Origin of the sequence: Burkholderia sp. SRS-25 (assembly GCF_004343765.1) — a bacterium.
Classification (GTDB): domain Bacteria; phylum Pseudomonadota; class Gammaproteobacteria; order Burkholderiales; family Burkholderiaceae; genus Burkholderia; species Burkholderia contaminans.
The window spans coordinates 288,358-346,028 of sequence record NZ_PTXM01000002.1 but is presented as its reverse complement, the minus strand read 5'-3'; the positions used below and the strand labels follow the sequence as shown (position 1 = coordinate 346,028).

The 57,671-nt window shown below is 65.2% G+C and carries 49 protein-coding genes (1 of these 49 running past the window's edge); 15 read left to right on the top strand and 34 right to left on the bottom strand.

The genetic code is table 11. The features are described from left to right. Window positions 1-309 precede the first annotated feature (309 nt). A complete protein-coding gene (locus C5O79_RS02390; protein WP_046547252.1) occupies window positions 310-780 on the top strand; it encodes a hypothetical protein in 471 nt (156 codons plus the stop codon). Window positions 781-962: 182 nt separating this feature from the next. Here the strand turns inward: C5O79_RS02390 and C5O79_RS02385 are convergent, their stop codons facing one another. The 11 genes from C5O79_RS02385 to C5O79_RS02335 all read right to left on the bottom strand — a co-directional run bounded on the left by C5O79_RS02385 (window position 963) and on the right by C5O79_RS02335 (window position 14,043). Beyond that, on the bottom strand, window positions 963-1,649 hold the full coding sequence (locus tag C5O79_RS02385) for a DUF429 domain-containing protein (RefSeq protein ID WP_122478435.1): 687 nt from the start codon (window positions 1,647-1,649) through the stop codon (window positions 963-965). 9 nt (window positions 1,650-1,658) lie between these two features. After that, on the bottom strand, window positions 1,659-2,183 hold the full coding sequence (locus C5O79_RS02380) for an HD domain-containing protein (RefSeq protein ID WP_046547250.1): 525 nt from the start codon (window positions 2,181-2,183) through the stop codon (window positions 1,659-1,661). Window positions 2,184-2,304: 121 nt separating this feature from the next. Then, window positions 2,305-5,775 (bottom strand): YhaN family protein, encoded by a 3,471-nt coding sequence (locus tag C5O79_RS02375; protein ID WP_122478433.1) that lies wholly within the window; start codon window positions 5,773-5,775, stop codon window positions 2,305-2,307. Between the two features lie 3 nt (window positions 5,776-5,778). Next, window positions 5,779-7,029 (bottom strand): DNA repair exonuclease, encoded by a 1,251-nt coding sequence (locus tag C5O79_RS02370; protein ID WP_047853027.1) that lies wholly within the window; start codon window positions 7,027-7,029, stop codon window positions 5,779-5,781. Window positions 7,030-7,093: 64 nt separating this feature from the next. Further along, window positions 7,094-7,636 carry a CbrC family protein gene (locus tag C5O79_RS02365; protein WP_122478431.1) on the bottom strand — a complete coding sequence of 181 codons (543 nt, stop codon included), beginning with the start codon at window positions 7,634-7,636 and terminating at the stop codon, window positions 7,094-7,096. A gap of 78 nt (window positions 7,637-7,714) precedes the next feature. Continuing rightward, window positions 7,715-8,323 (bottom strand): hypothetical protein, encoded by a 609-nt coding sequence (locus C5O79_RS02360; protein ID WP_124474629.1) that lies wholly within the window; start codon window positions 8,321-8,323, stop codon window positions 7,715-7,717. 124 nt (window positions 8,324-8,447) lie between these two features. Next, the gene (locus tag C5O79_RS02355) at window positions 8,448-9,218 is read right to left on the bottom strand and encodes a hypothetical protein (protein WP_122478427.1); all 771 of its coding nucleotides are present in this window, start codon (window positions 9,216-9,218) and stop codon (window positions 8,448-8,450) included. Between the two features lie 354 nt (window positions 9,219-9,572). Next, window positions 9,573-10,115 carry a hypothetical protein gene (locus tag C5O79_RS02350; RefSeq protein ID WP_047853681.1) on the bottom strand — a complete coding sequence of 181 codons (543 nt, stop codon included), beginning with the start codon at window positions 10,113-10,115 and terminating at the stop codon, window positions 9,573-9,575. Window positions 10,116-10,425: 310 nt separating this feature from the next. After that, window positions 10,426-10,794: a hypothetical protein gene (locus C5O79_RS02345; protein ID WP_174242175.1), complete on the bottom strand. Its 369-nt coding sequence runs from the start codon at window positions 10,792-10,794 to the stop codon at window positions 10,426-10,428. Between the two features lie 75 nt (window positions 10,795-10,869). Next, a complete protein-coding gene (locus C5O79_RS02340) occupies window positions 10,870-12,855 on the bottom strand; it encodes a gamma-glutamyltransferase family protein (protein ID WP_122478423.1) in 1,986 nt (661 codons plus the stop codon). Window positions 12,856-13,086: 231 nt separating this feature from the next. Then, the gene (locus C5O79_RS02335; RefSeq protein ID WP_046547242.1) at window positions 13,087-14,043 is read right to left on the bottom strand and encodes a LysR family transcriptional regulator; all 957 of its coding nucleotides are present in this window, start codon (window positions 14,041-14,043) and stop codon (window positions 13,087-13,089) included. A gap of 102 nt (window positions 14,044-14,145) precedes the next feature. Between C5O79_RS02335 and C5O79_RS02330 the strand changes: the two genes are divergently transcribed. From C5O79_RS02330 to C5O79_RS02315, 4 genes are all read left to right on the top strand, one after another. Then, on the top strand, window positions 14,146-15,270 hold the full coding sequence (locus C5O79_RS02330) for an aryl-sulfate sulfotransferase (protein WP_122478421.1): 1,125 nt from the start codon (window positions 14,146-14,148) through the stop codon (window positions 15,268-15,270). Window positions 15,271-15,327: 57 nt separating this feature from the next. Continuing rightward, complete coding sequence (locus C5O79_RS02325; RefSeq protein ID WP_122478419.1) at window positions 15,328-16,683, top strand: uracil-xanthine permease family protein; 1,356 nt, start codon at window positions 15,328-15,330, stop codon at window positions 16,681-16,683. Window positions 16,684-16,955: 272 nt separating this feature from the next. Continuing rightward, on the top strand, window positions 16,956-17,468 hold the full coding sequence (locus C5O79_RS02320) for a DUF2165 domain-containing protein (protein WP_122478417.1): 513 nt from the start codon (window positions 16,956-16,958) through the stop codon (window positions 17,466-17,468). An 81-nt stretch (window positions 17,469-17,549) separates the two neighbouring features. Then, window positions 17,550-18,488, top strand: coding sequence for a site-specific integrase (locus C5O79_RS02315; protein WP_122478415.1), 939 nt, complete (start codon window positions 17,550-17,552; stop codon window positions 18,486-18,488). A 41-nt stretch (window positions 18,489-18,529) separates the two neighbouring features. Here the strand turns inward: C5O79_RS02315 and C5O79_RS02310 are convergent, their stop codons facing one another. The 5 genes from C5O79_RS02310 to C5O79_RS02290 form a co-directional block, all read right to left on the bottom strand. Continuing rightward, window positions 18,530-19,009, bottom strand: a complete 480-nt coding sequence (locus C5O79_RS02310; protein WP_122478413.1) for an RES family NAD+ phosphorylase — start codon at window positions 19,007-19,009, stop codon at window positions 18,530-18,532. Next, on the bottom strand, window positions 19,006-19,461 hold the full coding sequence (locus C5O79_RS02305) for an antitoxin Xre/MbcA/ParS toxin-binding domain-containing protein (RefSeq protein ID WP_039362838.1): 456 nt from the start codon (window positions 19,459-19,461) through the stop codon (window positions 19,006-19,008). Before C5O79_RS02305 ends, C5O79_RS02310 begins: the two co-directional genes overlap by 4 nt. A 363-nt stretch (window positions 19,462-19,824) precedes the next feature. Continuing rightward, window positions 19,825-20,028, bottom strand: a complete 204-nt coding sequence (locus tag C5O79_RS02300; RefSeq protein WP_039362840.1) for a DUF1289 domain-containing protein — start codon at window positions 20,026-20,028, stop codon at window positions 19,825-19,827. A 137-nt stretch (window positions 20,029-20,165) separates the two neighbouring features. Continuing rightward, window positions 20,166-20,591, bottom strand: coding sequence for a catalase (locus C5O79_RS02295; RefSeq protein WP_122478411.1), 426 nt, complete (start codon window positions 20,589-20,591; stop codon window positions 20,166-20,168). A 73-nt stretch (window positions 20,592-20,664) separates the two neighbouring features. Then, a complete protein-coding gene (locus tag C5O79_RS02290; protein WP_011349307.1) occupies window positions 20,665-21,306 on the bottom strand; it encodes an HD domain-containing protein in 642 nt (213 codons plus the stop codon). A gap of 214 nt (window positions 21,307-21,520) precedes the next feature. Between C5O79_RS02290 and C5O79_RS02285 the strand changes: the two genes are divergently transcribed. The 3 genes from C5O79_RS02285 to C5O79_RS02275 all read left to right on the top strand — a co-directional run bounded on the left by C5O79_RS02285 (window position 21,521) and on the right by C5O79_RS02275 (window position 24,152). Continuing rightward, window positions 21,521-22,486, top strand: a complete 966-nt coding sequence (locus C5O79_RS02285; RefSeq protein ID WP_046547235.1) for a GlxA family transcriptional regulator — start codon at window positions 21,521-21,523, stop codon at window positions 22,484-22,486. Between the two features lie 317 nt (window positions 22,487-22,803). Then, a complete protein-coding gene (locus C5O79_RS02280) occupies window positions 22,804-23,115 on the top strand; it encodes a DUF4148 domain-containing protein (protein WP_011349305.1) in 312 nt (103 codons plus the stop codon). A gap of 323 nt (window positions 23,116-23,438) precedes the next feature. Beyond that, window positions 23,439-24,152, top strand: a complete 714-nt coding sequence (locus C5O79_RS02275; RefSeq protein ID WP_046547234.1) for a dienelactone hydrolase family protein — start codon at window positions 23,439-23,441, stop codon at window positions 24,150-24,152. Window positions 24,153-24,320: 168 nt separating this feature from the next. On the opposite strand, the gene C5O79_RS02270 is transcribed toward C5O79_RS02275, so the two are convergent. The 4 genes from C5O79_RS02270 to C5O79_RS02255 form a co-directional block, all read right to left on the bottom strand. Continuing rightward, window positions 24,321-25,853 carry an efflux transporter outer membrane subunit gene (locus tag C5O79_RS02270; RefSeq protein WP_122478409.1) on the bottom strand — a complete coding sequence of 511 codons (1,533 nt, stop codon included), beginning with the start codon at window positions 25,851-25,853 and terminating at the stop codon, window positions 24,321-24,323. 2 nt (window positions 25,854-25,855) lie between these two features. Then, complete coding sequence (locus C5O79_RS02265) at window positions 25,856-29,047, bottom strand: efflux RND transporter permease subunit (RefSeq protein WP_122478407.1); 3,192 nt, start codon at window positions 29,045-29,047, stop codon at window positions 25,856-25,858. A 15-nt stretch (window positions 29,048-29,062) separates the two neighbouring features. Next, window positions 29,063-30,319, bottom strand: a complete 1,257-nt coding sequence (locus C5O79_RS02260; protein WP_122478405.1) for an efflux RND transporter periplasmic adaptor subunit — start codon at window positions 30,317-30,319, stop codon at window positions 29,063-29,065. 229 nt (window positions 30,320-30,548) lie between these two features. Next, a complete protein-coding gene (locus C5O79_RS02255; protein ID WP_047853682.1) occupies window positions 30,549-31,433 on the bottom strand; it encodes a LysR family transcriptional regulator in 885 nt (294 codons plus the stop codon). Window positions 31,434-32,180: 747 nt separating this feature from the next. Between C5O79_RS02255 and C5O79_RS02250 the strand changes: the two genes are divergently transcribed. After that, window positions 32,181-33,011: an AraC family transcriptional regulator gene (locus C5O79_RS02250; protein ID WP_236862396.1), complete on the top strand. Its 831-nt coding sequence runs from the start codon at window positions 32,181-32,183 to the stop codon at window positions 33,009-33,011. 260 nt (window positions 33,012-33,271) lie between these two features. On the opposite strand, the gene C5O79_RS02245 is transcribed toward C5O79_RS02250, so the two are convergent. Together C5O79_RS02245 and C5O79_RS02240 are read right to left on the bottom strand one after the other, a co-directional pair. After that, window positions 33,272-34,213: a LysR family transcriptional regulator gene (locus tag C5O79_RS02245; protein WP_046547229.1), complete on the bottom strand. Its 942-nt coding sequence runs from the start codon at window positions 34,211-34,213 to the stop codon at window positions 33,272-33,274. A 298-nt stretch (window positions 34,214-34,511) separates the two neighbouring features. After that, entirely contained in the window at window positions 34,512-35,810 is a 1,299-nt protein-coding gene (locus C5O79_RS02240) for an adenylosuccinate synthase (RefSeq protein WP_131931092.1), read from the bottom strand. Window positions 35,811-35,949: 139 nt separating this feature from the next. Between C5O79_RS02240 and gcvA the strand changes: the two genes are divergently transcribed. Further along, window positions 35,950-36,855 carry a transcriptional regulator GcvA gene (gene gcvA / locus C5O79_RS02235; RefSeq protein ID WP_046547227.1) on the top strand — a complete coding sequence of 302 codons (906 nt, stop codon included), beginning with the start codon at window positions 35,950-35,952 and terminating at the stop codon, window positions 36,853-36,855. 178 nt (window positions 36,856-37,033) lie between these two features. On the opposite strand, the gene C5O79_RS02230 is transcribed toward gcvA, so the two are convergent. Continuing rightward, on the bottom strand, window positions 37,034-37,342 hold the full coding sequence (locus C5O79_RS02230; RefSeq protein ID WP_046547226.1) for a hypothetical protein: 309 nt from the start codon (window positions 37,340-37,342) through the stop codon (window positions 37,034-37,036). Window positions 37,343-39,942: 2,600 nt separating this feature from the next. Between C5O79_RS02230 and C5O79_RS02225 the strand changes: the two genes are divergently transcribed. Next, window positions 39,943-41,259 (top strand): replication initiation protein, encoded by a 1,317-nt coding sequence (locus tag C5O79_RS02225; protein ID WP_039369202.1) that lies wholly within the window; start codon window positions 39,943-39,945, stop codon window positions 41,257-41,259. Window positions 41,260-41,354: 95 nt separating this feature from the next. Here the strand turns inward: C5O79_RS02225 and C5O79_RS02220 are convergent, their stop codons facing one another. From C5O79_RS02220 to C5O79_RS02205, 4 genes are all read right to left on the bottom strand, one after another. Next, window positions 41,355-42,386 carry a ParB/RepB/Spo0J family partition protein gene (locus tag C5O79_RS02220; RefSeq protein WP_046547225.1) on the bottom strand — a complete coding sequence of 344 codons (1,032 nt, stop codon included), beginning with the start codon at window positions 42,384-42,386 and terminating at the stop codon, window positions 41,355-41,357. Next, the gene (locus C5O79_RS02215) at window positions 42,379-43,074 is read right to left on the bottom strand and encodes a ParA family protein (RefSeq protein WP_039369209.1); all 696 of its coding nucleotides are present in this window, start codon (window positions 43,072-43,074) and stop codon (window positions 42,379-42,381) included. Before C5O79_RS02215 ends, C5O79_RS02220 begins: the two co-directional genes overlap by 8 nt. Before the next feature lie 1,815 nt (window positions 43,075-44,889). Further along, window positions 44,890-45,891, bottom strand: a complete 1,002-nt coding sequence (locus tag C5O79_RS02210) for an AraC family transcriptional regulator (protein WP_047853048.1) — start codon at window positions 45,889-45,891, stop codon at window positions 44,890-44,892. 123 nt (window positions 45,892-46,014) lie between these two features. Continuing rightward, the gene (locus C5O79_RS02205) at window positions 46,015-47,139 is read right to left on the bottom strand and encodes an MBL fold metallo-hydrolase (RefSeq protein WP_047853049.1); all 1,125 of its coding nucleotides are present in this window, start codon (window positions 47,137-47,139) and stop codon (window positions 46,015-46,017) included. Between the two features lie 83 nt (window positions 47,140-47,222). On the opposite strand from C5O79_RS02205, the gene C5O79_RS02200 reads away from it, so the two are divergent. Together C5O79_RS02200 and C5O79_RS02195 are read left to right on the top strand one after the other, a co-directional pair. Then, on the top strand, window positions 47,223-47,876 hold the full coding sequence (locus C5O79_RS02200; RefSeq protein ID WP_047853050.1) for a TetR/AcrR family transcriptional regulator: 654 nt from the start codon (window positions 47,223-47,225) through the stop codon (window positions 47,874-47,876). 201 nt (window positions 47,877-48,077) lie between these two features. Then, a complete protein-coding gene (locus C5O79_RS02195) occupies window positions 48,078-48,569 on the top strand; it encodes an NAD(P)H-dependent oxidoreductase (protein ID WP_046547221.1) in 492 nt (163 codons plus the stop codon). A gap of 110 nt (window positions 48,570-48,679) precedes the next feature. On the opposite strand, the gene C5O79_RS02190 is transcribed toward C5O79_RS02195, so the two are convergent. Next, complete coding sequence (locus C5O79_RS02190) at window positions 48,680-49,264, bottom strand: DUF2889 domain-containing protein (RefSeq protein ID WP_046547220.1); 585 nt, start codon at window positions 49,262-49,264, stop codon at window positions 48,680-48,682. Window positions 49,265-50,005: 741 nt separating this feature from the next. Between C5O79_RS02190 and C5O79_RS02185 the strand changes: the two genes are divergently transcribed. Both C5O79_RS02185 and C5O79_RS02180 read left to right on the top strand, forming a co-directional pair. After that, complete coding sequence (locus tag C5O79_RS02185; RefSeq protein WP_047853051.1) at window positions 50,006-50,665, top strand: ProQ/FinO family protein; 660 nt, start codon at window positions 50,006-50,008, stop codon at window positions 50,663-50,665. 500 nt (window positions 50,666-51,165) lie between these two features. Continuing rightward, the gene (locus C5O79_RS02180; RefSeq protein WP_047853684.1) at window positions 51,166-52,227 is read left to right on the top strand and encodes a DMT family transporter; all 1,062 of its coding nucleotides are present in this window, start codon (window positions 51,166-51,168) and stop codon (window positions 52,225-52,227) included. Window positions 52,228-52,459: 232 nt separating this feature from the next. Here the strand turns inward: C5O79_RS02180 and C5O79_RS02170 are convergent, their stop codons facing one another. The 6 genes from C5O79_RS02170 to C5O79_RS02145 all read right to left on the bottom strand — a co-directional run. Then, window positions 52,460-53,050, bottom strand: coding sequence for a nitrogen fixation protein NifQ (locus C5O79_RS02170; protein WP_122479045.1), 591 nt, complete (start codon window positions 53,048-53,050; stop codon window positions 52,460-52,462). A gap of 84 nt (window positions 53,051-53,134) precedes the next feature. Then, complete coding sequence (locus C5O79_RS02165) at window positions 53,135-53,560, bottom strand: TOBE domain-containing protein (protein WP_122478401.1); 426 nt, start codon at window positions 53,558-53,560, stop codon at window positions 53,135-53,137. A gap of 189 nt (window positions 53,561-53,749) precedes the next feature. After that, entirely contained in the window at window positions 53,750-55,249 is a 1,500-nt protein-coding gene (locus C5O79_RS02160; protein ID WP_131931090.1) for an efflux transporter outer membrane subunit, read from the bottom strand. Then, window positions 55,246-56,217 carry an HlyD family secretion protein gene (locus C5O79_RS02155; RefSeq protein WP_131931088.1) on the bottom strand — a complete coding sequence of 324 codons (972 nt, stop codon included), beginning with the start codon at window positions 56,215-56,217 and terminating at the stop codon, window positions 55,246-55,248. Before C5O79_RS02155 ends, C5O79_RS02160 begins: the two co-directional genes overlap by 4 nt. 1 nt (window position 56,218) lies before the next feature. Further along, window positions 56,219-56,431, bottom strand: a complete 213-nt coding sequence (locus C5O79_RS02150; protein ID WP_039369242.1) for a DUF1656 domain-containing protein — start codon at window positions 56,429-56,431, stop codon at window positions 56,219-56,221. A 34-nt stretch (window positions 56,432-56,465) separates the two neighbouring features. After that, window positions 56,466-57,671: the 3' portion of an FUSC family protein gene (locus tag C5O79_RS02145; RefSeq protein ID WP_131931086.1), read on the bottom strand. The gene runs 927 nt beyond the window's last position; only the last 1,206 of its 2,133 coding nucleotides appear in the window; its start codon lies beyond the right edge, outside the window; it ends in the stop codon at window positions 56,466-56,468.

The following is a 57,671-nucleotide window of genomic DNA, read 5'->3' as shown; positions in this document are numbered from 1 at the left end:
CGGGGCTCAACTTCCAGGCCGGCTGCGCGCTTCAGACTCCAGCACACCGCCAACCCTGCTTCCCTTCTCCCGCGCCGTGTTTCCGTTAGCGCGAAAGAGGCGTGATTCTAAGCACCCGCCCCCAACTCCGCAAGCCCCTTTGTGAAAATATTTTGAAAAAGCCCCCGTGCGCTGACGCGCACGGGGGCTTCGAGCTCGACGGGCCGCCTAACGCAACGCGAGCCATCCTCTATTGACGTGACATATACCCGTCGTTTCCCAATATAGGAGGTCGCGGAACGAGCCAGGAATCGGGTGCCGTCGAGTATCATGCCGCGACCGAACCACGCACTCATATCCACGATGGACAGCACCACTCAACCCGGCGACGCCGACCTTCGCGCCGAATATGCCGCGCTGCGCGAGCGCGCCATCATCCTGGAAGAACAGGCTCCACCGCTTCTTCAACGCATCTCGGATGTATTGCCACGGATCAGCGGCGAATCGGAACTGGCGGACGAGCACCGCGAGCGGCTCGTCGGCGCGCGCAACGCGGCGATGGTCTCGATCGAAAACTATCAGCAGGCGATTCCTTTCCTGCAGACGGCCGACTCGATCATCGAGCAACTGGACAAGACGCCCGAGCGCGACGAAGACATCGAATGGCGTGAATCGCTGCTGCAACGGCTCGACGAGCTGATCGACGTCGCAGTCGTGATGATCGACGACGCCGAAGGCTACTTCGAACAGGCTCAGGCCTGCGATCTGTCCAGCGTGCCGAAAGCAATCCTCGAGGAATAAGTCACACCGCTCGGGCTCGCGTCGCGCACCGGCGTCATGTCGTGTGCGCCAGCCATCCCGATGCTTGCCAGCCGAAAGTCGCAGCCCAAGATGGGTGAGTCGTCACACCGACCAGCAGGCCAGGCTCCTCCCGCAAAAGCTCACCTTTTCGCGACGCCCCTCGCCCGGGCCGCGCAACGCGACTACCGCGCGTCGAGAACGATCGTCTCGCTCACGATCGGCACGCGGATATATCCGCCCTCCGCATCGCCATACGCGTGCGCATTCCCGTCGATGACGCATTGCGCCGTCAACGCGCAAAGGGTCGCGTCTCGCGCATCGACGGACTTCAGCGTCGACACGTCGACTCCCAGCCGCTCCAGCAATTGCCGGCGCTGGTTGCGTTTCTGCTTCGCCGATGCGACGGCCCTACCCAGCATCGCGCAGGTGATCGCATAAGGATAGGTTTCGAAGCTCGCGCGACCGCCCGCATAGCGGGCGCCGGTCAGCAGCGGATAGGCATCCGCGAGCGCGCGGTAGACACGCTCTCCCATGAACATCCAGTCGAAGAAGCCTGACGTGCTCGCCACCGCCTGCTCCCGCGACGGCGTCGGAAAGCACGAGATCCGTTCGCGCGCGAGCGCCTGTTCGGCCGCCCGGCGCCCGCTCCCCGTCCACCACAGGCTCGGTGCGTCGACACCCACGGCCACGACGTCATGGGCGAGGCACAGCGCAGGCACCGCCTCGGGCGCGATCCGTTCCTCGCAGTAGACGACAGTCGGCCCGCGCAGGATCACGAGATCGCACAGCTTCTTTTCGCCACCCACATCGACACCCGCCACGGCCGGCGATTGCCGCGCGACGGATCCGACGGAACGAACCGGTCGCATGCGGGCGCCTCAGTTCGCCGGCCGTGCGTCGTAAGCGGCGTCGAAGATCGCCTCGAGACCGGGATGTACGCCGCGCATCGGATCGACGACCGACTTCGCCCAGTCGAAGTACGCCTGCTTGCGTTCGAGCGGCCAATCCGCGGGCGGATTCCGCGCGATGTCGCGCAGGTTGCAGATCTTGTCGGCCAGCTTCACGAGCTTCGCGCGCCGGCTGATGGTCGCCGCATGCTCGACCTGCAGGCGCTTGCGCTCCTCCTTCGGCAGCGACTTGTCGTCGGTGACTTCCATCACGATGTCCGCCACGTCCTTGCCGAACAGCCGCAGCAATTCCTGCTCGGTCGTCTCGGTATCCTCGACCGTGTCGTGCAGCACGGCCGCGACGATCACGCGCTCGTCCTCGACGCCGGCCTCGTTGGCCAGCACGTCGGCGAGTGCGATCGGATGATTGATGTACGGCGACGCTTCTTCGTCCTTGCGCCGCTGATTGCGATGCTTGTCCGCCGCGAACGCGATGGCGGCTACCAGCTTTTTCATATTCCCCCCTCGTGTGGCCTGGCCCGCGACCGGCAGAACCGGCCGCGTGCATTTCGGAACCGCACATACTACCTGTTCGCGATGACCCTGCCCGTGCGCCAGCATCCACGCACGCCCTGCGTCACGCACCGGCCGGCGCGCGCTGCAGTTCGACCACGTTGACTCGCGCGCCGAATACGTCTCTCACGAGCGGCAGCAGATGATCGTGGTGCGTCAGGAACAGCACCTGGGTTCGCGTCGACAGATCGCGCAGCGCATCGAGGCCAGCCCTCGCACGCGCATCGTCGAAATTGATGAACAGGTCGTCGGCGACGAACGGCAGTGCGGTCCGGCTACCGAGCTGCAGTTCCAGCGCCGCGATCCGCAGCGCGAGGAACAACTGGTCTCGCGTTCCTTCGCTCAAACCGGCGACCTCGACCGATGCCCCCTTCGTCCGTCGTGCATACAGGGCGGGCGGCGTCCGTTCGGTATCGACGGTCAATCGCGCGAATTCGCCCAGCGTGAGCCCGGCGAAAATCTCGCCCGCGCGCCTGAGCATCGGCCCCTGCTTCTGGTCGCGGTAGCGATCCGTCGCCCACTTCAGCAACCGGCTCGCCGTGGCCGCCTCCAGATACTGTTCGGCTGCTTCGCCCATCGCCGCCAGCGCTTCCTGTCGTTTCGACTCCGCAACGGCCGCGTTCGACTGACCGTCGATCGCGCTGAACGCCTGATCGGCCACGACCTGCTGCTGTGAAAGCTCGTTCAGCCGCTTGCCGACGTCACTGAGCGACTGCTTCACCGCTTCGAGGTGCGCCGGTACGTCGGCGATGTCCTGTTCCGCGACTTCCGCTTCGACAGCGGACCGGGACAGGCCGTCACCATCGCGCACCAGCGCCTCGTGGGCGGCATCGACCGCCTGCCGAAGCTGGCGCCGGCGATCCGAGCGTTCGGCCAGCGGCAGCGCCGCGTCGATCGACACCACGCCGGCCAGTTGCAGCAGCGGCTGGATGCGCGCATCGGCGCCGGCCACCGCGGCGGCCGCGTCCGCGACCTTGCCGTCGGCCTGCCGAACAGCGTCGTCGGCGCGACCGATCGCACGCGCGATTTCCCTGGCAGCCGCGAGGCGCATCGTCAGCCGGCGCGCGACGTCCGGCCAGTCGCCGCTCGCCAGCCATTCCGGCGCGAGCGCTTCGGCAAGCCGCCTCGCGCCCGCCTCGAGCGCGGCCAGTTCGGCGCGGATCGCGGCAATCCGGTTGCGCGGCGCATCGGCATCGGCCAGTTCGGCCGTCACCGTGTTGGCGAGATCGAGCGCGCCCTCCGCCGCGGCCAGCGTCGCCGCGCTCGCGAACAGCTTGGCGTCGGCCAGCGCGTCGCGCCATTGCGCATGCCACGCATCGTAGGCCGTCTGCGCGTGGCCGGCGCGCGACTGTGCCGTCGCGCATCCGCGTTCCGCCTCCCGCGCGCGATCCTCCAGGCTGCCTTGCTGCGCGAGCGCTTTCTCGGCCGACTGTATGAAAGTCTCGGCGATCGCGACGAGCGCCGCCAGGCCATCCGACTCACCGCCTCGCGACACGGTACGCAGTGCCGTGCGCAGCGTGGTTTCGGCACCCGCCCGCGCGGCGCGAATCGCGTCGAATTCGCGGCGCAGCCGGTCGAGGTCGGCCTGCGCGGCGAACACCGCGTCGCGCTTCGCAAGCCAGTCGCCCATCGCCGCCAGCGGCATGCCGGGCACCGCGGCAGCCGTCGCGAGCGCAGCCCATGCGTCGCGATGCGCGGCGAGCTCACGCTCGCGCTCGTCCAGTGCGGCCTGCCTGCGCGTTACGCCGGCACGTGAGGATTCGACCTGCTGACGCAACGACTGCAATGTCGCGGCCGCCTGCGTTGCGCCGAGCTGTGCGTCGACGAGTTCGTCCGCAAGGCGGATCGCGTCGTCGACCGCAGGTGCGCCCGTTGCGAGATCGACCGCGCCGCTGCGGATATCGCCCCACGCGCCGTCGCGTCTCGCGCGCGCCGCCAGCACGTCGGCGGTCGTGACGACCTTGTGGTTTTCCGCGAAGTGCTTCTCCTGCAATTCGAGCCGCTCGAGCTCCTCGAGCGCGCCGTCCCGCGCGTCGCGTGCAGCAGCGACCGCACTCGCGCGTTCGCTGTCCTCCTTCAGCAGCGTGCCGAGCCGCGCCGCCGACGGCACGTCGAGCGCACGCAGCGTATCGACCGGCATGCGCCACTGGCCGAGCGCATCGAGTGCGCCGGACAACGTGCGTTCGGCGGCGGCGATTTCTTGTTCGAGTGCCTGCTCGCGCTGGCCACTGTTGCGAAAGCCCTGCGCATCGGCCAACGCCGCACGCAGCGCCTCCGGCACATCGACGGTCGACAGGCGCGCCTGTTGTTCCCTCACCTGCGCAAGCTCACGCGTGCGTTCGTCGAGCGATTCGCGCGCGCCGGCAAGCGCCTGGTGGAGCGCACCGTGTTCGCGCAACAGGTTTGCAACGGTCTTCAGCGACAACGCGGTCGGCAGCGACGCGCGCAGCGACGCTTCGTCCGTCGGCCAGTCGAGCTGGCCCGCCGCTGCAAACGCGGCCGACAGGTGCCGCTCGACATCCGCGCCGAGCAGCAGCAGATCCTGCGCATGATTCATGCACGCGCCGCGCAGCCGATCGAGCGCTTCAATGTCGGCTTCGAGCGCCAGCGTGTCGGCGTCAGCGTCGATCGCATCGCGCGCCTGCCGTTTCGCGAGCAGGTCGGCACGCCGCTCCTCGAGCACCTTCTGTTCGGCCGCGAGATCGCCCTGCGCCTTCAGAAGATCCGCATACGCGGTGGGCGGCAACTCGACGACCGGACCCAACTCCGCCAGTGCCGCGTCCTTGACCGTCAGCTCCTTCAGGTATGGCGCCAGCCGTCGCACGCGTTCGAGCTTCGAGCGCAGCGCTTCGAGCCGACGCTGTTCCGCGCGTGCCTGCTCGATCTGCTGTTCGACCGCTTCGCGCGCGTCCTTGCGTTCGACCCAGTCGCGCGTGCGCACCTGGACCGTCTTCAGTTCGGTCACGGCTTCGTTGAACGACGATTCCGCGAGCGCAAACGCGCTGCCGCTGCGGCGCGGCGCCCAGAGCTCGACCGAACGCGCATCGAGCTCCTCACGCACCGGCCCGAGACTGCCGACACCGGCAGCCGATTCGAACAGCACCTGGCCGAGCTTGTCGGATGCGTCGAGAATGCTCCGGCCGCCGTCGACCAGACGCCCGTGATCGAGCCCGAACATCTGCTCGAAGAATTCGCGCGTGGCGCCGTCGAGGACGGCTGCCAGATAGTCGTCGGGCAGCTTGTCGTCGGCGGGTGTGCGCAGCGGACTGCGTCCGCGCGCACGGTGGAACGCGAGTTCGCCCGTAGCGCTCTCCAGCACGCCGCCGATCCGCAGTTCGGGCGTGCTGTGCAGGAAATCGAGCGGGGTCTGCAGCTTCATCCCGAACAGCAGCTCCGACACGGCCGTGCGGATCGTAGACTTGCCGGCCTCGTTCGGCCCCACGATCACATGGAAATCCTCGCCGGCCGACGGGAATCGCAACGTCTCGTCGGTGAACTTGCCGTACTTGATCAGATCGAGCTGGTTGATCCGCATCGCTTACTCTCCCCTCGCCAGCCGCGCGAGCAACGCAGGCCCGACTTGCTCGACGAGTGCGGTGAGCTCGCCCGCGCGCGCCATCGCCAACAACGGCACCTCTTCCTTCACGTCGCTGCGCACCTTGCCGACGAACGGCTTCAGGTCGCGTTCAAGCAGTTCGAGGAAATCCGGATCGCGTGCAGCGTCGGCCAGGATCTGCTTCAGGTCCTCCAGCGCTTCGAGCTGCTCGCTTTCGCCCGGCTGATGATCGGCCGCGGACGTCGCGAGCCGAACCTTCTCGAGCCACAGCCGCTCGTTGCCGATCATGCCGATCTGATTCAGCACCTCCGCGCGCAACTGCGGCGCGCGGCCGAAAAAGAGGCCATGCGCGGGTGTGCGCCCCGTGACCGTCACGCGCACCGCGCGCGGCACATGGCCGTCGACGGTCAGCAGCGCTTCCAGCGACTGACCGATCTTTCTGGACAAGTCTGCGACGGTGAAGCAATCCGACGCGTCGACCGTCACGGCTTCCCAGCGCAGCACGTCAAGATACAGCCGCTCGACCTGCGTGCGGCCCTGCTCGACCGTCACGAGCACCGCGCCGCGGCGGCCCGTCTCGCGGATATGGCGCCCCTGCAGGTTGCCGGGAAACACCACCGTGGACGGCCCCGTCCATTGCTGGAATTCGTGCACGTGGCCGAGCGCCCAGTAGTCGTAGCCTTTCGCGTGAAGTTCGGCCAGCGTGCACGGCGCGTAGTTCGCGTGCGCCGCATAGCCTTCGAGCGCCGTGTGCAGCACGCCGATGTTGTAGTAACCGGGCACCGGATCCGGATAGCCGATCGCGAGATTGTCGACAACGGCCTTGTCCTTGAAGCTCTGCCCGTGCAGCGCGACGTCGAATTCAGGCAGCTTGTGGGTTTCCGCCTTGCGGTGGCCGAACACGGTGACGTTGTCGGGCAGCGTCAGCTTCTTCGTCATCTCGCTTTCGGCATCGTGGTTGCCGCCGAGGACGAACGCGCGGATGCCGGCCTTGCGCAGGCGCCCCATCTGCTGGCCGAAGAAAATGCCCGTGTTGTGGTCCTTCCAGTCGCCGTCGTACAAGTCGCCGGCGATCACGAGGAACGCGACTTCCTCTTCGATCGCACGATCCACGAGTTGCCGCAGCGCCTCGCGCGACGCGTTGCGCAACTGCGCGGCCGGCGCGTCGGGATACGCGCTCAGGCCATGCAACGGGCTGTCAAGGTGTATGTCTGCCGCGTGGATGAACTTCACGAAGATTCCTTTGTTTCATGACGATGGGGCCGGCGATCGCCGTGCGATGCCGCCAGTTGGGCGATCAATCGCAATCCTGGTAGCCGCCGAGTTCGCCGCAACGGATACAGCGAAACATATACGCTGTCGGCGAGCCGTCCTTGTCGAGTACGGCGAAGAAGCGCTCCCACTCGGCGCTCTCGTCGAATCCGGTCGATTCCCGAATCGACGCAACAGCCTGCGGGCCGAGCGCGGTCAGTTCGCCGGCACCCGTACGGCCGATGAACTGCCCGCCGTCGCCGCAATGCGTCCACCACCGTTCCTGCTGCCAGCCCTGAAAGCCCGGCGTGCGACAAGCGATTTCGTCGACGACCGCGTCGGGCACTTCATCCCATTCGCCGCCGCCAATGCCGTACGTATCGGTAAAGACTGCGTCGAGACGCGCGTGCGCCGAGCCGTCGGCGATGCACCACGGGCAGATGCATTGCTCATACTCGTCGACCGCATACACAGGGCCGGCGTACACGTAACCACGCGCATCGCCGCAACACACGCAGCGCGCGTCCGAGCGGATCACGCTGCCCGTTGCCAGCGGGTCGGGATGGTACCTGAAAGCGGGTAACGACATAAGGCGCTCCGTCGATCCGGATGGTGGGGACGCACGCGATGCGAATTCGAACGGCCATTGTGCCGCAGCCCGGCCGCGTTACTGCGGAATCTCGGTCTCGACAAACGTGCCGTTCACGAAACGATAGACGCGATGCGTTGCACCGCCGTGCGCGAGATATTCCCACCGGACGTCGATGCCGACCGGGTCGTCGTGCCACGCGATCGCCAGGTAGGGCGATTGCGCGCCACCATCGGTGTCGAGAGAAACGGAGTCGAGGCAGCTTTGAACCGGCAGCGAGAAACGCGGCACGGCATGGGTGCCGTGCAGTTCCAGCACGTACAGCGTCCCTTCTTCCCCCGCGCCGCAGTATCCGGTCGGGCGGCTGCTCGACGATCGGTTGACGACGACCAGCAGATAGTCTTTGCCGTCGATCCGCTTCGAACTGCCCGACGGGAACGCCACACTCGATGCCTCGCGCAATGCATGGCGAAGCGCGGCCGGCACGACAAGTGCCGATTTCCGGTGGCGGGCTGCATCAACCTCGAACAACCCCGGGTGTGCCCATTCGATCTCGTGACCGTTGGCGAGCCGCACCGATTCAGGTGTCGGCGTTTCGGCGAAGGCAACGGCCGCATTCGAGGCCAGCAGCGCCAGCGCCGCGAGCTTCAACGCAATCGATTTCGTCGGAATGATCCGTGTCCGCATGAATCGCGCAGGATGGCCGTGAAGTCCATCGCATGCGCCAGCGTGGCGTTCGGACAGCCCCGATCCAGGATCGCCCAGCGCGCGTCGTTCGTCACGACGCACGCGGCCGATCCACGAGGTGCCGTCACTCGCCGCGCGGCACTGGCGGCGGTGCATAGCCATTGTCATTTCCGGGGAACGGATTCGCGTTGCGGCGCAGCGCTTCCTCTTCGTTTTCCTTCTGCGCGAACGCCGCGACGCCGATCACGCCGACGTTCGCGGCATCGCCATACTTCGAATTCGCGACATAGCTGTCGGGCGCCGCCGCGAAGCGGAACGCGGCGACTTCGTCGCGGCTCTTGCGGAAACCCTCGATCGTCAGCGTGCGGCCCGGATACAGCACGTAACCGCCGTTCGTATAGCTGCCGGGCCGCCCCGACAGCACGTCGAGCCCGTCGACGCTCGACACGATCTCGAACGTACGGCGCCCCTGGTTGCGCAGCACGATCATGTAGCGCGAACCTTCGACGCCCGCCATGTGCCAGCGGCCGTCGTTGCGCGCGAGACGCAGCGGCGCGCCCTTTTCGTCCGTAAACGACAGCGTGATGTCGCCGTTGGCGAGCGCGACGCGGGTCGGCAACCGGCGAACCTGGGACGCGGAAAGATGTCCGGGCAACACGTCGTTGTAGTAGATCGACGCGAGATCCGTCGGCTTCGCCGGATCCGCGCGTTCGAATTCAACCTGACGGGTTTCGGATCGCACCGACTCGCCCCATGCAGTGCCGAGCCCGCGGCGTTCGCTGGCGTCCGGCGCGGCGGCGGATGCGCTGGTACTGCCGGACGGCGGGGGCGGCGCTGCGCAGGCAGCCAGCCAGAGCGCGCAGGCGAGCGCGAGAAGACGGAACAGGATGGTCATGACGTGAGGCCTCGGAATGTTATCGGGCCGCTCCGGACTGGCCGGAACGGCGTTTTGGTGTCGTCTGTCGTCACGATGTCGATCGGACATGCCGGCCCGAATCGGCCGGCGCCGCGATCGCGGCGGCCCGGCAACCGGGAGCCTCGCTATTTAAGCATGGCGGGAGGGCGATGGGCAGGGGGCACGCACGCCGCCGGTTCGTGCCGACGGGCATCAGGCTCGTCGCGGCGCCGGATGGGTGGCGAACGCCGACGCATCCCCGTATCGAGGACGGGATGAACGACGCGCCGCGCGCCAATAAAAACGGCCCGGCCCGCGTCGAAGCGGGCCGGGCCGTGTCGGGAAGCGTGACGCTTACAGCGCGCCGCCTTGTGCCGACGCCGAACCCTTCACGCCGACCGATGCACCGCCCTGCACCGCGTTCGTCGTGCCTTCAAGCGCCTCGCCGGCCTTCGCCTTCGCGCCGCCGGCTACGTCGCCCACCTTCGACACCGCGCCTTGCGCGTGGCTCTTCGCCGTACCCGCGACGTGCTTCACGTGCGATTTCGTCGAGTGGACGGCCGACGCGGCGGCATCCTTCGCCGTGCCCGCTGCCGAACCGACTGCATGCGTCGCGCCGCCAACCGCGTCGCCGGCTGCAGAGCCCACGCCGCCGACCGTCTTGCCGACGCCGCTCAGCGCGCCGCCGACGGCATTGCCCGCGCCCGAACCCGAGCCTGCCGCATTCGCGCCGGCGCCGGCCTGCACGCCCACGCCGCCGCCGAGCAGCGGCGTCTGAACCTGCGCGCCGACACCTGCGGAACCCTGGGCGCCGGTCTGGGCCGTCTGTGCGAACGCAGCCGAAGTCGCCATCGCCGTCAGTGCAGCACCCAGCAGAATCGTACGAATCTTGTTCATGGTCATTCTCCCCAAAGACGTTGTTGCTGCGGGCCGCCTTCGTGCGGCTTGTCGCATGCCTTGCCGCGACATGCGGCAGGTGGAGCTAATGTAGCGGCGCGGCCGAGCAAAACGACTGATTTGCGGGGACTGTTACTTCCGTTGCAAATGCTGACGATTGCCTCACATAGTTTGACAATCGGGGGCTTGCAACGGGATTGACCAATGGACGGGGTGACGCCGGGGACGTGCCGCGCGGGGCATTACACGACGCAGACGCAGCCGATTGCGGCCGATCGCGGCGGATCGAGAAACCAGGCAGACAAAACGGCTAGCAGGGAAAGCGGCCGCTTCTATAAGCATTCCAAAGAAAGTGTGTCGACCAGCCGTCGGAGCGACCAGACAACCGGCTTCTCGCGATGAGGTCGATATCGTCGGACACGCAAGCCGCCACATCGGCGTTTCCCGATGCACCGAACGCAAGCTTGAATGCTTTTTCCCTCAGCGTGCTCACGGCCGGCCGGTCGACGGCTGCGCCTGGATCGCCATCGACTTCGTCGAACGACGCCATCCACTGCGCATCGAACGGCTCGGCATCGCGACTGTCCAGCGCGCGGTCGCAATCCAGGTCACCGAGGAAATCGAAAAAGCCCGGCGCCGACAGGATGGCGTCCATTTCAAGCAGATGCGCGTTCGTCATTGCGACTCCTCCACGATGCGCGGCCTCGACCGCCCGTTGATGCATACAGGCAGTTCGGGGCCGCGCCCTGCCCGGCTACGGTCGGAACGTATCGCCGAGCACGACGCCTTCACGCCGCGGATCGGTGCCGCCCTGCAACGCGGGCGACTGGCCGACCGTTACGCGCATCACGGTATTGACGCCGCTCGCCTGCGCGGACGTCGATACCTTGTGCCCGAGCGCGAGCAGCCCCGTGATCAGCGGATCGTTCGCTCCGTTGTTCGCCGTGTTGACGTTCGGATGCTCGCCGCCGATCGTGGTCGTCGGGCTGTTGCTCGCACCGAAGTCGACGAGCCCCGCCGACTGCTGCGCGTCGAGCCCCCAGTCGAGCGCACCGACGAGCGTCTTCACCACGTACTGCGGAATCGTGCCACCGCCCGGCGAACCGGTCGCCATCACGAAATCCCCGCGCGAGCCGTCCGCGGCCTGCCCGAACACGATCGTCGGCGCCATCGAGCTGCGCGGCCGCTTGCCCGGCTGCAGGCGGTTGGCCACCGGATTGCCCGCGCTATCGACCGGGTTCGCCGAAAAATCGGTCAGCTGGTTGTTCAGCAGGAAGCCATTGGTCATGTGGAACGAACCCATGCTCGACTCGACCGTCGTCGTCGCGCTCAGCACGTTGCCGTCGCCGTCGACGATCGTGAACTGGTTCGTGCCGTGCTCGATCAGCGTCGTGTCGACACCGAGCGGCACCGCGCCCAGATTGCCGGGCTGTGCGGTGCCCATGCTCTTGGCCGGGTCGATCAGCGCCGCGCGCGATTTCAGGTACGGCTTGTTCAGCAGCGTATTCCAAGTGCCGCCCGGCAGCGGCACGAAATCCGTATCGGCCACATATTTGTCGCGGTCGGCATACGCAAGCCGTTCCGCCTCGGTGACGAGGTGCACGCCCGCGACGGTCGGCTTGCCGCCTTCGAGATCGATCGCCGTCGGCTTCAGCGACTTCAGGTCGTAATTCTCGAGAATGCCGAGCGCCGACGCGACCGCGATGCCGCCCGACGACGGCGGCGGCATCCCGCATACCCAATAGCTGCGATAGGTCGTGCACACCGGCTCGCGGCGCTTCGCCTGGTACGCGGCCAGGTCGGCTACGGTCGTCTTGCCCGGCGTGAGCGTCGACCCGTCCGCGCCCTTCGTCGTCGCGATCTTCGCAACGATGTCCTGCGCGATCTGCCCCGTGTACAGCGCGTTCGCACCCGACTGCGCCATCAGCGTCAGCGTGCGCGCATAGGCCGGATTCTTCAGCACGGTGCCGAGCGTCTTCGGCGTCCCGTCGGCGTTCAGGAAATACGCGGCGGCCTCGGGGTCGCGCTTCAGGTTCGCGGCGTTCGCCGCGATCGCGTCGGCGAGCCGGCCACCGATCGGGAAGCCGTTGGTCGCGAGCGTGATCGCATCGCCGAACAGGTTCTGCCACGGCAGGCGGCCGTGATCCTGCTGCAGTGCCTCGATCAGCCTCGGCACGCCGATCGTGCCGATCGAGCGGCCACTCGCCCGTGCGTTCGGCTGCGGCGCGGACTGGTCGGTCGCATCATCGACGTAGCGCAGATAGTTCTCCGTCGCTGCCGCCGGCGCGGTTTCCCGGCCGTCGTACGCCTGCAGCGTCTTGCCGCGTGCATCGTAGTAGAGCAGCACGCCGCCGGACCCGAGGCCCGTCGCCTCGGGCACGGTCAGGCCGAGCACCGCTTGCACGGCGACCGCCGCGTCGGCGGCCGTGCCGCCCTTCTTCAGCACCGCGCAGCCTGCCGCGCTCGCGTACGCGTTCGACGTGGCCACCAGATAGGTCTTCGCATAAACCGGCTTCATCCCGGTGCGATAGCCCGACGACGCTTCCGGCAGCGACGGGTCGCCCGGCTGGTTCGAGCCCACCACGACCGTCGCACCGCTGTTGTCGACCGCGAGGCAGCTCGCATCGGTGGAGGGTGTCGGCGTTCGGCCTGCTTCGTTCTCGACGTCGCCGCCGCACGCCGTCATCAGGGCGGCCGCCAGCAAAGCGGACGCATACGGAAAAATCGCTGTTCTGTTCATTGTCTGCCGATGTTCTTGTAGGTCGTTGCGATGGACATCACGCTGCCTGCGACCCCCTCGGTGCGCCGGCAACGCGTTCGATAGTCCCATGAACAGAATTTTTTCCGCAATAAGGGAATGGCGTCGTGCGGCCGGATGTTGTGTGCGCAACGTCACCGATTTCGCACGCGGATTCGCGTGCTGCACTGCATCGCGGTGCGATGCACTCGCGCGGCCGATGTCGCTACGCCGTTACCTCGGTGCCCGACGGCGCTTGCCGGCTGGCCGGCCGTCGCGCGCGAAGCCGCTCTCCATCGCTTCGATCGCCCCGGAGAAGAACTCGAGGAACATCGTCATCGCGACGGTCGCGCTCATATCGGCCCGTTGATAGATGCAGCTGAACGAGCGCGCGCCCGCATCGGCAAGCGGCGTCCATGCGAGCCGGCCGGCGGCCACGTCGTCCGCGACGTTCTCGGCGATCAGGAAGCCGACGCCCGCACCTTCGGCCGCGAGGCGCCGCACCATCGGCACCGAACCCGTCTCTACCAGCGGCCGCACGTTGCGCGGCTGTCGCGCATCGATCTGGTCGAACATCGCACGCAGCTCCGTGTCGGGCGTCGTCAGGATCAGCGGATGCGCGAAGCAGTCGCGCATCCGCACCTTGCCGCCTGACGCCGCAAGCGGATGGCCGGGTGCCGTGACGACACCCAGCGGCTGAGCGAACGCGCGCACCTCGACGACGCCCGCCGACGTGCGCCGGCGCAGCGCATAGCCGATGTCGGCTTCGCCCGTCTCGACCCAGCGCACGATGCTCTCGCCGTTTCCCGAACGCACGCTGTACGTGACACCCGGATAGCGCTGCATCGCGGCGAGGATCGCGTCGGGCACGAGCTTTTCCGCGGTCGACGCGGGCACCGCCAGGTTCACGTGCCCGCGCCGCAGCGCGCGCAGGTCCTCGACCTGCGTGAGCGCATTGTCGAAGTCGCGCTGGCCGCGCCGCACGGCCGCGATCACGATCTCGCCGGCGAGCGTCAACTGCATGCCGCGCGGCAGCCGGTCGAACAGCGGCACGCCGACCTGCTCCTCGAGATTGCGGATCTGCTGGTGCACCGCCGCAGCGGTCAGGTGCAGCGCGTCGGCTGCCTTGCGAATCGAGCCGCGCCTGGCGACTTCGTCGAAACAGCGGAATGTCTGCGATACCGAACGCATGATGGATCCGTTAGATTTTTCCGAACAGGCCGTCAAGAATAATCCGATTTTACTGACCGTCCGGATCGTCTAGATTCCGCTGCATACCCGTACCTGATTCGAATGGAGACCGCAGTGACAACCGTCGACCAGATTACCCAGCGCCGCCGTGGCGTCGGCCTCATCGCCCACGATCGCACACTTTCCGCGGACGGCTATACGCTCATCGCGCCGCAAACGGCCGGCGGCAACGTCTATCTCGTCGGCATCGACGGCGAAGTCGTGCATCAGTGGAAGATGCCCGTGCGCCCCGGCCGCCATGCGGTGATCCTCCCGAATGGCAACCTCGGCTACAACGGCAACCATCCGCAATCCGAATCGCGTTATGCGCCGTGGTCGATGTGGCATGGCGGCGACTTCTACGAAGTCACGCCGGAAGGCGAAACCGTGTGGCGCTACGAGGATCCAGCGCACCATCACGACGCGCAATGGCTGCCGAACGGCAACCTGCTCTACGCCGCATGCGAACCGGTCGACGCCGCGTTCGCGCAGCGCGTGCCGGGCGGCACGCCGCACGGCGACGACGAGGTCATGTATGCGGACGTGATCCGCGAAGTGAACCGGGCCGGGCAGATCGTCTGGGAATGGCATGCACGCGACCATCTGCAGCCCGAAGATTTCCCGATCGCGGCCGGCTTCGGGCGCTATCACTGGCCACTCGTCAACGGCCTCGCGGTCGATGCGAACGGCCGCGTGCTGATGAGCCTGCGCACGACGTCGGGCATCATCGGCGTGCACCGCGAAACCGGTCGCGTCGACCTGCGGATCGGCCCTGACGTCGTGTCGCACCAGCATGCGCCGGTGCCGCTCGCGAACGGCAACATCCTCGCGTTCGACAACGGCAATTTCCGCCACGGCGCGCATGTGGTGTTCTCGCGCGTGGTCGAGATCGATCCTGCAACGCAGCGCGTCGTGTGGTCGTACGCGGACGATGTCGTGAACCTGTTCTACACGCCGTTCATGGGCAACGCGCAACGCTTGCCTAACGGCAACACGCACGTCACCGAATCGTCGACGGGGCGGCTGTTCGAAGTGACGCCTGCCGGCGAGGTCGTCTGGGAATACGTGATCCCGTGGTTCGCCGAATATCCGGACGAAGCCGCGCGCAAGACCGGCCCAGGCCAGTTGAACAGCGTGTTCCAGACGTTCCGCTACAGCGCCGAGCAACTGCCCTGGCTGCGGGCCTGACCTTCCGTTCACCGCCGTTTCCGGCGCTCGTCGCCGCTCGCATCCCAGGGGCCTGCCGTGCCGCACGATCCGATCTCACCACCCGTCGACGCACGGCTGCCCGCCTGGCAGCTCGCGCTGTTCGGGCTGCAGCACGTGCTGTCGATGGCCGCGTCCCCGATCACGGCCGTGTTCCTGATCGCAAAAGTGCTCGCGCTGCCGGCGGACCTGACGGTCCAGCTGATCGGCGCGACGTTCTTCGCGTGCGGGATCGGCACGCTGCTCCAGTCGCTCGGCGCCGGGCCGATCGGCGCACGCATGCCGTTCGTGATGGTGCCCGGCGGCGCACCGACGATGCTGTTCGCCGGCATCGCCGCGCAATCGGGCCTGCCGACGGCAGCCGGCTCGGCGTTGCTCGCCAGCGCGTTCTACTGGGTGCTGTTGCCCGTCTTCACGCGCTGCCTGCGGCTCTTTCCGCGCATCGTCGTCGGTGCGATGCTGCTGCTCGTGTCGGTCAACCTGATCCGGATCTACGCGACGATCGTCGTCGGCCAGCCCGGTTCGGCCGATTTCGCGCAGCCGCGCGCGCTGGGTCTCGCGCTGGCGACGATCGTCGCCACCGTCGTCGTGGCCGGTGCGTTCCGCGGCACACTCGGGCGACTCGCGGTGCTGATCGGCCTGATGGCGGGCGCAACGCTCGGCTGGGCGCTCGGTGCAATGCCGGCGCTCGCCGACGTGTGGCGCGGCCCGCTGTTCACGCATCCGGTATGGCTGCCGTTCGGGATGCCCCGCTTCGACGTGCTGGCCGCGCTGCCGCTGTTGATCTTCACCGCGATCTCGATGGCCGAGGCCACCGCGCAGACGGTTGCCGTCGGCGAAACCTGCGGCAAGGCGATCTCGCTGTCGCGCGACGTGCCGAAGACGATACGCGGCGATGCACTGGCGTCGCTCGCCGGCGCGTTGTTCGGCACGCCACTGATCGTGACCAGCGCCGAGAATATCGGTGTCGTGCAGACGACCGGCGTGCGCTCACGCTATGTAACGGCTGCGGCCGGCGCGATCCTGATCGTCATCGCGCTGTTCGCGCCGCTCGCGCGGCTCGCGTATGCAATTCCGGCCGCCGTGGTCGGCGGCACCGCGCTGGTCGTGTTCGCGATGATCGGCGTGATAGGCATCCGGCTGCTCGCCAGCGTAGACCTGCACGCGCGCGCCAACCAGTACACGCTCGCGGCCGCGCTCGTCGTCGGCCTTGCACCGATCCTGGTGCCGAACCTGTATCGCCATTTCGGCTCACCAGTGCAGATCGTGCTCGGCAACGGCATGGCGGCCGGCACCCTCGCGGCCATTGCGACGCAACTGGCGTTCGCTGCATTGGCGCGACTGAGCGGACAAACGGGAACGGCAGCGGCAACCGCGCCTTCGCGCGACGCATGACGGCGACGGCCGGCGGTGCCCGCCGCTTGACGACACTCGTGGTTCGACCGACAATCGCCGGTCCCTCCTGGCGCGGGCACTCGATCCAGCCGGCGTGTGCGTCTCCTCGACGCCGCCCCGGCTTCAGGTTTTCCAGTCCCGATCTCCGCGCCGCCGTGCCACGCACGCAAACCGCCGGCCCCGCCGGACACGCTCACGCAGGTATCGCCCCGAACGCCGGCTGATCGCCGCACGGTCGCGTTTTCGCCTGCCCGTTCACTTCGGAGTCCATTATGATGGTTCGTCTTTCCAAGGCAGCCATGGTGCTTGCCATGGCCTTTTTCGCGTCGCTCGTCGCGTTCGGCAACATCACCGACTACGCGACGAATTTCGCGTTCGTGCATCACGTGTTCCTGATGGACACGACGTTCCCCGGCAACGGGATCATGTATCGCGCGATCGGCACGACGTGGGTTCATCACGCCGGCTATATCGGCATCATCTCGATGGAAACGCTGACGGCCGTGCTGTGCTGGATCGGCGGTGTCCGCCTGCTGCGCGCGCGACGAGGCGGCGATACGGCATTCCGCGCGGCCAAGGCGTATGCGATCGCCGGCCTGACGCTCGGCTTCCTCACGTGGCAGGTCGCCTTCATGTCGGTCGGCGGCGAGTGGTTCGGCATGTGGATGTCGAAGCAATGGAACGGCGTGCCGGACGCGTTCCGCTTCTTCATCACGCTGCTGCTCGTGCTGGTCTACCTGACGATGAACAACGACGGCATCGACGACACGCGTACCGCGCACTGACACGTCGCTTGCAACAGGCCGGGCGGCCAACAGAACATCGTAGCGATTGCGCGCGTGACCGCCGCCGGCTATAAATCGTGCATGGACACGAATCGCTGGATTCACGACCCCGTTGGTACCTTTCGCGCGTGGCAGGAAACCACCGCGACCGGCGCCGATCGCCAGCCGTTCGCGCCGCGATCGGTCGTGCAGCACGTCGCGATGTTCGAACGGTTCCTGCGTTATCTGATCGCACAGCGCGTGTCGCTGGCCACGTTCGGACCTGACCACGTGGCGGCCTTCCTGGCGGAACTCGATCGCACCTGCACGCCCGGCACGTCGACCCGCGTGCGCTACGCGAAGCTGATCGACCGGCTGAGCCGGCACCTGGTCGAAGCCGGCGTACGCACGATCCATCCGGCCGGCCGGACGACGCGCGATTTCGCATGGCCGGACGGCGAGCCCGAGCCGTGCTATCTGCCGCCTGATGCCGACGCGGCGCTGCAGCGCCACGTGCAGCCGCGAGCAAACGACACGCCCACCGACTGCCGGAATCGCGCGATCGTCGCGCTGCTGCTTGCGAGCGGCATCACGTCGGCCGAAATAAGGGCGACCACCTGTGACGCGCCCGATCTCGACGCGAAACCGCCTGCGCTCTCCGTGCCGCGCGATCGGGCGCGGCCGGCGCGCCGAATCACGCTCGACGAATTTGCACTGGCGCCGCTCGCCGCATGGCGCGTGCGCTCGGCAGACACACCGCCCTCCGCGTTGCTGTTTCCCGCGCCGCGCGGCGGTGGCGCGATGAACGACATGTTCCTGCTGCTCGTGGTGCGCGACGCGCTGACCGCGATCGGCTTCCACGCGGCGGACATGAGCCCGCGCGTGCTGCGCAATACGTATGCGCGCCGCCAGTTGCTTGCAGGCCACGCGCATGCCGACGTCAGTGCGATGCTCGGTCTCGTCAGCACGCGAACGGTCACGCGGATCCGGCAGACGCTGCCGCCCGACGCAGCCGCGGATCGCGCAGCACACGAGCGCTGATCCTGCCCGCGCTCGGCGCGGGCCGCGTGTGGTTCGGCGTCCTATTCGCCCGGCGGCGACTGGATCAGCCGCAGAATCCGGGTGTCGTACGGCGATTGCATGACTTCCGCGATACGGACCTCGGAAGCGGCCGGATGCAGCGGATTCAGCAGGAAGTTGTGCGCGTGCGGCACGACGACGCTCGGCACGCGCAGCAGCGCGCTCGGCTGCGTGTGCAGCCACTCGGTGCCGGCGCTGCGGGTCCAGTCGACGTTGGTTCGCCAGTCGTTCGGCGCGTCGCCCTCCGCAATTTCGGCGATATCGACCGAATCGGCCACCTCGATGCGAAGCAACTGATAGCCGCTCGGCAATTGCGCGACCGTGGCGATTTCGAAATGAACGAGCGTCTCGAGCAGCGCGAGGGCCGGATGCTCGGCGAGATACACGACGGGCTGCCCGGCAAAATGCCAGCGCCCGCCGGCGCGCAACCCGCCGATGCCTTTCAGGTCGGCGAAATTGCTGATCCGCCACAGCGTCGTCAAGCGAAGTACCCCTCGTCGATCTGCGTGAGGACTTCCTCGACGAGCCGCGCGCCATGCTCGGTGCTCGCCATGTCGAGCGACGTGCGGCCGCCGAAGCGCTGAAGCCCGTTGCGCAGCCACGCCATCGCCTTCTCCTGGTCACCGAACGTGGCCGTCGCCTGCGCAACGATGCGCGCGAGACGGATCGCCTTGTCGGATTCCTCCTGCGACAGGCGTTCATGCGCCTGACGACGATGGCTCAGCGTACGACGCGGAATGATGAAAGCCAGCTCGTCGGATTTCAGACCGCGCTCGGACAGCCGGTCGATCACCGAGACGTCGACGCGTGCGCTCGCCAGCTCGGCAAGATCGGCCCCCGATCGGACACGGATCGCCAGCAGCTGTTCGAGAATCGTGAATTCGGCCTGGCGCGGATGCGCGACGCCCGAAGGATGGAAAGCAATGGTGCTCATGACCTCTCCCGGCAATTTGCCCAATCATTATAGGCGTTTTGCCGGAAATATGCGGGCGTAGATGAAGGGCGCGCCTGGGGTGCTCGTCGGGGTACCTGCGAAGGCGGCGGCGACATGCCCGTTCCACATGAATACAAGCGTCCGTGGCGGCGAATCGAAGATTCGCCTCGGGGAAGGGGCGCAATAATTCAGTATATAAAGTTCAGACGATGTCGCACGGTTGTCACGTAACAACTTTTTAACTGCTTTCATTTGCGCCGATTTCGCCAGTTCATCTTTCCGGACCAGATCGCGCGATTCGATCATGGCTTGGAGATGTTCTTCGAGCGTGCCCCTGTCACCCGGAACGCCATTTCTGGCGATTCACCGTCCGTCGCGACGGAATCGCATCGCCGTGCATTCGTGCCGGATGCGTTCCCATATCGCGTGTTTCTCGTCATCGTTCATGAAAACCCAGTGTGAGACCTCGTCGGCCGTTCGGCCGCATCCCTTGCAGACATCGTCGAACAACGTCGAGCACACACCGACACAGGGACTGTCGGGTAAGTCATGAAGTGTGGAAGCCATTGAAACGCTCGTATCGGTTCAAAATCCGGCAGCGCAACGAATCACGCCCCCATAAACGGGTACCTTTCCATCGGCGACGCGGGCGATGCGACAACACCTACCCGCCCTGCTTGCCTCGACTCCGCCGCAAGCCGAATCTATGTCGTCTCGATGCACGCGCCATAAAGTCGGCCCGGACTTCGCACAGTTGTCGACTTGTCGCGAAGAATGTCCTTCGACACCCCGACGATCTGACGCGCGCTGCTGTCCAACAACATCTGCCGGCCGCTAACCGTCGGGAAGCACGCAAACATCAGCGTCTGCTCGCCGGCTGCCGAGACAGTTTCCGCCCTCGTGTATCGGCCGATCTCGTCCGTCACGGCAAACGTGTCGTACGCGCCGACACCCCTGGCGTGCATGCGCTGCGCCAAGATCACTGCGCGATCGCGCCAGACGTCCTGCAACGGTGCGGAGTCGCCCGGGCCGGCTTTCCGAATGATGGCGTTGTCGCCGGACAATGCGGCGTTCACGTGTGCGCGGGTTCGATCGCGCGGTTGGCATACACGGTCGAACCACTTGGTCATTCAGTAGCCACGATTCCCTATTCGCGCACGACCTCCGCCCAATACCCGGGATCGTGCGCCATACCGCGAGCAATCAGCCGGCCCACGCGGACGACCGGATCACGCTGCAGAAATTGCCCGCGTGAAAATGCGGATCCTTGTCTGCGAGCACGTCGGCCTTCACGTTGCCGAACGTCGTGTCAGGCTTGTGCTTGATCCCGTCGTAGAACGCCTGAATGATGTCTTCCTTGAAGTGCGGCGTACGCGGATGCGCACGAACGACGGCCTCGCGCTCCACGTCGCTGTATTCCGGATACGTCAGGCCCAGCACGTCCATCTCGACGCCCGCGGTAACGAGCGCGATCACCGGGTGCATGTGCTGCGGAATGCCCGGCGTGGTATGCAGCGCGATCGAAGTCCAGACGACGTCGATATCCTGCTGCGAAATGCCCTTGCCCTTCAGGAAATCGCGGGCGGCATTGGCACCGTCGACCTCGAAACGCTCGCATGCGCTGCTGTGTTTGTGCGTGAGCCCCATGTCATGGAACATGCAGCCGCAGTAGAGCAGCTCGGGATCGTATTTCAGCCCGCGCCGCTGGCCCGCGAGCGCTGCGAAATAGAAGACTCGGCTGGAATGATGAAACAGCAACGGAGACGCGGTATCGCGAACGAGCTCGGTGATCTCGCGCGTCAATTGGCTATCGGGAATGGTGATGCCTGCAACGTTCTCAGTCATGATCGACCTCCATTGAAAACACCCTCGATTCTCCGGAATCCGATAGCTGTCTCCAATAGACGTGTTACGTCAAATTCTGCCATTTTGCGCGACGGACGGACACGGCGCCCGCGCGGCAAAAAGAACGCGGCAAAGAGGCTCCACCGCCCGCCTCGCGCACCGCTCACGCCTCTATACTGCTATCCGTCGCGTTCGACACAACACACAATCGATCATGCCGAAGATCGTGGGAATTTTCGCCGTTCCGGGCGTTCAACTGCTCGATGTCTCCGCACCGCTCGACGTCTTCGCGCAAGCGAACGCCGAATGCGGGAAGCCGTTCTATACGTTGCGGATCATTGCGAGCGAGTCGGGCCCGATCCGCAGTTCGTCCGGTGCGCAGTTGCTGCCCGACTGGATCGTTCCCGACATTCCGGAGCGCATCGACACGCTGCTGGTCGCCGGCGCGCCCAGCGCCGGCCGGATCTCGCTGCGCACCGACGTCCTCGCTTGGCTGCGAGCGACCGCCGTGCAGAGCAAGCGCTACGGCTCGATCTGCACCGGCGCGTTCATCCTCGCGGCCACCGGCCTGCTGAAAGGGCGTCACCTGACCACGCACTGGGCTGCGGCCGACGCGCTTGCCGAAGCCTATCCATCGCTCGCCGTCGACGCGGACGCGCTGTACGTGCGCGACGGCAAGCTGCGCACCGGCGCCGGCGTCACGGCCGGGCTCGATCTCGCACTCGCGCTGGTCGAGGAAGACCTCGGTCGCGAGATCGCGCGGCGCGTCGCCGCGCAACTGGTCATGTTCTTCAAGCGCCCGGGAGGACAACTCCAGTTCAGCCGCAAGGGCGAGGCGCGCCCCGCCGGACGTTCGGTACTGCAGGAGGTCCAGCGCTGGATCGCGGCGAATCCGGAACTCGAGCATTCGGTGGCGGAGATGGCGAAGCATGCGGGCATGAGCCCGCGCCACTTCGCACGGCTGTTCCGCGCGGAAGTCGGCATGACGCCGGCCGCATGGGTCGAGGCGACCCGCATTTCTGCCGCCCGCCACTTGCTCGAGAACGGCCACGACACGCCGAAACAGGTCGCCGCGAAATGCGGCTTCGCAAACGTCGATACGCTCCGGCGGTCGTTCACGCGGCACGTCGGAATCACGCCTGCCGAATACCGGAAACGGCAGGCGGTCCTGGTCGAGTAACGCAGCAATTCGCGCGATACCGAACGAACAATATCAACGGCCCCACTCAGATACTTCGCAATCCGATTTAACTGATCGTTTTGTGGCGCCGACCGATCAACGACATCGCCCCGCACATAGCTCCGTCCGCAGTCCATATCGAGCGCCGGACGGCCGCATAATCATCAGACGAAATACCCGCCAACCCGGATCGTTTACCCAGTTGCAATAATTATTCGCTGGAACGCGTATTTCCGACCGGTAACGCGATCGCTACGATGCAATCAACCGCTGAACGCAACAAGCGAAGCGCGAAATCAATGAAACCGGAGGTCATCATGAAGTCGTTCATCTACGCTGTCGTCGCCGCAACCGCCCTGTCCGCCTCGTACGGTGCATTCGCACAGTCGAACCCGTCGGGCCAGCTGACGCGTGCCCAGGTGCGTGCGGAACTCGTCCAGCTCGAACAGGCAGGCTACAAGCCCGAAGTCTCCGACCAGTATTACCCGCGTGCGCTGCAGACCGCCCAAGCCCGCGTAACGAACGCCGATGAAACCGGCTACGGCGCGCAAGCCGCCGCCGGCGTGCGCGCCGGCCGTGCGATCGCGGTCAAGCAGGACGGCCGCGACTCGGTATATTTCGGCCAGTAAGCAGAGCACGCCCCGCGCGTGTTCCGATACGCACGCGGCAAACGCAACACCCCGCTCCCGTTCATCGGGGCGGGGTGTTTGCTTTCCGGACATCCGCTTCCGGAGCGGATCGCGCACCTCGATCGAAGCGATCTCGCAGATCGCGAGTCGCACGGCGCTCGTCACGCCGGCAGCCTGTGTTTGCGCATAGAATGGCCGCGTGGTCGGTGCCGGCCGAAACGAACGCGAGCGGAACCACGACGCCCGGCTTGCCCGATCGTCGCCGCGCCCGCGGGCCGGCCCCGATGCCGCACTCATCGCATTTTTCGAAAAGGAGCGGTTTCATGTCTCAAACATCCGGTTCCATGATCACGTTTCGACGCCCGGACGGCCAGGAACTGCAGGGCTATCTTGCCACGCCGGCCAAGACCGAGGGCGCGCCCGCGGTCGTCGTCATCCAGGAATGGTGGGGGCTGAACGACCAGATCCGTGGCGTCGCGGATCGCCTCGCGCACTGTGGCTACTTCGCGCTCGTGCCCGACCTGTATCGCGGCAAATCGACAGTCGAGGAAGAGGAAGCACATCACCTGATGACCGGGCTCGATTTCGGCGACGCAGCTTCGCAGGACATTCCGGGCGCCGTCACGCATCTGAAGACGCTTGCCTCGCGTGTCGCGGTGACGGGTTACTGCATGGGCGGCGCACTCACGCTGCTGTCGCTGCAGTTCGCCGATGCGGACGCGGGCGTCACGTGGTACGGCCTCCCGCCGCTCGACTACCTCGATCCCGCGAAGATCAAGGTGCCGCTGATGGGCCACTGGAGCACGCAGGACGCGTTCTTCGCGATCGACCAGGTCGATGCGCTCGAGAAGAAGCTGACCGATGCAAAGGTCAATGTCGAATTCCATCGCTATCTCGCACATCACGCGTTCGCGAACGAAACGGCCGTCGGCCCCGGCCGCATCGCCGGTACACAGTTCGATCCGGTGTGGTCGCAAATGGCGTGGGATCGCACGCTGACGTTCTTCGGCCGCACGCTTTGGGCGAAGCAGGGGTAACGTCACACCACGTTCGACGCACACTGCCGCCGCGCATGCGTCGGACAGCCGCACAAGGAAAAACGCCACGGACGAAAGTCCGTGGCGTTTTCGTTTCCGCATACGACTGGTATCGGGTAGCTGCTGCGCCGAACGGAAGCGGTCACCCGCTTCCGCGCTTCGTCGGGCTTACCCGTTCATTGCCGTTGCCGACGCAGGCGCCGGAGCAGCCGCCTTGTCGTAGTCGACCGGCGTATCCGGCGCACGCGGCGTTTCGCCTGCGCGCTGGATCCAGCCGCCGCCAAGGGCACGGTACAGATCGACCAGATTGGTCCAGCGTGCCAGACGTGCGCTGATCAGCGATTGCTGTGCCGAGTACAAATCCGTCTGCGCGGTCAGCACCGACAGGTAGCTGTCGACACCGTTCTTGTAACGCAGGTCCGACAGGTCGAAGCGTCGCTGCTGCGCGTGCTCGTTGCGCTCCAGCGCCGCGATCTGCTGGTCGTACGTGCCGCGTGCGGCCAAGCCATCCGACACTTCGCGGAACGCCGACTGGATCGCCTTCTCGTAGTTCGCGATCTCGATGCGCTTCTGCACGTGCGCAAGATCGAGGTTCGCGATGTTCGAGCCGCCTTCGAAGATCGGCAACGCAATGTTCGGCGCGAACGACCATGCGGCCGTGCCGGCCTTGAACAGGCCACCCAGCGTCGGGCTCGCGGTGCCGAACGCGGCCGTCAACGAGATCTTCGGGAAGAACGCCGCGCGCGCCGCGCCGATGTTCGCGTTCGCGGCCAGCAGCGTCTGCTCGGCCTGCATCACGTCGGGGCGACGCGTCAGCAGGTCGGACGGCAGGCCTGCCGGCACATCCGTCAGCAGGTTCTGCGCGTCGAGCGGCATGCCCGCCGGCAGGTCGTCCGGCAGCGGCTCGCCAATCAGCAGCACCAGCGCATTCAACGCCTGCGCGCGTGCCCGTGCTTGCGCCTGCTGGTTCGACAGCGCCTGCTCGACCACCGTCTGCGCCTGACGCAGCTCGAGCTCGGAGCCCGTGCCGTTGTCGAACTGCAGCTTCGTCAGGTTGTACGAGTCCTGCGCCGTCTTCAGCGTGTTCTCCGTGACCTTCAGCAGATCGTCGGTCGACAGCAGCGTCAGGTACTGGTCCGCCACCTGCGACACCAGCGAGATCTCCGACGCCTGCCGCGCGTACGCGGTCGACAGGTACTGCGCGAGCGCCTGGTCCTTCAGGCTCTGCACGCGGCCGAACAGGTCGAGTTCCCACGACGCCGACAGGCCGACGTTGTAGGTCGTCGTGATGTTCCGGCCCGGCGCCACCGACAGCGCATTGGGCAGGCGCTGACGGTTACCGGTACCCGTCGCATCGAGCGTCGGGAACAACCCCGCGCGCGTGATCTGGTACTGCGCACGCGCGGCCTCGATGTTCAGCACTGCCACGCGCAGGTCGCGGTTGTTGTTCAGCGCGATCTCGATCAGCCGCTGCAGGCGCGGGTCGACGAAGAACTCGCGCCAGCCGATGGCGGTCGCAGCTTGCCCGTTCGCGCTGCGCGCGCCGGCCGCACCCGGCTGCGTCGCGTAGACGCCGCCGGCCGGGTACGCCTGCGCGACGGGCGCATCGGGCCGCTTGTAATGCGGCGCCATCGTGCAGCCCGTGGCGAACAACGCGACAGCCAGGGCGGCCGCGGTTGCAGTCAAAGCGTGTCTTTGCATCGTTACTGCCCCTTCGAATCGTGTGCATCATCGTGACCGCGCTGCAGGTCGCCCTGCACGAGACGCCATGCGTCGTCGACGTTTTCCGTCTCGCCGGTGAAGATCGCGCGAACCCGCACGAAGAACATCGGGATCATGAAAATCGCGAGGAATGTTGCCGTGATCATCCCGCCGATCACACCCGTGCCGATCGCGTGCTGGCTCGCCGAGCCCGCGCCGTTGCTGATCGCAAGCGGCAGCACGCCCAGCATGAACGCGAGCGACGTCATCAGGATCGGACGCAGCCGCAGGCGCGCCGCCTCGATCGCCGCGCGCACCGGCCCCATGTTCTCGCTCGCCTGCAACTCGCGCGCGAACTCGACGATCAGGATCGCGTTCTTCGCGGACAGGCCCACGGTGGTCAGCAGGCCGACCTGGAAGAACACGTCGTTCTCGAGGCCGCGCAGCATCGTCGCGAGCAGCGCGCCGACCACGCCGAGCGGCACGACCATGATCACCGAGAACGGGATCGACCAGCTTTCATACAGCGCCGCGAGACACAGGAACACGACGAGAATCGAGATCGCGTACAGGATCGGCGCCTGCGAACCGGACTGGATTTCCTGGAACGACAGCCCCGTCCACGAGTAGCCGATACCTTCCGGCAGCTTGCTCGCGAGCGCCTCCATCGCCGCCATCGCCTGCCCGGTCGACTTGCCTTCCGCGGCCTGCCCCTGGATCTCGATCGACGACACGCCGTTGTAGCGTTCGAGCTTCGGCGAACCGTAGCTCCAGTGGCCGGTCGCGAATGCGCTGAACGGCACCATGCCGCCCGTGCTGTTGCGCACGTACCAGATGTTCAAGTCTTCCGGTGTCATCCGGAACGGCGCGTCCGACTGCACGTACACCTTCTTGATCCGGCCATCGGTATCCAGGAAGTTGTTCACGTACTGCGACGCCCACGCAATCGAGAACGTCTGGTCGATCGCGGCAGCCGTCACGCCGAGCGCGTTCGCCTTCTCGCGGTCGATGTCGACCTTGTATTGCGGCGTATCGTTCAGGCCGTTCGGGCGCACGAGTGCCAGCGCGGGATCCTTCGCGGCCATCCCGAGCAGTTGCCCGCGCGCGGCCATCAGCGCTTCGTGGCCGAGGCCGGCGTTGTCCGTCAGCTCGAAGTCGAAGCCGGCAGCGGTGCCGAGTTCAGGAATCGACGGCGGGTTGAACGGGATCACCATCGCGTCCTTGTACTGCGCGTAGTGCGCGAAAGTCCGGCCGATCAGCGCCTGCACCTTCTGGTCCGAACGCTGGCGATGCTCGTACGGTTTCAGCTTCACGAACACGAGACCGGCGTTCTGGCCGCGGCCCGCAAAACTGAAGCCGTTGACCGTGAACACCGAGTCGACCACATCCTTCTCGGTGGTGGTCAGGTACGTGTTGATGTTGTCGAGCGTCTTGCCGGTCGTTTCCTGCGTGGAGCCCGACGGCGTCTGCACGATCATGAACATGTAGCCCTGGTCTTCATCCGGGAGGAACGACTTCGGCAGGCGCACGAACATCACGCCGACCGCGATGAACACGGCCAGGTAGATCACGAGCCAGCGGCCCGAGCGCCGGATCACGTGGTTCACGCCGCCTGTATAGCGATCGCGGCTGCGGTCGAAGGTCCGGTTGAACCAGCCGAAGAAGCCCTTCTTCTCTTCGTGATGGCCTTGCGGGATCGGCTTGAGGATCGTCGCGCACAATGCCGGCGTCAGAATCAACGCGACGAGCACCGACAGCACCATCGCCGACACGATCGTCAGCGAGAACTGACGATAGATCGCGCCGACCGAGCCACCCGAGAACGCCACCGGCACGAACACCGCCGACAGCACGAGCGCCACGCCGACGAGTGCGCCGGTGATCTGGCCCATCGCCTTGCGGGTCGCCTCCTTCGGTGACAGGCCCTCTTCCGCCATCACGCGCTCGACGTTCTCGACCACCACGATCGCATCGTCGACCAGCAGGCCGATGGCGAGCACGAGACCAAACATCGACAGCGTGTTGATCGAGAAGCCTGCGAGGCCCATGATCGCGAACGTGCCGAGCAGCACCACCGGCACCGCGATCGTCGGGATGATCGTCGCCCGCAGGTTCTGCAGGAACAGGTACATCACGAGGAACACGAGCACGATGCCTTCGAGCAGCGTCTTGACCACTTCCTCGATCGACAGGCGCACGAACGGCGTCGTGTCGTACGGATAGTGGACGACGAGACCGTGCGGGAAGTACTTCGACAGTTCGTCGATCTTGGCCCGCAACGCCGTCGCAGTGGCGAGCGCGTTCGCGCCGGTCGCGAGCTGGATGCCGAGGCCGGCCGTCGGCTGCCCCATGTACTTCGTGTCGAACGTGTAGTTCTCGGAGCCGAGCGCCGCGCGGCCGACATCCTTCAGGCGCACCTGCGAGCCGTCCTGGTTGACCTTCAGCAGGATGTTGCCGAACTGCTCGGGCGTGCGCAGCAGCGTCGACTCGGTGATCGTCGCCTGCAGCATCGTGCCCGGCTTCGCCGGCGTGCCGCCGATCTGGCCGCCCGCGATCTGCACGTTCTGCTGCGTGATCGCGGCCGTCACGTCGGTCGGCGTGAGGCTGTAGTTGGTCAGCTTGACCGGGTCGAGCCAGATGCGCATCGAAAACTGCGAACCGAGCAGCAGCGTCTGGCCGACGCCGTTCACGCGGCTGAGCGGATCAAGCACATGCGACGCCACGTAGTTCGTCAGGTCCTCCTTCGACATGCTGCCATCCTCGGAGTTGAACGCGAACCACATCAGCCAGTTGCTGCTCGACTTCGTGACCTGCATGCCGAGCTGCTGCACGACCTGCGGCAGGTTCGGCGTCGCGAGCGACAGCTTGTTCTGCACCTGCACCTGCGCGACGTCCGGATTCGTACCCGGTGAGAAGGTCAGCGTGATCGTCGCGTTACCCGAGTCGTCACTGGTCGACGACATGTACAGGAAGTTGTCGAGACCGCTCATCTGCTGCTCGATCACCTGCGTCACCGTGTCTTCCACCGTCTTCGCGGAAGCGCCCGGATAGTTCGCCTGGATCTGGATCGTCGGCGGTGCAATCGTCGGATACTGCGCGATCGGCATCTTGAAGATCGATGCGACGCCGGCCAGCATCAGCACGATCGCGATCACCCACGCAAAGATCGGGCGATCGATAAAGAACTTGGCCATGAAACGGACTCCTTGTTATTGCGCAGCCGACGCAGCGGTCGAACGCGCAGCAGCATTGGCGACAGTGCTCGCCGGCGCGGCGCCGGGCGCATTCGCGGCGCTTCCCGGTGTGCCGGACGCAGCGTCCGGCGCAAGTGCGAGCTGCGCCGCGACGGTCTTCACGGTCGCACCCGGGCGCACCTTGTCGACGCCCTGCACGATCACGTGATCGCCCGCTTGCAGACCGCCTTCGACGATCCAGTCCTGGCCGTACGTGCCGGCCGTGGTCAACGGTCGTGTCTCGACCTTGTTGGCCGCGTTCACGACCAGTGCGATCGCCTGGCCCTTCTGGTCATGCGTCACGCCGATCTGCGGCACCAGGAACGCGTTCTCGTTCACGCCTTCCTCGATCCGTGCGCGCACGAACATGCCCGGCAGCAGCACGCGGCCCGGATTCGGGAACACCGCGCGAATCGTTACCGAACCGGTGGCCTGGTCGACCGTCACGTCCGAGAACTGCAGCTTGCCGGCTTCCGAATAGGTCTTGCCGTCTTCCAGGATCAGCGACACCTTCGCGGCGCCCGGGCCGCTCGTCTTCAGGCGGCCGCTCTGCACGTCCTGACGCAGCTTCAGGCCTTCGAGGCTCGACTGCGTGAGGTCGACGTACACCGGATCGAGCTGCTGCACCGTCGACATCAGCGTCGCCTGGCTCGCCTGCACGTATGCACCCGGCGTCACTTGCGAGATGCCGACGCGGCCGGTGATCGGCGACACGACGTCGGTATAGCCGAGGTTGATCTGCGCGGTATCGACCGCCGCCTTGCCGGCTGCGACGTCTGCCGCGGCCTGCCCTTGCGTGGCCACTGCGTTGTCGTAGTCCTGCTTGCTGACCGCGTTCGCGGCCACCAGCACCTTGTAGCGCGCGACCAGTGCGTTCTGCGTGACGAGGTTCGCCTGTGCCCTAGCGAGCGTCGCCTTCGCGCTGTTCAGCGCGGCGACATACGGTGCCGGGTCGATCTTGTAGAGACGCTCGCCGGCCTTGACGTCGGTGCCTTCGGTGAATTCACGGCGCAGCACGATGCCGTCGACCCGCGCGCGCACCTGCGCGACGAGGAACGCGCTGGTCCGGCCCGGCAGTTCGGTCACCGCCGGCACAGCCTGCGGCTGGACGGTAACGACGCCGACTTCCGGCGTTTGCGGCGGCGGCGCCGATTCTTTTTTCCCGCACGCGGCCAGGAAAACGGCAGCCGTTGCAGCAGTGATTAAGCGGTATGGAACCCGTTCGACGCGCATGGAGCGACCTCTCACAAATAGACGACCTTCAATGGGAATCACCAGATCTCCTCGTGACCTGCACGCGCGGCCGGAATGCTGTCGCTTCCCGTTTGCCGCGGATGCGGTCGCGTATTTCGGGCGTGCGTTGCGCCCTGCGGAGCGTTCGTTCGTCGAACTGCTTCCGAGGAAAAAACCGTGAGCCCGCAGCACCGGCGGGCGGGCGTTGCTGCGGCGACCAACCGGCCCGCTAGCTCGCGGGCCGGAACGCGGCGCCGGCGAATTCGATGAATGCGCGTGCAGCGGCCGGCAGATGCCCAGTGCGTGCATGCGCGAGCTTCAGCGTGACGGACGCGAGCGGGCGGACCGGAGCAACGCGCACCAGCGTGCCGGCCGCCAGATCGGCTTCGACGAGATACGCGGGCAGTACCGCGGCGCCCATGCCGGCCACGGCCAGCCGCCGTGCCATCTCGAGATGGCCGACGCCCGGGCTGCCGCCGGGCGACGCGTCGGGTCGAAATGCCGCCGCATCGTCATCGCCGGCCGCCGGCAGATCGAGCCGCACGGCCGTGATGTCCGGCCAGTCGCCCGACGCAGCCGGGCCGCCGTGCGCGTCGACATAACCCGGTGCCGCGACGCGCACGGATTCGTACGCGGCGAGCGTGTGCAGCGCGTGCGCGCCCGTCACAGGCATGCCGTCGGTCAGAAACGCGACGTCGATGTCTTCTGATGTCAGGTCGACATGGGCATCGGTCAGCGTCACGGTCGGTCGCACGTCCGGAAACCGGTGCACGAAGCGATCGAGCAATGCACTCAACTGGCTGAGCCCGAACGCGACCGGCGCGGCAATGCGCAATACGCCTTCCGGCTTGCTGCCCATCGCGACGAAACGACCGTCGATCTCGTCGATCGCACCGAGAATCCGCTCGACGCGCGCGAGATACAGCTCGCCGATTTCCGTCAACGACTGGTGGCAGGTGCTGCGTTGAAGCAGGCGTGCGCCGAGGCGCGTCTCGAGCGCATCGACCAGCCGACTCGCCATCGCCGTCGACACGCGCAGCCGCGTCGCCGCCCGGCGAAACCCGCCTTCCCGTGCCACCGTCACGAATGCCCGAATCGATTGAAGTTGGTCCATTTGTCCGGATTTCCCTGCGCGGTTGACTGCCTTGACGCGCCGCTTCGTGGCCGCGTCGCGACCGAAATGAAACGGCCCGACCAATGCGGCGGCACCGACGCCGGCTACGCGAGGTCGGTCGGCACGCTCGCGCCAGACGCGCGCCGGCATGCAACGGACGCAAGCCGGCCTCGGCTGGCCCGATGCATGAAGTTTCGAATAGCAGTCCTGAGTCTTTTCCAGTGGTTCGCCGCGACAACACCGGCAGCGTCCGCCGGCCATGCGACGGTCATGCCCGCATCGCCCGAGCGCACTGGATCACGTTTGTTTCAGCAGGTGCAATGGTATGAAAACGGCCGGAAAATGGCTTGCCCGATCCTGCGATTGTTTTGCCTTAATTTCCGAATTTGTGCGCTGCACACCGCGCAGCAACCAGCGATGTGGTCACCGGCCATGCAGATCCGGATGATCGGGCTAATTTCCCACAGGTTTAGGCAATCACGTGCACACGACTCGCCGTACGATGTGACCGCCGTGCCGGCGCCCCCTGCCGGGACATCAACAGGGAATCGCAGCCGCGCACCTTGCACTGACCACTCCGCCATTCGCTCACGCACTATGGAAATCGACGCCCGAACGCCGCCGCTACAGCGCATCACGCCCGATCACGCCCCTCGGTTGCCGGCCCCGTCGCCCACAGCCCGGCTCGCTGCGCTGATCGCCGCTTATGCACCGCACGACGGCACGTTCGAGCTCCCGGTGCGTGGCATGCGCATCGGCCGTGCGTCCGCGTCGCCGCCGCACTGGAACCACGGCGTGCACCACGCGTGCCTGAGCATCGTCGGGCAAGGTGCGAAATCGGCGCGGGTCGGCAACGACACCTACGTGACCGACGAATCGCGGATGATGGTCGCGACAGCGGACCTGCCCGTCACCGGCCGCGTGATACGCGCGAATCCGGCCGAGCCGTTCCTTTACGTGCAACTCGATCTCGCCCCGGACCGCATCGCGGCACTCACGCCGCGCGTGTTTCCGCACGGGCTGCCGAAGGCGGTCGACTACGGCGCGCTCGACACGCACGATACGCCGCCGGAAATCGTCGACGCCATCGCGCGCCTGATGCAGCTGATCGCGCAACCGGACGACATCGACCTGCTCGCGCCGCTGATCGTCGACGAGATCCTCATCCGGCTGCTGCGCGGCCCGTCGGGCGCGCGCGTCGCGCAGGTCGGCGTGACCGATTCGACGACGCAGCGCATCTCGCGCGCCGTCGCCTGGATTCGCGACCACTACCTCGACCCGATGACGGTCGAATCGCTCGCGCGGCAGGTCGACATGAGCCCGTCGACTTTCCATCACCACTTCCGTGCGGTCACGTCGATGAGCCCGTTGCAATGCCAGAAGGTATTGCGGCTGCAGGAGGCGCGCCGCCTGATGTGCCTGTCGGCGATGGATGCGCGGCAGGCGTGCCGCAGTGTCGGCTATGTGAGTGCGTCGCAGTTCAGCCGCGAATACGCACGCCTGTTCGGCGACGCGCCGGGCCGCGACGTGCTGAAGCTGCGCGACGAAGCCGTGCCGCTATCCCGCGTCGCGCCGTAGGCCGGCTGGACCGTCAAGCGGATGCAGCTTTGCGCATGCGTGCGATGAAGCCGGTCGAACCGATTCCAGGGGGCGCCACGCACCGAACCACCGATGCTCGATATCGAAAGCAAGCGCTTTCATAAAGGCACACCGGTTGCCCAGGCGTCATTGCCGGGGTCGGTCGTGAGGATGTGGCCGATATTCGCGTCAAATACAGGACTGCGTATTATTGGCGCGATCGACACGCAACTTCGTACTCACATGCGGAAGGCTCGACTTCAGGACTTGCAGGAAGCATGCAGTGCGGCTTCGTCGGCGGTCAGCATTTCTGGCACGCACTCGCGCAGGAAATCGACGAACGTACGGATCTTCGCATCGAGATACTGGCGCGATGCGTACAGCGTGTAGACCGTCAGTTTCTGCAACCGGTAGTCGGGCAGCACGCGCACCAGCGAGCCGCTCGCCAGCGCGGGCAATGCCGACGACATCGGCAACGAACCGATGCCGAGGCCGGCGCGCAGCGCGGCGCCGAGCGCATCGGCGATGTTCACCTGGAAATCCGGCAATGGCAGGTCGAACGTCTCGGGGCCGTCGGGACCGTCGAGATGCCAGCGGTCGCGTGGAAACACGGGCGTGACGATCTGCAGGCACGCATGGCCATCGAGATCGCGCACCGTGCGCGGCGTACCGCGCTCCTTCAGATACGCGGGCGACGCACACAGCACGCTGTGCACCTCGCCGAGCCGCTGCGACACGAGCCCCGAATCGGGCAACTCCGTCGCGCTCAACTGCAGCGACACGTCGTAGCCTTCGTCGATGATGTCGGGCACGTGCTGCGACAACGTCAGCTCGACCGCGACCGATGGATAGCGCTGCCGGTAGCGCACGACCGCGGGCACCACGTAGGCCTGGCCGAAGCTCGTCGTCGCATGGACATGCAGCCGCCCGGACGGCTTTGCCTGTGCGTCGGCCGCCTCGGATTCCGCTTCTTCGATATAACCGAGGATGCGCTGGCAGCGGTCGAGATAGCGCTGCCCGGCGTCGGTCAGCGCGATGCGGCGCGTGCTGCGGTTGAGCAGACGCGTGCGCAAGTGCGTTTCGAGCTGCGAGACCGACCGCGATGCGTAAGCCGTCGTGATGTCCAGGCGCTGGGCTGCGCTCGTGAAGCTGCCCTCTTCCGCCACCCGGACGAAAATGCGCATCATCTGTAACGTGTCCATCGACCTGTCCCCGGGATTGAGATCACGTCGCGCCACCGCGCGGCCATGGTGTCGGCAGCGCCGGCGCAGGCCGGTCTGGCGCGAATTGTGCGGAACAGTACAGCAGCAGTGCAGACGTGTCCAGTTCGCCGTATGCGGCGTGATCCGGATGCCGAATCGTCTCGCGAGTCGCCGTGCGCATGGTGTACGGACCGGGCGCACACGCGCCTTGTCGAACCGGCACACGACCGGCATCGGATCGGCAATAACTACCCGGCAACCACGATGCCGCCACGCGATTCACGGCATGTACGACGTATCAGGCCCCGGCGGCCGCATCGAACGGATTACGCAACACGATCGTGTCGTCGCGCTCCGCGCCGGTCGTGATCATCGATACCGGTGCGCCGGCGACCGCTTCGACGCGTGCAATGAAATCCTGCGCGGCGCGCGGCAGCGCAGCACGTTCACGTACTCCCTTCACGGTGCCGCACCAGCCGTCGAACCGCTCGTACACCGGCTTGGCGCGCGACTGCGCATCGAGGCTCGCCGGCAGATGATCCACCCGCGCGCCATCGAGTTCGTATCCGACGCACAGCGCGATCGACTCGACACCGTCGAGCACGTCCAGCTTGGTAAGCGCCAGCGAATCGATGCCGGAGATCCTGACGGCCTGACGCAATTGCGCGGCATCGAGCCATCCGCAGCGGCGCGGTCGGCCGGTATTCACGCCGAACTCCTGCCCGCGCGCACGCAGCGTTTCGCCGGTCGCGTCGGACAGCTCGGTGAGGAACGGGCCGCCGCCGACCCGCGTCGCATACGCCTTCGTGACGCCCAGCACGTGGCCGAGCTTCGACGCACCGAGCCCTGTACCGGCCGCCGCCGCCGAGGCAACGGTGCCGGACGACGTCACGAACGGGTACGTGCCCCAGTCGATGTCCAGCATCACGGCTTGAGACCCCTCGAACAGGATGCGCTCGCCGCGGTCGGTCGCGTCGTTCAGATCGGCCCAGACGGGACGCACGAACGGCAGGATCCGCGGCGCAAGGTCGATCAGCTTCGCCAGCATCGCGTCGCGGGAATACTCGTCGAGCCCCAGGCCACGGAACCACGCGTTGTGATGGTCGACGAGCACATCCAGTTTAGCCGCGAGCTGGCCGGGTTCCGCAAGATCGCCGACGCGCAGCCCGCGACGCCCGACCTTGTCCTCGTAGGCCGGCCCGATCCCGCGCAGCGTGGTGCCGATCGGCTCGCGGCGCAGACGCTCCTGAGCCTGGTCGATCGCGCGGTGGATCGGCAGCACCAGCGTTGCGCTCTCGGCAATCGACAGGTTATCCGGTGTCACCGACAGCCCGAGTTCGGCCATCCGCCCGATTTCCGCGAGCAGCGCTTCCGGATCGAGCGCCACGCCGTTGCCGATCACGCCGCGCTTGCCGCGCACGACACCGCTCGGCAGCAACGCGAGCTTGTACGTCTTGCCGCCCACGACCAGCGTATGACCCGCGTTGTGGCCGCCGTTGTAGCGTGCGACGAGATCGGCCTGTGCCGCCAGCCAGTCCACGACGCGCCCCTTCCCTTCGTCGCCCCATTGGGCGCCCACGACCACCACGTTCGGCATGCTCCGCACTCCATGTGAGAAATTCAGACAGTCATTCGGCCGAGCCGGCCGATTGTGTGCCATATTGGCGGAGCTTGAGCACCCGATCAAACGATTAAACCTGAACTGTCGTGTGAATAAATATCACACGAAAGATGCAATGGCCCGACGACTCCCTCCGCTGAATTCGCTGCGTGCGTTCGAAGCCGCAGCGCGCCTCGGCAGTTTCACGCTGGCCGCGGACGAACTTTGTGTGACCCACGGCGCGATCAGCCGGCACGTGCAACAGCTGGAAGCCTGGCTCGGGCGGCCGCTGTTCGAACGCCATAACCGGCGGGTCGAGCTGACCGACCCGGGCCGCGCGTATCTCGCCGAGGTCGGCGCGTCGTTCGACCGGATCGCGCTCGCCACCGCGCAGCATTTCGGCCACGCGCAGCAGCGCGTGTTGCGCGTCAGCGCGCCCGCGACGTTTTCGTTGCGCTGGCTGGTGCCGAAGCTGTCGTCGTTCCAGGTCGCCCATCCGGCCATCGAGGTGCGGCTGTCGACGTCGAACGAGCCGATCGACAAGCTGCGCGACAAGGTCGACCTGATCGTTCGCGGCGGCCCGCAGGCCATCGACGGTTACGTTGCCGAGGAATTCCTGTCCGAGGTCCGGCTGCCGGTGTGTGCGCCGAAGCTGCTGGAGGGCCGGCCATTGCGTACGCCTGCCGATCTGGCCGGCTTCACGTTACTGCACGCTGCCACCTATCCCGGCATGTGGCCTGAATGGCTCGCGGCGGCCGGACAGCCGAATCTCGTGCCGCGCCACTCGCTCACGCTCGAGCACTTCTATCTGACGCTGCAAGGCGCACTCGACGGGCTCGGCGTCGCGATGGGGCCGATCGCGCTCGTCGCGGACGACATCGCGGAAGGTCGGCTGGTGCAGCCGTTCAGCGAACCGGCACTGCCGCCGTGGCGCTACTTTACGTACGTGGCCTCGGCACGCGCGAACGACGAAGCTGTGCGGGCGTTCAAGGATTGGTTGAAGGTGGCGGGAAATACGGCCGCGCCGCGAGTGCGGAACTGACTGCGCCGGTGTGCCGAGAGCGTGCCGAGACATACAGGAATGCGAATCAAATAACGCAAGCGCCTGGATAGCGTATTGCCTTCGTCGATACCGGAAATGCTGGTTTCGATGTGCGCCGCGCAGACGCGACGCACGCGGCAAGCCGCGGATCGAACCGTGGCTTGCCGCCGGCCGGCGCTTACTGACTAGCGCCGGCGGCTTTCTTCTCCGCGTTCTGCAGGTTTTGCGGATAGTTCGGATCATTGGCCGCGGGCTTGTAACCAGCGTCTTCGAGTTTCTTCAGCTCGGCGTTGTTCTTCGCACGCGCTGCCTTGTGCTCTGCCTTGCGTTGGGCCCGGGCCGCCTTGCGTGCCTGGCTCTTCGCTGCCTTCGCGTCCTGTGCCGCGGGTGCGCTGGCGTCTGTCTGCGCAAACGCAGGAACTGCCGAGCCGAACAGGAACGCGGCTGCGGTAGCAGCCAGCGTGAGTTTTCTGATCTGGATTTGCATCGCTGAACTCTCTTTTCTGGTTTATCACGGATTGAAAGACCATCGAGATACCGCCCCTGCCCCGATCGGTGTCATGCAGAGCTCGGGACCTGTGCATCATAACCGCGCCGAGAAAAATGTGGCGCCAACGTGGGAACGGAATTGGGGATACACGTATGGGAGAACACGTGGATGCCGGTCGACTGTCACAGGCAGGACGAACTGTGTGGCGCGCGTCGATACATGGCCGATCGTGCTGCGACGGAGACTGGAACGATCGGTGTACCCGCGATTCAGCGCCGAGGATCGACCATCTACGCGCGGTGCAGTGCGATGTGAGTTATCCAGGACTGTTTCATAGGCGGTGTTGCGCGCACGCTCACGCCCGACGTGACTGTTACCAGACCAGTCATGATCACAGCATCAGCAGTCGAACTGTGTGCCGGGTTGCCAGTCGACGCGGTTCAAGCGACGGTTCCTCCCATAAACGACCACGATTCGGTTTTACGACGATCAAGGCATGCACGTTTGCATCGCCGCGGCGTTCGGCATTCGATCCGGCAACCAATCGCCGCACTGTGATGCCGAGCGTTATCTGAGCCGGTACGACGCGTCACCGCGTGGCCCTGTGGTCCGTATGACGAATGGCGTGAACACATTGCGCGCGGTGAAGACATCGGCGGGATTCACTTCACGGCTGCACCGACGATGCCGCACCGATGTCGCTGTGCTCGTCCGGTGACCGTGGCACGCCGGGTTGCGATGTCGCGGCTACGCTTGTGATCCGCCCGATTCTGCTCAGGAACGCATCGCGCTGCGCCCGCGAACCACAGGTTTTTCATTCCGCAGCTTGGGTCGCCCGGCATCCAGGCGCGCGTCGCTGCCTGCACAGCAGGTCGAGTCGTACGGCTTCGCCTGGTTGGTGAGCTTTTACAGGATTCGGAACTGCCGGAAGGTGAGCATGTTCGGGATCATCGTTCGAATTCGATTGCGGTGAGCGTCCAGGTTGCCGACATCTTCACGTTGGTTCGCAACGTGCCCTGGATCGCTCCAGAAGCCAGCGACGGGTAGATAGCGCGCCCACACCCATTTCATCTGCCGGCAGCCGTTCCCGGGCCTCTCCTTGTGACCCTGGCGCACAGCATTGCACTTCGGTTGGTCGCTCCAAAGGTAGAAAGTTGGAAGACCACAGAGGCAGCAAAGCGAACGGCGTCGATTTCCTCTGTTCACAGCCCACAGGCTAAATTTGACGAGAGACGCGCGTGAGCAAACGGAAGAACTTGTCCACGGCCAGGGATGCGTGAGTGCAAAAAACCATGCGGCTGCCGTCCCGGATGATTTCAAACTGCTGTGAACGAAACCAAAGAGATTCGTGTTTCCGGATCGTTGATCGGCTTTGCGGGTCGTCAACGTGCGCTACCGAGGTCACGGAGCGGGTTTTTTGATCCCATAGATGGGAACCTGTGCCTGAAAACGGGGCTTTCTTCCCGTTTTTCTCCCATAGGTTTCTACGTTTCAGGCCTATGTGAGTGTGCACTCACCTCTTTCGAGAGCCTTGTCAGGCCTGGAGCCTGTGCAGAACAGGTAGCCAAGCGACTGATTCCAGGCTCAAATCGATCGTTCGAGGTGCGAGCAACCCCATAGACGGCTCCCATTGGTAGCGGTTTATGGGGTTGGTCTTTCTGCGGAAGCACACGTGTGTTTACATCTTTTGTAAACCACGTTTACATCTTTAACTACCTTTAGACGGCTCACAGCCTTATCTGACAAGGCTTTGATGGGTGTTCGGTACCCATTTATGGGAGCAAAGGTGGAAGGGCTTGGGAGTTTAGGTCTGTGGATTTGGGGATTGGGGTACCGGGTTGTGGGGAATCGGGGTTGTGGATATGGGGCACGCGTACCCGGTTATGGGAAATCGGCCGGGAAACGCGTTAGGTAGCCGTCTATGGGAACACCTGTGGGTAGCCGTTTATGGGGCGCATTTTTTTGATCCGTGAACGCTGGGTCGCACAGTGATTTTTCTCGGTAGCCGCTTATGGGGCGCGCCAAAGGTAGCCACTTATGGGTCCCATTTGAGGCGGCTCGATTGCCTTTCTCCATGATTTACTGTGGTGGATTCCCACGGACAGGATCGATGGCATCGACAGGTAACCTTTTATGGGGAAACCAATAGGTTGCCGTTTATGGGAGCGATGTTTGCCTTCAGGGCTGAAATCGATGCTGCCGGCACAGCTAGAGCTGATCGAAAGGTACCCTCCTGTGGGAATCCGCAAAGGTAGTGAGTTATGGGAAAAAAGGCGGTCTGTGTTGCAGAGCACCACGAATTCGCCCAACGATCTCGATTCTCCGCGTTTGCTTCCCATGGATGGTTACCTTGCCGCGGGCAAGTCTCATGCCGGGTTTCTGCGTCCGGGCATGAAAGGTAGCGGCTTGTGGGAAGCATTTTTGTCGAAAGGTAGCTGGATATGGGGTTCCGTAAATATCACGCGAATGTAAATTTTCCTTTTATATCTGTAGGTTAGAAGAGGGAGTGCAAGTAAAGCTGGAGCAAGGACGTTGCTCGTCGACGCGAAAAGGTATAAAGTCCGCTTTCAACAAGGTCACCTTATCCGGACATTACGATGCCGCGCAAGCCCGCAAGCAAAGGCTCAGACAAACAGGTTTCGCTGTTTCAGACACCAGAGCCTCCCGACTTGCTGCGCAAGGCGGTCCAGGCGATTCATATCGCGCCCAAGTCCGGAAAGATCGGTCTGCAGCAGCGCAAGATGTTCAGCTCCCTGATCAAGAACGCGCTTCGACAGGAGGCGTTCGAGCCAGGCCGGACGAGTTTCTCGATCTCGCTTGCGTCGCTTTCGCATGAGAGCGGGTTGAACAGCAACAATACGAAGTATGTGAAGGACACGGTCAACTCACTGATCAGTACCGTCGTCAACTGGGACTATCTGGCCGCGGATCGGTCGACGGTCTGGAAAGCGTCGGGCCTGCTCGCCGGCGCGGAGCTCGAGCAATCGGTGCTGAAGTACAGCTTCTCCGACCAGATTCGCAGCGAGTTGCTCAACCCCGAGATCTACGCACTGATCGATATGCGGATCGCCCGCGAGTTCCGGCGGTCGCACTCGCTCGCGTTGTGGGAAAACACGGTGCGCTACGAGGGGATCGGCATCACCGCGAAGATCCCGTTGCCGAAATTTCGTGACCTCATTCTCGGTCAGGACAAGGCGTCGCAGTCGTACAAGGAATACAAGCTGTTCAAGAGCAAGGTCCTGGTGCCGTGCATTCAGGAGGTGAACGAAGTTTCGGATCACACGCTCGAGTTGATCGAACACAAGTCCGGCCGGAGCGTGGAGGCGGTTCAGTTCAAGGTGACACGCAAGCAGAGCACCGATACGGTGGAGGACGGCGACGTCAAGAACGAAGCGCTGGTCGAGGAGGTCGCCAAGTTCGGCATCCCGCGCTCGGAAGCGCGCCGGCTGATCACGCAATATGGCGTGCAACGCATCAAGGCGGCGATTGCCTATACGCTCAATCGGACTACGAAGAAGAATGCGGCCCCGGTCGACAACGTGGCAGCCTATTTCCGCAAGGCGCTGACGCACGGCTACACGCTGTCCGACGGGCAGGGAACGGAAGCGGCGGCCCCGGCGAAGGAATCCGCGCAGAGCAAGCAGGAACAGATTCGCGACAAATATCTGGCTGCGAAGGTCGAGGAAGCCGGCGCGTATTTCCGCGAGCTGGAGATCGACGACCAGACCAAGCTGATCGAGCGCTACAACGAGACGGTGGCAGGCTCGAAGGACTTGACGCTGTCGCCGAAGAAGAAGGCGAGCAAGCTCGCGCAGACCAGCTTCTTCCGATGGCTCGCGCTGGATACGTGGGGCGAACCGACCTCGGACGACTTGCTGGAATTCCTGCTGAAAAGCAGTCTCGCCGGCAACTGAACGAAGGCCTCGCAGCCGGAGGTGCGTCGCGCGCCGGACATCGTCGTCCGGCTTCGCGGCGCAACGCGGATGCGAGGCCTTCTGCTTTTCGCGCGTTACTGTTGCGTGGCCGTTGCCAGTTCGGCAACGTACGCGTCGATGACGGTCTTGAGCTTGTCGGCAAGCGCTTCCTGGTGCGATGCGTCGACGCCCTTGAGCTGCAGATCCAGACGTCCGTCCGGATAGGTTTTCAACTGGCCGATCGCTCGCGATTCGAGCGCGAAGTCATGTCGAACGCTGTAACGCGTACGTCCCGCTTTCTTGCTGCCGTCGCTTTGTGCGCGCAGGAAATTCTCCAGATCACGAACCGACTTTTTCCGATCGATCACGGCCGTTAACAGCCGGTCGGCAGTCGGCTCGCCCAGGCGTTCGAAGATCAGCTTCAGGAAGTACGCCGCCTGCAGGCCGACCACGTCGTTCGCGCTCGCCATCCGCTCCAGGAGTGTGTTCGGGAGCGCGTTGAGCGACAGCGTCTTGCTGATCGATGCCTTGTCCTTGCCGATCTTTTCCGCCAGCGTGTTCTGGTCGGAAAAGACCTTCTCGTCGAGGAGACGCTTCCACGCGACTGCATCGTCGAAGATCGTCTGGCGTTCGTGATCGTGGTTCGCGCGATACGCGATCGTGTAGAGCTGCTCAGGCGTGTGATCCGTGCGGAACGTGGCGTTGATGGTTTCATCGCCGTTGATGCTCGTTGCGCGGAGCCGGCGTTGCCCGTCGATCACCACGAGCTTGCCGGGAAACTCCGGGAGCCGCGTAACCTTGATCGGCTCGATCTGCCCTTCCCGTTTCAGTGTCAGAGCGAGCTCGTGCAGACTCGACTCCGAGTAGAACACGCGCGGATTGAACGGGTTCGGAATGCAATCCTTGACGAACACCTTCTGAGGCGCGCCAAGATCCGGCGTGCCGGCCGGCGAGGCCGCGGCCGGAGCGCTGGCGGGTGCCGTTTCGCCGACGACATTCGGTGCAGCCGCCGGTTCGGGCAGCCGCGTTTCGAGTGCCGCATTCTCCTGCGCGAGTCCGCGCAGCAGGCCGGCTGCGAGATGCAGGTTGCCGGTCGGCTTCTTGTCTTTCGATGTGTCCTTAGCCATGGGCGGCTCCGGTAGCGCGCGTCGACGCGATGTATTGGGCCATTTCCGTGACCAGCTTTTCGATTTCCGCGCGGGCTTCTTTCAGGCCCTTCAGATATCGATTGTGGTGATGGATCGTGGTGCCGAGCGCAAACGTCTGACGGTAGACCTCGCGCTGCGCGATCTGGCTGTCGAGCAGATGCTCCCCTATTTCTTCAGCTCTTAGAATTTTTAAAATTTCTTCACGCATTTTAGTTTTTCCATTAACACTATTCAGCATTAATGCGGAAGAAAGATTCGGGTTACGGACGGACCGCATCGACTCGATCATGCGGATCATCGCAACCGTGCTGTAGAGATCGGCTGGCGATGGTGAGAGCGGCACGAGGCAGAAGTCGGCGACCTCGAGTACGGAGGCGATTCGCGGGTCTTCGAGGTTGCCAGGACAGTCGACAACGATCACGTCGAAGTTCGCGTCCTGTTTCTTGATCTCGGCGCCGATGCCGCGACCGGCAGGGGCCAGAGAAAGCACCGTCATCGGCAGCGTGTTCTCGCCGCTCGTCACCCAACGGACGGACGTGCCTTGAGGGTCGGCATCGATCAGGGCGACCTTGTTGCCGCCGGCTTCGAAAGCAGCAGCGATATTGACGGAGATGGTTGTCTTTCCAGTTCCACCTTTTTGATTACTGACGGCGATCTTGAAAGCCATTAAATTCCTCCACGGAGTTTTGCGTAATATATGCAGTTATTATCAAAATGTCCAGAAAAGCCTTCGACGCGATGTAGGCCTTACGCATCGGCGAGGTTGTCACGTGACAAGTGGGCCGAATGGCTAACGAGTCAGCCGCGATTGGCGGTCGAGTAAAAATAAAATTAACTATCTCGATTGAAAAGAGCGTCCAAAGAGCGAGAGAAAATGCGAAAAATTTCAATGTCGATGGCGGCGCTAGCGAATGAAGATGAACCGCTCGCGGTCGCAGTGTTCTCACAGAGCTCGCTACAGTCTTCGAGAGTCAATTCATGGCCATCACCGGAAAACTTGTTGTCACGTGACAAATGACGGGGATTTGCCCCACCTCAATGCAATCCGGTGCCGAGAAATCTTTGAATTGATCGCTCTCATAGCCATGGGCGAGTCATTCGACGCTCGAAATCGGATCTGAGGTTTGGCATGACGCGTCTCGCTCGACGAGTTGTCACGTGACAATCGATTCGGAGTGGAAGGTAACGTCAGTGCCGAATCGTCCGTCAAAAGGCGTTGTGATGGGACTCCATAGGGCATGAGCACGTGGATCGCTAAGGAGAAGATTCGCCTCGCTGTCTCGTCGCGACAGGCAGTTTCCTGGGCAAATTGGCTGGGGCGTTGTCACGTGACAACTGGAGTGCTGTATCGGGGGCTTGCTTTGCGAGGCGTTGGATTGCGCCGCTTGTAGGACGGAGGCGCCTATGTCGGCGAGCCTTGGTCATCAATAGGCCTGCAGACACGGGGACTACGGCGCAGGCTATTCGCAACGACGTGCCAGAAGAACGATGCCGTTCAGCTTGCAGGGCCGTGCTCACAAACGGGTGTCATGAGTGTCTTTGATATGACCCCATTTAATTTGAGGCGTTCAGATCAACATTGCGCCCGGGTTGTGCGGAAGGGGAGGGTACGGGCTTCGCCGCGTGTGCCCTGGAGCTACGACCAGTGCACTCGCGAGCTTCTGCACACCAGGCAGGCGTTCGAGGCTCCGATTTGAGACGAACTTGGGTGTTGAAGGCCCGATAACAACTCAAACGGGCCGGATCGTGAAACAATTCCCAGAAATTCGGTGTTCGGGGAAATCCTTGTCTGGCAATGGGTTGCGCTATATTCTTCATGTTGTTTCACGCAAAATCGCCGGGATCGATCATGTAAATAGGGGCGTATGGCTATTTTGCGTTCCTCGAGCCAAAGGCGGTGGAAACATGCCGAGTATTGTATTAATTTATACGTGATTTGTTGTATTTGAAACGATTCTGGCCGGTCTGACGCAGAGATACATCGAATTGAGGCTAAATCAGACACATCTCGACACGGCGCCGAGACCCTTCCTGATGCCTGCGCCGATCTATTTGCGAGAGTTGTCACGTGACAACGCACACTACCACCGCGTAAATCGGTAGTTCTCAGCGTGGTGCGAGACTCACGGCACTGCAGAGTTTGTGGCCGAGTGTTCGGAGGGTACTGAGACGACTTAGTTGCGGAGACGGCAAAATCCTCATCAGTTCATGAGGTCGGTATGAGACGTCTTGCCTCTGGCCGATGAATGCTTGCGAGTTCGGATACAGGTTCGACGCTGCGAGGTGCCCACGCCCCGCTCGATACATAATTTGAATTCGCGGTGGGCTGCCGAGCCATCAATCCGGAGTTAGCAACAAGCGCGCATCTTGCTGCACTCGTCTGGCTCAAGCGGGTCGGCCCTTCACACGTGAAGGGCCGACCCAAGCATTTTGCGGGTACCACCAAACAAGGTATCTCACATCTCCAGTACGGTCCCGGTGATCAATACGTCGCCGCTGCCGAAAGAACGACATCGGTTCCGCTTCGCAGGCTATCGATATCTCGCCGCGGAGAATTTCCGAACAACCGGCTGTATTCGCGATTGAACTGAGTCGGACTCGCATATCCGACCCTGAACGAGGCCGACGTGGCGTCGAGCCGCTCGGACAGCATCAGTCGACGCGCCTCATTGAGACGTATCCATTTCTGGTACTGCAGTGGGCTCATGCCGGTGAGTTGGCGGAAGTGGTGGTGGAAGGTCGAACTGCTCATTTGTACCTGCGCCGCCAGATCGTCGACTCGAAGCGACTCGTCGTAATGGGTCCGCAACCACTGGATCGCCCGCGATACGCGATTGCCCTGACTGCCGGCGGACGCAATCTGACGCAGACGGGCACCCTGGTCGCTCGTCAGCAGCCGGTAATAGATTTCCCGCTCGACGTACGGTGCAAGAACTGCAATCGCATTCGGATCATCCAGCAACGCCAGCAACCGGTTCACTGCGTCGTACAGCGGTTCGTTCATCTCGCCGACGACGAGGCCCCGGCCTGCCGGGGCTTCCTCGTGATCCGCTGCGACCTGCGCCATCAGTTCGGCCATGACGCGAAAATCAAGCTTGAGCCCGATTCCGAGAAACGGCCTTTCGCGGCTGGCCTCGATGACCTGCGTCGAACCGGGCAGGTCGAGGGACGTGATCAGAAAGCGGTTGGCGTCGCAGAGATATACATCGCCGCTCTGAATGAGCCGCTTCGTGCCCTGGACGACGAGACCGAAGCTCGGCTCGACCATGCAGTCCATCGGCTGCGTTGTCGCCTCCCTTCGATGGAAGCTCAGGTTCGGAATGGCCGTGGTGAGGTGATCGACGCCTTCCGTCCATCTCGCGACACGCTCCGCGAGCGTCTGCCGCAAGTCGTTCTCTCGGCTATAGCGCGTCGATCGGGAAATTGCCGGGTTGAATGCGGCGATGGTGGCGTCTTCGACGGGTTGGCCTGGTGCCGGATGCATGACTTCTCTACTCAGGAATCGGGTCTACAGACAGCCCGTCGACGTGCGGGTACGCCGGCAATGCGCCTGCCGGAGTCGCGGCATTGCCGCGCTCCGGGGAAAATGCACAACGGTCGGTGGGTTTTACTTCGCGGCCTGCGACGCGCAAAGCGTCCAGCGGCGCGATTTCGCGGCAACGGACGTCACGCGCTCGTCGACCGTGCGCCACCACCGCTCGCCGCGATGCGGTTCGTCGAGTGCGAGGCGCTCGCCCATCCTGGGCGTCGACAGATCGACGCCTCGCACGATTGCCAGTGCCGTGACGCGCTCGAATGGTTCCAGCCAGCGATGCATCGCGAGATCGAACGTGCCGTTGTGAATCGGGACCAGCCAGCGTCCGCGCAAATCGATGTGCGCCTGCACGGTCTCTTCCGGCTGCATGTGTACGTACGGCCATTGCGCGTCGTATGCGCCTGTTTCGATCAGCGTGACATCGAACGGCCCGAGGCGCTCGCCGATCGTCCGGAAGCCGTCGAAGTAGCCGGTGTCGCCGCTGAAGAACACGCGCAAGTCGTCATCGACGATGACCCAGGACGCCCACAGCGTGCTGTTGCCGTCGAACAAGCTGCGTCCGGAAAAGTGCTGGGCAGGTGTCGCGGTCAGCGTCAGGCCGGTCACGTCGACGCTTTGCCACCAGTCGAGCTGGCGGACTTTCTTCGCGTCGATGCCCCATTCGATGAGGCGGTCGCCGACCCCCAGCGTTGTCACGAACACGCCGGTGGTTGCCGCGAGCGCGAGCACCGTGTCGCGGTCGAGATGATCGTAGTGATCGTGCGACAGGATCACGCCGCGCAGCGGCGGAAGATCTTCAAGCGTGATCGGCGGCGCATGGAAGCGCTTCGGGCCGACGCGCCGAAACGGCGATGCGCGTTCGGCAAACACGGGATCGGTCAGCCAGAATTCGCCGCGCAGCTTGAGCAGCAGCGTCGAGTGACCAAGCCGGTACAGGCTGCGATCAGGGGCCGCGTCGAGTTCCGCGCGCGTCAGCGAATCGACGGGCAGTGCCCCTGCCGGCACGGTATTGCGCGGCTTGTTGAACAGCATGTTCCAGGCGATCCCGAGCGTCTTGCCCAACCCCTCGACGGGACGAGGCGCGACATTGCTGAAGCGCTCGCCATTGTGCTGCGGCGAGCCGCCAGATAGCGTGCGGCCGCGCCGGGCGGCCGCAAAACCCAATATGCGATGAATCAAAACGAGAGGCGATGCCATGTCGGTTCGTCCGGAAAATAAAGTACACTAAACAGTGTAGTTTATTTTTGGAATAAGTAAACTGCCCGGTGTAAAATTTCTGAATGGATACCAGTACCCCCCCTCAGCGCCTGACCGATCGAAAGCGCGCGGCCATCGTCGATGCGGCCATCGAGGAATTTCTCGCGTCGGGTTACGACGCGACCAGCATGGACCGCATCGCGGCGCGTGCGGACGTGTCGAAGCGCACGGTCTATAACCACTTCCCGGGCAAGGAGGCGTTGTTCGCCGCAATCCTGCAAAAATTGTGGGATGCGACCCGGACAGTCAGTTCGCCAACCTATCGTGCCGATGTGCCGCTGCGCGAGCAATTGCTCACATTGCTGGATCGCAAAATGCGCCTGCTTGGCGACGAGGCATTCCTGTCGCTCGCACGCGTCGCGATCGGTGCGGCCATCCATTCGCCGGAACGTGCGCGTGACATGGTCGAACGTCTCGGCGAGCGCGAGGAAGACATGACGGTCTGGGTGCGGACGGCCGCGGCGGCTGGACGCCTGTCCGTCACCGATCCGGTGTTTGCCGCGAATCAGTTGCACGGTGTCGTGAAGGCATTCGCGTTCTGGCCGCAGATAACGATGGGCCAGCCGCCGCTCGCGGAGCCGGCGCAACAAAAAGTCGCTGAATCCGCTGCCGACATGTTTCTCGCGTACTACGCGCAACCGGAACACACCGACGCATCGCGCGACGTAACGGACTGATCGTGTATCCGGTCGAACTTGCATGAGTCGAGCCTGGCGCAACGTGCACGATCGGTACGTGCCTCGCAACGTCGAGCCGGCAAACCGGTAAACCGGCAGATCCGATGGAGCGAATGCGGATTGCCTCATCGGATCTCCGGCCATTCAGCGGAAATCGGCGATGCCGTCTGCGCACCTGAAACCGAACGTGAGTAACGACGAATGAAGACGCTGTTGATCGTCTATCACACGATGACCGGAGGCACGCAACAGATGGCCGAAGCGGCCGCCGGCGCTGCGCGCGAGCAAACCGGCGTCGACGTGAGGCTGCAGCGCGCCGATGCGACGAGCGCGGCCGACGTGCTGGCCGCCGACGCCTATCTGTTCGCAACGCCGGAGAATCTCGCGGCAATGTCCGGGCTGATGAAGGATTTCTTCGACCGCTGCTACTACGCGGCGCTCGATCGCGTGAACGGCCGCCCGTATGCGGTGATGATCTGCGCGGGAAGCGATGGGCAGAACGCGCTGCGCCAGATCGACCGGATCGCGACCGGATGGCGGTTGAAGAACGTGGCGCCGGGCCTGATCGTCTGTACGCACGCGCAGACGCCGGAACGCATCCTCGCGGCGAAGACGATCGACGGAGACGATCTCGCGCGCTGCGCCGAATTGGGCGCCGGTCTTGCAGCGGGACTCTCACTGGGCGTTTTTTGATCGCCAGCGCTGCGACTGCGAGGACCGGTCGACGCACGTTTGTGCACGCGACGCGCGCTCTTGAGCAGCACCGATCGTGCGGTGTGCGGGGCCGGCCGAATGCTCGGCCGTCAGCCGCCCTTTGTCGTCTCGGAAGGCCGGTGATATTCGGGCCAAAGACGTTTCACGAGATCGCGCGATGCGCCATAGGCATGGCAGCTGTCGATCTTGAGCGGTTTCCCGTCGCTGTCGCGCGCCTCGAGCGACGACTTCCGCATGCCGACCATCGTTTGATAGGCCGTGGTGGCGATCGGGCCGAGCAACTCCTTCAGGTGCGTGCACGTATCGCAGGACGGCAGGCGCTTGCGAATCTCGCTGTTCCAGCCCGCGCCGATCCTCAGTCCGACGAGTGCCTGCAGCGAGTCGCCGCCGCCTGGGCACTGCGCATACGGATGCGACCGGAGGAACGTGGACACGGCGCGGACTACCATGTCAGCGTCGAAGACCAGCGTCACGCCGAGGTCGTGAATCGGCGATAGCGCAGCGACCGTCCGCGTGCCGCCCGGCGGCGTGAAATCAAAGGTTTTGCGGTCCGAGAGGCAGGCCGTTACTTCGAACCGGCCGTCGCTGCGCCGATAGCCGCGCATGTCGATCTGCCTATGGTGAATTTCCTCGCGCGTGACGCCGTCGTGCGGGATGTCGTGTGGGGGAACCATGTATCTGCTCCGTTTCGTGCAACCGGTTCGTTCTTCTGGCAGGCAAGCGGGATGTCGGCGGCTCGCCGGTCGGGCGCGGCGAAACGGGTGGAGGTACGCCACCGACGACATCGATCCGGCCATACTACGCACTTTTCTGCCTCTTCGTGCGCCACGGGATGGATGCGGACGCAACGAGTCGTGTGCGGGCACCGATGGTGTCGAATGGGTACGGCACTTGCGCCGATTCATCGCCGTGATCGTTGATTCGCACACAGCCGACGCCGCTGCCCCGGGATGCAGCGGGATGCAGAATCGCAGCCGGGGCCCGAGACGCACCGATGCGGCGGGATCGCGTCCGACACCCCGAGGCGGGATACCACGTGTCGGGCATCGGTCGATGCCGCCGAGGCAGTCGCAGTACGGAAGATGGCCCCGATTTCCGCCAACCAGAGTGAACGGCGTGACTTCCGGAAACGTATCCCTATAATGCGCAACACGACCGCATGGGCGCATTTCCGGTACCTCGAATCGGGCCAATGCAGACCAGTGAGTCAACCGGCCGCCGCGCGTACCGGTATACTTCCACTCCTGCCTTGTCCGGCATCGTGGCCGGGTGCCTGAAAACAGAGTGGCGTGCGCGATGCGGCCCCGTAGTATTCCGCATCGGCGGCAGACGGGTCGCACGCATGGCGGCGAAGCTTGTGCGCCGCGCGGCATGGCCGCACGAACCACACCTTATATTCCTGGTGGATTGAATTTATGGGTTTTGAACAACTTGCCGAATTGCGGGCGCAGCTCGCAGCGAAGGCCAAGCAGGAGCGCAACGCGAAGCGGCCGGCAGCGCCGGCGGACACCGGCGCGAAGCCGAAGTCCGGCGACCAGCCGCAGCGTGGCGCCAAGCCGGCTGCGGCCGGCGGCAAAGCAGCGCACCGCGCGAAGCCGGCTTCGGCGAAGCCGGCGGCGCCGGTCGATCCGGTCATCGTTGCGATCGGCAAACTGCAGCGTAAGTTTCCGCGTGCGTTCCCGAAGAATCCGGCCCCCAAAGTGCCGCTCAAGGTCGGTATCTGGGACGACCTCGCACGTGAAGCACAGGCCGTCGGGCTCAACGAAGCCGAACTGCGTGAAGCAATGTCGACGTGGTGCCGTGGCAACCGTTACTGGTCGTGCCTCGTCGAAGACGCCGTACGGGTCGATCTGCAGGGTAACGAAGCAGGGCGTGTCACGCATGACGACGCAGCGCGGGCACGCCGGCTGAAGGCGCGCCGCCCCGGCAAGGGCGCGGCACAAGCGGCCAAGGGCGCGCAGCAGCAGCCGAAGGCCGAACAGCCGGCCGAGGCCACCGAGCCGCAACCGGCAAACGTGGAAGCGCAAGCCGACGCCGCGCCGCAGGTCGAGCAGCAAACGGCCGGAAACGAGTAATCCGCACCGCGCCGCTGCATACCGCACGGCGCTGTCCCGCAGTCACAACGCCTGCGATGAATGCACGACAGACTGACCTGCCTCGACCGAGGCAGGTCACGACTGCTCCCACCGGTGCTCGCGCGCCGGGCGCTTACCTATCTCACCTCGAACAGACCACGCGACCGGACGAAGAAAGTTCGCCGATCGGTGCTGCACGCGCGTTGTTCCGACCTTGTCGTTTGCGCATGGACGGCACGCAATCCCCGAATACGGCAACGCCTCGTTCAGTTAATTCGTTTTCCTAAGATAGAGGCATACCGAAACCATCGACTGGCGCGTGGACGTGCGCGTCCTGTCATCGTGACATGATGACGCGCGATAATCTCGCTGAGGTCGTCAGGTCGCGCAGCAAGCTGGCCGGCTGCGATGCAGCTTGCATTGCGAAAGGTACGAAAAGCTCACCGCGACGCAACCCGCTGCGACGGCCAGCGCCTTTCAACGTCAATTCAAACCGGATCATGCACTCGAGACATTCCGCGATTCTCGTCGCGCTCACCGCTGCCGCGCTGTTCGGCGCCGCGACACCGCTCGCCAAGGGGCTGATCGGCGCGATGTCGCCGTTCATGGTCGCCGGCCTCTTCTATCTCGGCAGCGGCGTCGGGCTCGGTATCGGGATCCTCCTTCGCCGCCTGCACAACCGTCGTGCACCGACCGCAGATGCTGCGCCGCTGCAGCGTGCAGACCTGCCGTGGCTGGCCGGCGCGATTGCGGCAGGCGGGGTGGCCGGCCCGGCGCTGCTGATGCTCGGGCTGTCGAGCACGCCAGCAGCGACGAGCGCGTTGATGCTCAATCTCGAGGGCGTGCTGACGGCTGTCATCGCGTGGGTCGTGTTTCGTGAGAACGTGGATTCGCAGGTGTTCCTCGGGATGGTCGCGATCGTCGCCGGCGGTACGCTGCTGTCGTGGACGCCGGGCCACGCAGGCGTGCCGGTCGGCGCGTTGTTGATCGTCGGCGCATGCCTGTGCTGGGCGGTCGACAACAACCTGACCCGCAAGGTGGCCGCAAACGACGCGATGGTCATCGCGTGCGCGAAGGGGCTGATCGCCGGACCCGTGAACATCGGCATCGCGCTGGCGACCGGCGCGACGCTGCCGGCTGTCCCGGTCACGGCTGCCGCGATGCTGACGGGGCTCGGCGGCTACGGAATCAGCCTCGTGCTGTTCGTCGTCGCACTGCGCCATCTCGGCAGCGCGCGCACGGGCGCGTATTTCTCGATCGCGCCGCTGTTCGGCGTCGTGCTGTCGCTGCTGATCTGGCCGGCGCTGCCGCCCGCGACGTTCTGGATCGCTGCAGTGCTGATGGCGCTCGGCATCTGGCTGCACGTTCGTGAACGGCATGAACACACGCATACGCACGAGCCGCTCGAGCACACGCATCGTCATCGGCACGACGAACATCACCAGCATGCGCACGATTTCGCGTACGACGGCACCGAACCGCACTCGCATCCGCACGTGCATTTGCCGATCACGCACAGCCATGCACATTTTCCGGACATTCATCACCGGCACCGGCATTGACCGCGTCATGAACTGCAGGCGATGCGGTTCACAAGGTAACCGTTTATGGGGCGTGCGTCGCATCGTGCACGCATCTGTTTGCAGCGTCGCCCGAGCGCGACCGCAGCAGCGGGTGCGAGCCTGGTCTTCGGTCTGGATCAACCGGATCAGCGAGCCGTCCGGATCGATCAGTGCACCGACCGTGCCGTCCCAGGCTTCGCGATTCGAATGGGCAGCCCGGCCGCCGCGGTGGTTATCGCACGTGAGGAAAGCAGAAGCCGAAATCCTCGCAGTCCGGGCACCCGGGGGCGGGGCCTGGCGGCACGTCAAGCGAGGCGGCCACTTCCTGTGCGAGGAATTTCTTCCAGCGCAGATGAGCGACGTTGCGCGCGGCAAGCGCGGGGAAATAGCGATCGAGCATCGCGGATACCGCGTCGCGGCCGTCGAGCCCGAGATCGCGCCACAGATGATCGGGGCGCAAGCAGGCGTGCGCGATGATCGATGCGAGACAAGCGGTGTCGTCGCGGTCGGCGGCGGGATTCGCGTCGTCCATCAGCCGCGTATGCAGCGTTGTGACGAAGGCCGCGTGAGTGGATGGCAGCATTGCCATCACGGCCGTTGGCACGAGCGCTGGGACATCGGCGGCAGGCAGGTGCGGAAACTGCCGCGTCAGCAGGCCGGCCAGCTGCGGATGAGACAGGCCGAGCAGCCAGAGTTCATTGCGGCGCGCGCGTGCCGCAACGAGTGCGCAGAACAGGCGTGCGTCGGGTGTGTCGGCACTGGCCGCGGCGGACAGCAACGACTGCAGCGCCCGTTGCCGAGCGGGATCGGACACGGTTGTCATCGCACGCATCCGGCCGGCAGCCGCACGGCGCGATTCATGTGAATGCGCGGTGCCGAACGGATCGCCATCGCGATCGTCATGCGTTCACTCGACGCCGACGATCACGCTCGATGCCTTGAAGATCGCGGACGCAGCCGTGCCGCTCGCGAGGCCGAGGCGATCGACGCTGTCGTTGGTGACGATCGCGACGATCTCGGCGCCGCCCGCGGCCTTGATCACGACTTCCGAATTGACCGCGCCTTTCGCGACCGACGAAACGGTGCCTGCGACGCAGTTGCGGGCCGACACCTTGCTGCTGTCCACGTCGACCATCACGATCACCGACGAAGCCTTCACGAGCGCGAATGCCTTCGAGCCGGCCGCGAGGCCCAGCGAAGCCACGCTGCCGTGGGTGATCACGGCGACGATGTCGAGGCCGCCCTGTGTGCGGAGCGTGATTTCGTCGTTGACGGCACCGGCCTTGACGGCGCTGACCTGGCCGGGGAAATGGTTGCGGGCGCTGGTTCGCATGATGGATCTCCGGGTGGATGCCGCTGGGAGTTCGGCGGCGAGAGATGAATGGAAATGCATCGGCCAGTGTAACGTCAACGTGGGTGTTCGTCGTCCTTCCGGCGCTATGGCGCGAATCAGGAAAGCCTGCCGCCACCGAGCGTTTCGCCAGGTGCCCGTGGTGCACTGAAGATGACGGCGCTGCCGTGACTACTTGCTGGTCGCGGGTGTCGCGGCGGCGCGTGTGGCGTCGGGACGGGCTTCCGGTGCGGCCGTCGTACCGTCCGATTCCCACCCGCCGCCGAGCGAGAGGAAGAGTCGAACCTGGTCGGTCGCGACCTGGCCTTCGGCTGCCGCCACCTGCGCCTGCGCGCTCGTCAGCGTGCGCGTTGCATCGAGATCGGAGATGAACGACTCGCGGCCGGCCAGATAGAGGCGATGCGTTTCGTCGGCGGAATTGCGTGCCGATTCATACGCCGTGCGCAGCGCTTCCGTGCGCTGCACGTCGGCCGCATAGGTCGCGAGGCTCGACTGTGTTTCGCGCAGCGCGTTCAGCACGACGCCGTCGAAGTGCGCGAGCGCGCCACCGGTCGCGGCTTCGGCCTCGCGCACGCGTGCACGCTGGCCGTTGACCGGGAACGACCAGCTGATCAGCGGGCCGAACGACCAGCGATTCGTCGTGGACGAGAACAGATCCGCGGCGACACCGACCGAGCCGGCCGACGCGCCGATGCTGATCGACGGGTACAGCGCGGCGGTTGCCACACCGATCCGCGCGGTCGCGGCCGCGAGTTGCCGCTCGGCCGCGCGCACGTCGGGGCGGCGGCGCAGCAGCGCGGCACCGTCGCCGATCGGAATCGGCTGGCGCAGCTTCGGCAGGCGCTCGCATTCGGCGACGGCCTTCGGCAGGTCGGCGGGCGAGCGCGCGAGCAGCGCGGCGAGCTGGTATTGCGCGACCTTGCGGCGGCCTTCGAAGCGCGGGATATCGGCGGCGAGGGTGCGCACCTGCGTCACGCCGCGCGTCACGTCGGTCTGGTTGCCGCGCCCGGCATCGCGCAGCCGCTGCGACAGCGAGACGCGCTGCTTCTGCAGCGCGAGCGACTGCTTCGCGACAGCCAGCTCGTCGCCGGCCGAGCACGATTCGACGTACGCACGCACGACGTCGGCGACGACCGTGATGCGCGCCAGGTCGCCGGCCGCCTGGACGGCCTCGCTGTCCGCGCGCGCGGCTTCGACGCCGCGCCGCAGCTTGCCGAACAGGTCGATCTCGTACGACACGTTGATGCCGACCGCACCTTCGTTGACGACCGGCAGCTTGTTCTCGAGCAGATATTGCTCGGCCGATTCCTGGGCGCGCTGCACGCCGGCTTCCGCGCCGCCCGCGAAGCCGCCCTGCTGGCTCGCGACTTCGAGCGCCGCGCGCGAGCGCGCGAGGTTGGCCGCGGCGACGCGCAGGTCGGTGTTCGACTTCAGTGCGTCGCGCACGAGCGCGTCGAGCACGAGATCGTCGTAGAGCTGCCACCAGTTGCCGGGCACGGTGTCGCGCGACACGAGCGTGCCGTTCGCATCGTCGAGCGCATGGTTCGCGAGCGGCGCATTCACGTACGCCTGCTGCGGCAGCGTGTAATCGGGGCCGACGGACTTGCACGCGCCGAGTGCGAGCGCAAGCGGCGCGAGCGTCGCGGCGAGGCGCAGACCGTGGCGCTTCATTGCGATGCTCCTGCTGCGCCGGCGGCCGTGCCGGAAGCCGTCGATACCGGTGTGACGGCCGACGCGCCGGTCGCCGGTTTCGCGTTGTCTTTGCGGCGCGTATCGGCTTCGCGCATCGAGACGGTCGCGGTACGACCCGCGATCATCCGGAAATCGTCGGGCACTTCGTCGAGCACGACGCGCACCGGCACGCGCTGCGCGAGCCGCACCCAGCTGAATGCCGGGTTCACGTTCGGCAGCAGGTTCGCGCCCTGCGTGCGGTCGCGATCCTCGATCGCGGCGACGATGCTCTGCACGTGGCCGCGCAGCGCACGCGGCTCGCCCATCACGATGATGTCGACCGGCTGGCCGATGTGGATGCCGCGCAGCTTGGTTTCCTCGAAGTAGCCGTCGACGCGGAACGAATTGCGGTCGACGACCGACAGCACCGCGCGGCCGGCCGGCACGTATTCGCCGACGCGCGGCGCGCGGTCGTTCAGGTAGCCGTCTACGGGACTGACGATCGTCGTGCGCTGCAGGTTCAGCTTCGCGGTGTCGAGCGACACCTGCGCATCGGCGACGGCGGCTTCACCCTGTTCGACGCGCGTGCGGCTTTCCTCGACCTGTTCGCTCGCGACCAGGTTGCCGAGCTGCAGGTTGCGGGCGTACTCGCGCTTCGCCTGGGCGAGCGTCGCGCGGCGCTGCGCGAGCGTGGCTTCGGCGAGCCGTTCCGCGAGCGTGTAGCGGGCCTGGTCGATCACGAACAGCACCTGGCCGCGCTTGACCTCCTGGTTGTCGGCGACCTGCACGGACGTGATGAGGCCCGCCACGTCCGGCGCGACCTGGATCACGTCGGCGCGCACGTGACCGTCGCGGGTCCACGGCGAGAACATGTAGTAGTTGACGATGCGCCACAGCACGATGGCAGCCACGACGACGACGATCAGGGTGAGCAGGATCTGCCCTGCCGAGAGCCATTTTTTTTTCACGTTAGGTAGCCACGAGATGGTGGGAAACGATGACGACGGCGGCCAACACGAATACGTAGATGCCGAGGTCGAAGATCGAACGGTGCCAGACGAGGCGGTAGAAGCCGACGCGCTCGAGCACGGCGCGCACGACGATGTTGATCAGGTAGGCGATCAGCATCAGCACGAGCGGGGCCGGCACGAATACGCCGAAGATGTCGATTTCGCCGATCATGGTTGCGGTCGGAAGGACGGATGGGAAAGCGGGATCATGCGCGTGCTCCGTCCGGCGCCCGCGGCGGTTGCCCGGCCGCGGCCGGATACAGCGACAGGCGCAGGCCGACGAGCGCGTGCAGCGTGTCGCGCAACCGGCGATGCGTGGCGGGCGTGGCCGGTACGGCGGGCGCCGTGCCGTTTTCCGCCGGTGCGGCACCCGGCAGGTTGCGGCCCGCGACTCGGTGCAGCGCGTCGTCGATCGTCGCGAGCAGCGCGGGCGGCGCCGGCTGGCGCGCGTTCGCGGCGACGCAGCGTTCGTAGTGGTCGGTGACGCCGGCCAGCACGCGATCGATCGCATCGGGCACGTCGCCGGACAGCCGGCGGCGCGAGCGGCGCAGGTCGAGCGCATTGAGCGCGATGCGCAGGTCGCGGAAGCTTTCGATCGACGGGTGGCGATGATCGTCGGACGCGCCGAGGCGCGGCAGCAGATGCGTGACGCGGTCGAGCATCCGCGATGCGTGGTTGCGCTGGTCGTCGAGCGGTTGCGTCGACGCGGAGCGGGCGACATCTTCCCAGCCCGAGCGCAGCAGGCGCCGCACCGCGAGTTCCGCGCCGAACGGCCGTGTCGCACGCGTCCATACATACGCGAACAACAACCCGGCGACGCCCGCGAGGTTGCTGTTCAGGAACACGAAGAAGTCGGCGTCGTACGCACCCTGGATGCTGATGAAGGTGGCCGTGTTCACGGCGACGAGCATCGTCACCATGTTGAACTGCGGGCGCGGCAGCAGCGTGCCGATCAGGATGAACGGGCCCGCGAACATCACGACGAGCATCGCGAAATCGTGCACGTGCGGCAGCACGACGAACAGGTACAGGCCCGCGAACACGACGCTCGCGGTCGTCGCGAGGAAGAACTTGAACACCAGCGGCGCCGGCTCGTCGAGCGCGGCGAAGAAGCTGCACGACACGGCCACGAGCGTGACGGCCGCGGCGCCGTCGTGCCAGCCGGACGCGATCCACAGCCAGCTCGCGAACACGATCGCGGCGGCGACGGTCAGCGTCGAGAACAGCATCATCCCGCGATCGAAGAAACGTTCGGTGCCGCCGAGCCGCCAGTGCCGGTAGCGCGGCTGCCAGACGCCCGCTTCGTTGCCGATCAACGCGCGCAGCGAGCGGCAGTCCTGCCAGATGTCGATGACCTGGCGCAGCCGCCACAGCGCGTTCGACAACAGCGCGCCGTCCCAGCTCGCGAGCGC

Excerpts from the sequence above, each read along its gene's own strand:
- C5O79_RS02390 (WP_046547252.1), top strand. The coding sequence starts at position 310 with ATGCCGCGACCGAACCACGCACTCATATCCACGATGGACAGCACCACT.
- C5O79_RS02385 (WP_122478435.1), bottom strand. The coding sequence starts at position 1,649 with ATGCGACCGGTTCGTTCCGTCGGATCCGTCGCGCGGCAATCGCCGGCC.
- C5O79_RS02380 (WP_046547250.1), bottom strand. The coding sequence starts at position 2,183 with ATGAAAAAGCTGGTAGCCGCCATCGCGTTCGCGGCGGACAAGCATCGC.
- C5O79_RS02375 (WP_122478433.1), bottom strand. The coding sequence starts at position 5,775 with ATGCGGATCAACCAGCTCGATCTGATCAAGTACGGCAAGTTCACCGAC.
- C5O79_RS02365 (WP_122478431.1), bottom strand. The coding sequence starts at position 7,636 with ATGTCGTTACCCGCTTTCAGGTACCATCCCGACCCGCTGGCAACGGGC.
- C5O79_RS02360 (WP_124474629.1), bottom strand. The coding sequence starts at position 8,323 with ATGCGGACACGGATCATTCCGACGAAATCGATTGCGTTGAAGCTCGCG.
- C5O79_RS02355 (WP_122478427.1), bottom strand. The coding sequence starts at position 9,218 with ATGACCATCCTGTTCCGTCTTCTCGCGCTCGCCTGCGCGCTCTGGCTG.
- C5O79_RS02350 (WP_047853681.1), bottom strand. The coding sequence starts at position 10,115 with ATGAACAAGATTCGTACGATTCTGCTGGGTGCTGCACTGACGGCGATG.
- C5O79_RS02345 (WP_174242175.1), bottom strand. The coding sequence starts at position 10,794 with ATGACGAACGCGCATCTGCTTGAAATGGACGCCATCCTGTCGGCGCCG.
- C5O79_RS02340 (WP_122478423.1), bottom strand. The coding sequence starts at position 12,855 with ATGAACAGAACAGCGATTTTTCCGTATGCGTCCGCTTTGCTGGCGGCC.
- C5O79_RS02335 (WP_046547242.1), bottom strand. The coding sequence starts at position 14,043 with ATGCGTTCGGTATCGCAGACATTCCGCTGTTTCGACGAAGTCGCCAGG.
- C5O79_RS02330 (WP_122478421.1), top strand. The coding sequence starts at position 14,146 with ATGGAGACCGCAGTGACAACCGTCGACCAGATTACCCAGCGCCGCCGT.
- C5O79_RS02320 (WP_122478417.1), top strand. The coding sequence starts at position 16,956 with ATGATGGTTCGTCTTTCCAAGGCAGCCATGGTGCTTGCCATGGCCTTT.
- C5O79_RS02315 (WP_122478415.1), top strand. The coding sequence starts at position 17,550 with ATGGACACGAATCGCTGGATTCACGACCCCGTTGGTACCTTTCGCGCG.
- C5O79_RS02305 (WP_039362838.1), bottom strand. The coding sequence starts at position 19,461 with ATGAGCACCATTGCTTTCCATCCTTCGGGCGTCGCGCATCCGCGCCAG.
- C5O79_RS02300 (WP_039362840.1), bottom strand. The coding sequence starts at position 20,028 with ATGGCTTCCACACTTCATGACTTACCCGACAGTCCCTGTGTCGGTGTG.
- C5O79_RS02295 (WP_122478411.1), bottom strand. The coding sequence starts at position 20,591 with ATGACCAAGTGGTTCGACCGTGTATGCCAACCGCGCGATCGAACCCGC.
- C5O79_RS02290 (WP_011349307.1), bottom strand. The coding sequence starts at position 21,306 with ATGACTGAGAACGTTGCAGGCATCACCATTCCCGATAGCCAATTGACG.
- C5O79_RS02285 (WP_046547235.1), top strand. The coding sequence starts at position 21,521 with ATGCCGAAGATCGTGGGAATTTTCGCCGTTCCGGGCGTTCAACTGCTC.
- C5O79_RS02280 (WP_011349305.1), top strand. The coding sequence starts at position 22,804 with ATGAAGTCGTTCATCTACGCTGTCGTCGCCGCAACCGCCCTGTCCGCC.
- C5O79_RS02275 (WP_046547234.1), top strand. The coding sequence starts at position 23,439 with ATGTCTCAAACATCCGGTTCCATGATCACGTTTCGACGCCCGGACGGC.
- C5O79_RS02270 (WP_122478409.1), bottom strand. The coding sequence starts at position 25,853 with ATGCAAAGACACGCTTTGACTGCAACCGCGGCCGCCCTGGCTGTCGCG.
- C5O79_RS02265 (WP_122478407.1), bottom strand. The coding sequence starts at position 29,047 with ATGGCCAAGTTCTTTATCGATCGCCCGATCTTTGCGTGGGTGATCGCG.
- C5O79_RS02260 (WP_122478405.1), bottom strand. The coding sequence starts at position 30,319 with ATGCGCGTCGAACGGGTTCCATACCGCTTAATCACTGCTGCAACGGCT.
- C5O79_RS02255 (WP_047853682.1), bottom strand. The coding sequence starts at position 31,433 with ATGGACCAACTTCAATCGATTCGGGCATTCGTGACGGTGGCACGGGAA.
- C5O79_RS02250 (WP_236862396.1), top strand. The coding sequence starts at position 32,181 with ATGCGCATCGGCCGTGCGTCCGCGTCGCCGCCGCACTGGAACCACGGC.
- C5O79_RS02245 (WP_046547229.1), bottom strand. The coding sequence starts at position 34,213 with ATGGACACGTTACAGATGATGCGCATTTTCGTCCGGGTGGCGGAAGAG.
- C5O79_RS02240 (WP_131931092.1), bottom strand. The coding sequence starts at position 35,810 with ATGCCGAACGTGGTGGTCGTGGGCGCCCAATGGGGCGACGAAGGGAAG.
- gcvA (WP_046547227.1), top strand. The coding sequence starts at position 35,950 with ATGGCCCGACGACTCCCTCCGCTGAATTCGCTGCGTGCGTTCGAAGCC.
- C5O79_RS02230 (WP_046547226.1), bottom strand. The coding sequence starts at position 37,342 with ATGCAAATCCAGATCAGAAAACTCACGCTGGCTGCTACCGCAGCCGCG.
- C5O79_RS02225 (WP_039369202.1), top strand. The coding sequence starts at position 39,943 with ATGCCGCGCAAGCCCGCAAGCAAAGGCTCAGACAAACAGGTTTCGCTG.
- C5O79_RS02220 (WP_046547225.1), bottom strand. The coding sequence starts at position 42,386 with ATGGCTAAGGACACATCGAAAGACAAGAAGCCGACCGGCAACCTGCAT.
- C5O79_RS02215 (WP_039369209.1), bottom strand. The coding sequence starts at position 43,074 with ATGGCTTTCAAGATCGCCGTCAGTAATCAAAAAGGTGGAACTGGAAAG.
- C5O79_RS02210 (WP_047853048.1), bottom strand. The coding sequence starts at position 45,891 with ATGCATCCGGCACCAGGCCAACCCGTCGAAGACGCCACCATCGCCGCA.
- C5O79_RS02205 (WP_047853049.1), bottom strand. The coding sequence starts at position 47,139 with ATGGCATCGCCTCTCGTTTTGATTCATCGCATATTGGGTTTTGCGGCC.
- C5O79_RS02200 (WP_047853050.1), top strand. The coding sequence starts at position 47,223 with ATGGATACCAGTACCCCCCCTCAGCGCCTGACCGATCGAAAGCGCGCG.
- C5O79_RS02195 (WP_046547221.1), top strand. The coding sequence starts at position 48,078 with ATGAAGACGCTGTTGATCGTCTATCACACGATGACCGGAGGCACGCAA.
- C5O79_RS02190 (WP_046547220.1), bottom strand. The coding sequence starts at position 49,264 with ATGGTTCCCCCACACGACATCCCGCACGACGGCGTCACGCGCGAGGAA.
- C5O79_RS02185 (WP_047853051.1), top strand. The coding sequence starts at position 50,006 with ATGGGTTTTGAACAACTTGCCGAATTGCGGGCGCAGCTCGCAGCGAAG.
- C5O79_RS02180 (WP_047853684.1), top strand. The coding sequence starts at position 51,166 with ATGCACTCGAGACATTCCGCGATTCTCGTCGCGCTCACCGCTGCCGCG.
- C5O79_RS02170 (WP_122479045.1), bottom strand. The coding sequence starts at position 53,050 with ATGACAACCGTGTCCGATCCCGCTCGGCAACGGGCGCTGCAGTCGTTG.
- C5O79_RS02165 (WP_122478401.1), bottom strand. The coding sequence starts at position 53,560 with ATGCGAACCAGCGCCCGCAACCATTTCCCCGGCCAGGTCAGCGCCGTC.
- C5O79_RS02160 (WP_131931090.1), bottom strand. The coding sequence starts at position 55,249 with ATGAAGCGCCACGGTCTGCGCCTCGCCGCGACGCTCGCGCCGCTTGCG.
- C5O79_RS02150 (WP_039369242.1), bottom strand. The coding sequence starts at position 56,431 with ATGATCGGCGAAATCGACATCTTCGGCGTATTCGTGCCGGCCCCGCTC.